General features: G+C 54.7%; 45 protein-coding genes and 1 pseudogene (1 of these 46 running past the window's edge). 31 read left to right on the forward strand and 15 right to left on the reverse strand.

Features of this window, described 5'->3' with window-relative positions:
• The 4 genes and pseudogenes from ACNQ0T_RS18370 to ACNQ0T_RS18385 form a co-directional block, all read left to right on the forward strand.
• Positions 1 to 69 (forward strand): annotated as a pseudogene (locus ACNQ0T_RS18370) (dimethyl sulfoxide reductase subunit B); the annotation flags it as partial.
• Position 70: 1 nt separating this feature from the next.
• On the forward strand, positions 71 to 934 hold the full coding sequence (locus ACNQ0T_RS18375) for a dimethyl sulfoxide reductase anchor subunit family protein (protein ID WP_023299719.1): 864 nt from the start codon (positions 71 to 73) through the stop codon (positions 932 to 934).
• Between the two features lie 274 nt (positions 935 to 1,208).
• On the forward strand, positions 1,209 to 2,357 hold the full coding sequence (locus ACNQ0T_RS18380; RefSeq protein ID WP_022647622.1) for an MFS transporter: 1,149 nt from the start codon (positions 1,209 to 1,211) through the stop codon (positions 2,355 to 2,357).
• Between the two features lie 123 nt (positions 2,358 to 2,480).
• Entirely contained in the window at positions 2,481 to 3,002 is a 522-nt protein-coding gene (locus ACNQ0T_RS18385) for an anti-virulence regulator CigR family protein (RefSeq protein ID WP_022647623.1), read from the forward strand.
• 36 nt (positions 3,003 to 3,038) lie between these two features.
• On the opposite strand, the gene pflA is transcribed toward ACNQ0T_RS18385, so the two are convergent.
• The 4 genes from pflA to ycaO form a co-directional block, all read right to left on the reverse strand.
• Entirely contained in the window at positions 3,039 to 3,779 is a 741-nt protein-coding gene (gene pflA / locus ACNQ0T_RS18390; protein WP_003858250.1) for a pyruvate formate lyase 1-activating protein, read from the reverse strand.
• Between the two features lie 203 nt (positions 3,780 to 3,982).
• The gene (pflB, locus tag ACNQ0T_RS18395) at positions 3,983 to 6,265 is read right to left on the reverse strand and encodes a formate C-acetyltransferase (protein WP_022647624.1); all 2,283 of its coding nucleotides are present in this window, start codon (positions 6,263 to 6,265) and stop codon (positions 3,983 to 3,985) included.
• 51 nt (positions 6,266 to 6,316) lie between these two features.
• Positions 6,317 to 7,174, reverse strand: coding sequence for a formate transporter FocA (focA, locus tag ACNQ0T_RS18400; protein WP_017384832.1), 858 nt, complete (start codon positions 7,172 to 7,174; stop codon positions 6,317 to 6,319).
• 405 nt (positions 7,175 to 7,579) lie between these two features.
• Complete coding sequence (ycaO, locus tag ACNQ0T_RS18405) at positions 7,580 to 9,340, reverse strand: 30S ribosomal protein S12 methylthiotransferase accessory factor YcaO (RefSeq protein WP_022647625.1); 1,761 nt, start codon at positions 9,338 to 9,340, stop codon at positions 7,580 to 7,582.
• Between the two features lie 127 nt (positions 9,341 to 9,467).
• On the opposite strand from ycaO, the gene ACNQ0T_RS18410 reads away from it, so the two are divergent.
• The 13 genes from ACNQ0T_RS18410 (at position 9,468) to ACNQ0T_RS18470 (ending at position 24,379) form a co-directional block, all read left to right on the forward strand.
• Positions 9,468 to 10,160, forward strand: coding sequence for a DUF421 domain-containing protein (locus ACNQ0T_RS18410; protein WP_023299721.1), 693 nt, complete (start codon positions 9,468 to 9,470; stop codon positions 10,158 to 10,160).
• 162 nt (positions 10,161 to 10,322) lie between these two features.
• On the forward strand, positions 10,323 to 11,411 hold the full coding sequence (gene serC, locus ACNQ0T_RS18415; protein ID WP_022647627.1) for a 3-phosphoserine/phosphohydroxythreonine transaminase: 1,089 nt from the start codon (positions 10,323 to 10,325) through the stop codon (positions 11,409 to 11,411).
• Between the two features lie 68 nt (positions 11,412 to 11,479).
• Positions 11,480 to 12,763: a 3-phosphoshikimate 1-carboxyvinyltransferase gene (gene aroA, locus ACNQ0T_RS18420; protein ID WP_417930302.1), complete on the forward strand. Its 1,284-nt coding sequence runs from the start codon at positions 11,480 to 11,482 to the stop codon at positions 12,761 to 12,763.
• A 185-nt stretch (positions 12,764 to 12,948) separates the two neighbouring features.
• Positions 12,949 to 13,632 (forward strand): (d)CMP kinase, encoded by a 684-nt coding sequence (cmk, locus tag ACNQ0T_RS18425; protein ID WP_015570968.1) that lies wholly within the window; start codon positions 12,949 to 12,951, stop codon positions 13,630 to 13,632.
• A gap of 111 nt (positions 13,633 to 13,743) precedes the next feature.
• Complete coding sequence (gene rpsA, locus ACNQ0T_RS18430) at positions 13,744 to 15,417, forward strand: 30S ribosomal protein S1 (protein ID WP_003858235.1); 1,674 nt, start codon at positions 13,744 to 13,746, stop codon at positions 15,415 to 15,417.
• 170 nt (positions 15,418 to 15,587) lie between these two features.
• Complete coding sequence (ihfB, locus tag ACNQ0T_RS18435) at positions 15,588 to 15,875, forward strand: integration host factor subunit beta (RefSeq protein WP_003858233.1); 288 nt, start codon at positions 15,588 to 15,590, stop codon at positions 15,873 to 15,875.
• A gap of 212 nt (positions 15,876 to 16,087) precedes the next feature.
• On the forward strand, positions 16,088 to 18,352 hold the full coding sequence (locus ACNQ0T_RS18440; protein WP_417930303.1) for a ComEC family protein: 2,265 nt from the start codon (positions 16,088 to 16,090) through the stop codon (positions 18,350 to 18,352).
• A 36-nt stretch (positions 18,353 to 18,388) separates the two neighbouring features.
• Positions 18,389 to 20,137: a lipid A ABC transporter ATP-binding protein/permease MsbA gene (gene msbA / locus ACNQ0T_RS18445; RefSeq protein ID WP_023299725.1), complete on the forward strand. Its 1,749-nt coding sequence runs from the start codon at positions 18,389 to 18,391 to the stop codon at positions 20,135 to 20,137.
• The gene (lpxK, locus tag ACNQ0T_RS18450) at positions 20,134 to 21,111 is read left to right on the forward strand and encodes a tetraacyldisaccharide 4'-kinase (RefSeq protein WP_417930304.1); all 978 of its coding nucleotides are present in this window, start codon (positions 20,134 to 20,136) and stop codon (positions 21,109 to 21,111) included. Before msbA ends, lpxK begins: the two co-directional genes overlap by 4 nt.
• Before the next feature lie 43 nt (positions 21,112 to 21,154).
• A complete protein-coding gene (locus ACNQ0T_RS18455) occupies positions 21,155 to 22,384 on the forward strand; it encodes a winged helix-turn-helix domain-containing protein (protein WP_417930305.1) in 1,230 nt (409 codons plus the stop codon).
• A 45-nt stretch (positions 22,385 to 22,429) separates the two neighbouring features.
• On the forward strand, positions 22,430 to 22,612 hold the full coding sequence (gene ycaR / locus ACNQ0T_RS18460; RefSeq protein WP_003858220.1) for a protein YcaR: 183 nt from the start codon (positions 22,430 to 22,432) through the stop codon (positions 22,610 to 22,612).
• Positions 22,609 to 23,355 carry a 3-deoxy-manno-octulosonate cytidylyltransferase gene (gene kdsB / locus ACNQ0T_RS18465; RefSeq protein WP_417930306.1) on the forward strand — a complete coding sequence of 249 codons (747 nt, stop codon included), beginning with the start codon at positions 22,609 to 22,611 and terminating at the stop codon, positions 23,353 to 23,355. Before ycaR ends, kdsB begins: the two co-directional genes overlap by 4 nt.
• A gap of 130 nt (positions 23,356 to 23,485) precedes the next feature.
• Entirely contained in the window at positions 23,486 to 24,379 is an 894-nt protein-coding gene (locus ACNQ0T_RS18470; protein WP_023299729.1) for a YcbJ family phosphotransferase, read from the forward strand.
• Here ACNQ0T_RS18470 and elyC read toward each other — a convergent pair.
• Complete coding sequence (gene elyC / locus ACNQ0T_RS18475; protein WP_022647634.1) at positions 24,356 to 25,135, reverse strand: envelope biogenesis factor ElyC; 780 nt, start codon at positions 25,133 to 25,135, stop codon at positions 24,356 to 24,358. The two genes, ACNQ0T_RS18470 and elyC, sit on opposite strands and share 24 nt — an antisense overlap.
• 120 nt (positions 25,136 to 25,255) lie before the next feature.
• Between elyC and cmoM the strand changes: the two genes are divergently transcribed.
• The 7 genes from cmoM (at position 25,256) to ACNQ0T_RS18510 (ending at position 35,892) form a co-directional block, all read left to right on the forward strand.
• Complete coding sequence (gene cmoM, locus ACNQ0T_RS18480; protein ID WP_006809373.1) at positions 25,256 to 26,035, forward strand: tRNA uridine 5-oxyacetic acid(34) methyltransferase CmoM; 780 nt, start codon at positions 25,256 to 25,258, stop codon at positions 26,033 to 26,035.
• Between the two features lie 3 nt (positions 26,036 to 26,038).
• Positions 26,039 to 27,361 carry a chromosome partition protein MukF gene (gene mukF, locus ACNQ0T_RS18485; RefSeq protein WP_022647635.1) on the forward strand — a complete coding sequence of 441 codons (1,323 nt, stop codon included), beginning with the start codon at positions 26,039 to 26,041 and terminating at the stop codon, positions 27,359 to 27,361.
• On the forward strand, positions 27,342 to 28,046 hold the full coding sequence (gene mukE / locus ACNQ0T_RS18490) for a chromosome partition protein MukE (protein WP_003858208.1): 705 nt from the start codon (positions 27,342 to 27,344) through the stop codon (positions 28,044 to 28,046). Before mukF ends, mukE begins: the two co-directional genes overlap by 20 nt.
• On the forward strand, positions 28,046 to 32,494 hold the full coding sequence (mukB, locus tag ACNQ0T_RS18495; protein WP_023299731.1) for a chromosome partition protein MukB: 4,449 nt from the start codon (positions 28,046 to 28,048) through the stop codon (positions 32,492 to 32,494). The genes mukE and mukB overlap by 1 nt, the downstream gene beginning before the upstream one ends.
• A gap of 179 nt (positions 32,495 to 32,673) precedes the next feature.
• A complete protein-coding gene (gene ldtD, locus ACNQ0T_RS18500; RefSeq protein WP_417930307.1) occupies positions 32,674 to 34,497 on the forward strand; it encodes a L,D-transpeptidase in 1,824 nt (607 codons plus the stop codon).
• A 175-nt stretch (positions 34,498 to 34,672) separates the two neighbouring features.
• Positions 34,673 to 35,224, forward strand: a complete 552-nt coding sequence (locus ACNQ0T_RS18505; protein WP_003858202.1) for a YcbK family protein — start codon at positions 34,673 to 34,675, stop codon at positions 35,222 to 35,224.
• 20 nt (positions 35,225 to 35,244) lie between these two features.
• Positions 35,245 to 35,892, forward strand: coding sequence for an MBL fold metallo-hydrolase (locus ACNQ0T_RS18510; protein ID WP_417930308.1), 648 nt, complete (start codon positions 35,245 to 35,247; stop codon positions 35,890 to 35,892).
• Positions 35,893 to 35,944: 52 nt separating this feature from the next.
• Here ACNQ0T_RS18510 and ACNQ0T_RS18515 read toward each other — a convergent pair whose 3' ends face one another.
• The 4 genes from ACNQ0T_RS18515 to pncB form a co-directional block, all read right to left on the reverse strand.
• A complete protein-coding gene (locus ACNQ0T_RS18515; protein WP_063147655.1) occupies positions 35,945 to 37,135 on the reverse strand; it encodes an amino acid aminotransferase in 1,191 nt (396 codons plus the stop codon).
• A 184-nt stretch (positions 37,136 to 37,319) separates the two neighbouring features.
• Positions 37,320 to 38,378 carry a porin OmpF gene (ompF, locus tag ACNQ0T_RS18520; protein WP_023299735.1) on the reverse strand — a complete coding sequence of 353 codons (1,059 nt, stop codon included), beginning with the start codon at positions 38,376 to 38,378 and terminating at the stop codon, positions 37,320 to 37,322.
• A gap of 606 nt (positions 38,379 to 38,984) precedes the next feature.
• Entirely contained in the window at positions 38,985 to 40,385 is a 1,401-nt protein-coding gene (gene asnS, locus ACNQ0T_RS18525) for an asparagine--tRNA ligase (protein ID WP_038415785.1), read from the reverse strand.
• Positions 40,386 to 40,553: 168 nt separating this feature from the next.
• Positions 40,554 to 41,756 (reverse strand): nicotinate phosphoribosyltransferase, encoded by a 1,203-nt coding sequence (gene pncB, locus ACNQ0T_RS18530; protein ID WP_023299736.1) that lies wholly within the window; start codon positions 41,754 to 41,756, stop codon positions 40,554 to 40,556.
• A 253-nt stretch (positions 41,757 to 42,009) separates the two neighbouring features.
• Here pncB and pepN point away from each other — a divergent pair, with 253 nt between their 5' ends.
• Complete coding sequence (gene pepN, locus ACNQ0T_RS18535) at positions 42,010 to 44,622, forward strand: aminopeptidase N (RefSeq protein WP_417930309.1); 2,613 nt, start codon at positions 42,010 to 42,012, stop codon at positions 44,620 to 44,622.
• An 89-nt stretch (positions 44,623 to 44,711) separates the two neighbouring features.
• Here the strand turns inward: pepN and ssuB are convergent, their stop codons facing one another.
• The 5 genes from ssuB to ssuE are packed head-to-tail and all read right to left on the reverse strand — an operon-like array spanning position 44,712 to position 48,952.
• The gene (gene ssuB / locus ACNQ0T_RS18540) at positions 44,712 to 45,482 is read right to left on the reverse strand and encodes an aliphatic sulfonates ABC transporter ATP-binding protein (protein WP_069596413.1); all 771 of its coding nucleotides are present in this window, start codon (positions 45,480 to 45,482) and stop codon (positions 44,712 to 44,714) included.
• On the reverse strand, positions 45,479 to 46,270 hold the full coding sequence (ssuC, locus tag ACNQ0T_RS18545) for an aliphatic sulfonate ABC transporter permease SsuC (protein WP_003858185.1): 792 nt from the start codon (positions 46,268 to 46,270) through the stop codon (positions 45,479 to 45,481). Before ssuC ends, ssuB begins: the two co-directional genes overlap by 4 nt.
• Before the next feature lie 9 nt (positions 46,271 to 46,279).
• Positions 46,280 to 47,425 carry an FMNH2-dependent alkanesulfonate monooxygenase gene (gene ssuD / locus ACNQ0T_RS18550; protein ID WP_017384817.1) on the reverse strand — a complete coding sequence of 382 codons (1,146 nt, stop codon included), beginning with the start codon at positions 47,423 to 47,425 and terminating at the stop codon, positions 46,280 to 46,282.
• Positions 47,422 to 48,384, reverse strand: a complete 963-nt coding sequence (locus ACNQ0T_RS18555) for a sulfonate ABC transporter substrate-binding protein (RefSeq protein ID WP_022647646.1) — start codon at positions 48,382 to 48,384, stop codon at positions 47,422 to 47,424. Before ACNQ0T_RS18555 ends, ssuD begins: the two co-directional genes overlap by 4 nt.
• A complete protein-coding gene (gene ssuE / locus ACNQ0T_RS18560) occupies positions 48,377 to 48,952 on the reverse strand; it encodes an NADPH-dependent FMN reductase (protein WP_022647647.1) in 576 nt (191 codons plus the stop codon). Before ssuE ends, ACNQ0T_RS18555 begins: the two co-directional genes overlap by 8 nt.
• A 249-nt stretch (positions 48,953 to 49,201) precedes the next feature.
• Here ssuE and pyrD point away from each other — a divergent pair, with 249 nt between their 5' ends.
• Positions 49,202 to 50,212 (forward strand): quinone-dependent dihydroorotate dehydrogenase, encoded by a 1,011-nt coding sequence (pyrD, locus tag ACNQ0T_RS18565; protein WP_023299739.1) that lies wholly within the window; start codon positions 49,202 to 49,204, stop codon positions 50,210 to 50,212.
• Between the two features lie 166 nt (positions 50,213 to 50,378).
• Positions 50,379 to 50,921 (forward strand): cell division protein ZapC, encoded by a 543-nt coding sequence (gene zapC / locus ACNQ0T_RS18570; protein WP_023299740.1) that lies wholly within the window; start codon positions 50,379 to 50,381, stop codon positions 50,919 to 50,921.
• Here the strand turns inward: zapC and ACNQ0T_RS18575 are convergent.
• Positions 50,918 to 52,027 (reverse strand): YcbX family protein, encoded by a 1,110-nt coding sequence (locus ACNQ0T_RS18575; protein ID WP_032624523.1) that lies wholly within the window; start codon positions 52,025 to 52,027, stop codon positions 50,918 to 50,920. The two genes, zapC and ACNQ0T_RS18575, sit on opposite strands and share 4 nt — an antisense overlap.
• Positions 52,028 to 52,125: 98 nt before the next feature.
• Here ACNQ0T_RS18575 and rlmKL point away from each other — a divergent pair, with 98 nt between their 5' ends.
• The 4 genes in view from rlmKL to pqiB are tightly spaced (at most 13 nt apart) and all read left to right on the forward strand, a layout consistent with a single transcriptional unit that may run on beyond the window.
• Entirely contained in the window at positions 52,126 to 54,234 is a 2,109-nt protein-coding gene (gene rlmKL / locus ACNQ0T_RS18580; protein WP_032671569.1) for a bifunctional 23S rRNA (guanine(2069)-N(7))-methyltransferase RlmK/23S rRNA (guanine(2445)-N(2))-methyltransferase RlmL, read from the forward strand.
• 12 nt (positions 54,235 to 54,246) lie between these two features.
• A complete protein-coding gene (locus ACNQ0T_RS18585) occupies positions 54,247 to 56,154 on the forward strand; it encodes an ABC transporter ATP-binding protein (protein WP_022647651.1) in 1,908 nt (635 codons plus the stop codon).
• Between the two features lie 13 nt (positions 56,155 to 56,167).
• Positions 56,168 to 57,421: a membrane integrity-associated transporter subunit PqiA gene (gene pqiA / locus ACNQ0T_RS18590; RefSeq protein ID WP_022647652.1), complete on the forward strand. Its 1,254-nt coding sequence runs from the start codon at positions 56,168 to 56,170 to the stop codon at positions 57,419 to 57,421.
• A gap of 4 nt (positions 57,422 to 57,425) precedes the next feature.
• A protein-coding gene (gene pqiB, locus ACNQ0T_RS18595) for an intermembrane transport protein PqiB (RefSeq protein ID WP_022647653.1) crosses the window boundary here: on the forward strand, positions 57,426 to 57,671 show its beginning. 1,395 nt of this gene lie beyond the right edge of the window; the window shows 246 of its 1,641 coding nt (coding positions 1–246); its start codon is at positions 57,426 to 57,428; the stop codon falls past the right edge of the window.

The following is a 57,671-nucleotide window of genomic DNA, read 5'->3' on the forward strand; positions in this document are numbered from 1 at the left end:
AAACCTAACGCCAACAGCCGTCCGACGGGTGACACCACCGGCTACCTGGCAAACCCGAAGGAGGTGTGAGATGGGAAGTGGATGGCATGAATGGCCGCTTATGATCTTCACGGTCTTTGGGCAGTGTGTTGCAGGCGGGTTTATCGTCCTTGCGCTGGCGCTGTTAAAAGGGAACCTCAATGCTGAACAGCAGCAGCGTTTAGTATTGAGCATGTTTGGCCTGTGGGTGTTGATGGGGATTGGGTTTATCGCCTCTACGCTGCACCTGGGCTCACCGATGCGCGCGTTTAACTCCCTGAACCGCGTAGGTGCCTCTTCGCTGAGTAACGAGATTGCCAGCGGCGCAATCTTCTTTGCAGTTGGCGGGCTGGGGTGGTTACTGGCAGCGCTGAAAAAGCTGCCGTCAGGGTTACGTGCGTTGTGGCTCATCGTCACCATGGTACTGGGCGTTGTCTTCGTCTGGATGATGGTCCGGGTGTACAACACCATTGATACCGTTCCGACCTGGTACAGCGTCTGGACGCCGATGAGCTTCTTCCTGACCATGTTTATTGGCGGGCCGCTGCTGGGTTATCTGCTTCTGCGTGTAGCTGGCATTAATGGTTGGGCGATGCGCCTGCTGCCCGCGGTCTCGCTGCTGGCACTGGTCATCAGTACCGTTGTAGCGCTTATGCAGGGAGCGGAGCTGGCGACGATTCACAGCTCTATCCAACAGGCTTCGGCGCTGGTACCGGATTACGGTTCTCTGATGGCCTGGCGTGTGGTGCTGCTGACGGCGGCGCTGGTGTGCTGGATTGCCCCTCAGCTTAAAGGTTACGCGCCTGCGCTACCGTTGCTGTCACTGGCCTTTGTGCTGGTGTTGGCAGGGGAGTTAATTGGTCGCGGCGTATTTTACGGTCTGCATATGACGGTCGGTATGGCTGTCGCCAGCTAATTTTAGATTTTGTTATAAAAAGCCGGGACATAGTGCCCGGCTTTTCTTTTTTCATTCATGAAATTTTTCGACTGATGTTTCGTTGTAAAAATTCCCGGAAATAAATAAAAACAAATAGATAATTAATATTGGTAGCAGGCTTTGCATTAGCAGGATGAGTTTTTTAAATCGACAAGGCGCATATCGTGCGTGACGCCTGAATCGGTGGATTGACTTTGTTTTTGCCAGTGGCATGATGCGCACGAAATCTGAACTTCCTCACGGTTTTTAATCCATGACCACCTATACCCGCCCGGTGCTTTTGTTGCTCTGTGGCCTGCTTTTGCTGACCCTGGCGATCGCGGTGTTGAACACACTCGTCCCGCTATGGCTCGCCCATGAAAACTTACCAACCTGGCAGGTGGGTATGGTTAGCTCGTCCTTTTTTACGGGCAATCTGCTGGGCACCTTATTAACGGGCAGCCTTATTAAGCGCTTTGGTTTTAACCGCAGTTATTATCTGGCGTCACTGATCTTTGCCGTCGGATGCGCCGGTTTAGGACTGATGGTCGGCTTCTGGAGCTGGATGGTCTGGCGCTTTATTGCGGGCGTTGGCTGCGCCATGATCTGGGTGGTGGTTGAAAGTGCGCTGATGTGCAGCGGCACGTCCCGTAATCGCGGGCGTCTGCTGGCGGCTTATATGATGGTTTACTACGTCGGTACCGTTCTGGGACAACTGATGGTCAGCAAATTCCCAACCGACCTGATGAGCGTTCTGCCATGGGTAACAGGGATGGTGCTGGCCGCAATTCTGCCGCTGCTCTTTACCCGTATCGTGAACCAGAGCAGTGAGCATCAGGAGGCCACGCACGTTTGGCCGATGCTGAGACTGCGTCAGGCGCGCCTGGGGATTAACGGCTGTATTATTTCCGGGATTGTGCTGGGGTCGCTCTATGGCCTGATGCCGCTCTATCTCAACCATCAGGGCGTCAGCGATTCCGGGATCGGTTTCTGGATGGCGGTGATGGTCAGCGCGGGGATTGTCGGCCAGTGGCCGATTGGCCGCCTGGCGGACCGCTTTGGTCGTCTGCTGGTGCTGCGCGTCCAGGTTTTCGTGGTCATCATGGGCTGTCTCGCCATGCTCAGCAACGCCGCGATGGCGCCTGCGCTGTTCATTCTGGGGGCTGCGGGTTTTACGCTCTATCCGGTCGCGATGGCCTGGGCCTGTGAGAAAGTTGAGCATCACCAGCTGGTGGCGATGAACCAGGCATTGTTGCTGAGTTACACCATCGGCAGTTTACTGGGGCCGACTTTTACCGCTATGCTCATGCAAAATTACTCTGATAATCTGCTGTTTATCATGATCGCCAGCGTATCGTTTATTTATCTGTTAATGTTGCTGCGCAAAGCGGGCGAGCACCCAACGCCAGTGGCACATGCCTGATTAAATAAAAGCCTGTCGATGACAGGCTTTTTTGTCCCTGTCACATATAAGACTTTTACTTATTGTGAGTTTTTACTGCCTGGCGATAATTCAAATGAGTTCTACCACTAAAAGGCAGCAATCATGTCTACTCGTCGTTTTTCCACTACCGCACTTGCCGTAGTGTTGGCTTTAACGTTTGCAACGGCTCCGGCCATGGCTAATCCAGGAAACGGGAATGGCGGTGGTCACGGAAACGGTGGCGGACAAGGTAATAGCGGCAATCATGGTAACGGGAACGCTGGTAACCATGGTAATAAGCACAATACCGGCCAGGATAATCCAGGAAAATCGGATAAGAGCTTTAAAAACAGCAACGATGTTGGTCATGATGTTGACGTCCGCGTGAGCTTCGATCATGCCCGCCATCTGGCACTGAATTACGGCTTAACGGGCTACGACTCTCTGCCTCCGGGTATTGCGAAAAACCTGGCGCGCGGTAAGCCACTGCCTCCGGGCATTGCGAAGAAAACCGTGCCAGCCGATATGCTGGGTCAGCTTCCTTCTTATCCGGGCTATGAATGGCGCGTGGTGGGTGACGACCTGGTCTTAATTGCGCTGAGTACCGCGATTGTGACTTCGGTGATTAACGGCGTCTTTAAATAGAATATAAAAAGGCCCGGTTTTCACCGGGCCTTTTCGTTAATACATGACCTTGTGGCCATACTGCTCAAGAATACCTTTGACGCGCTCCATCGTCTCTTTTTTCGGCGGCTTCACGCCATCGAGCTTGTACTCTTCACCCATTGCCACCCATTTGTGTTTACCCAGCTCGTGATAGGGCAGGAGTTCAATTTTCTCCACGTTACCCATATCCCGGGTAAATTCGCCCAGACGATGTGCAGAATCATCATCATCTGACCAGCCCGGTACCACCACGTAGCGGATCCAGGTCTTGACGCCTTTGTTGGCAATGTATTTGGCAAATTCCAGCGTACGGTGGTTTGAGACGCCAACCAGATTCTGGTGGATCTCATCGTTCATCTGCTTGAGATCGAGCATCACCAGATCGGTCACTTCAAGCAGTTCATCAATAACCGGATCGTAACGGCGCACAAAGCCGTTGGTGTCGAGGCAGGTATGAATACCTTCTTTATGGCAGGCGCGGAACCAGTCGCGCACAAATTCAGCCTGAAGAATGGCTTCACCGCCGGATGCCGTCACGCCACCGCCGGACGCGTTCATGAAGTGGCGATAGGTCACCACCTCTTTCATCAGATCTTCAACGGTGACTTCTTTACCGCCATGGGTGTCCCAGGTGTCACGGTTATGGCAGTACAGGCAGCGCATCAGGCAGCCCTGGAAGAAAGTGATAAAGCGGATCCCCGGGCCATCGACGGTGCCACAGGATTCAAAGGAGTGAATGCGACCAATAATTGACATTGCGGTGATATCTCCGAATTTGGCCCATCCGGGGGCCTATGTAGATGCACAGCTCAAAGGCTATGTCGAGTCTGTTTTGGCTGTTATCCATTAAGTATAGATAGCGGACAAAAGAGACTGATGAAGCGAGGGTGTTAAAAAGGCCCCACTTGCGTGGAGCCTTTATTGTACGCTTTTTAACGCGTGATTTCAGTCAATTCCACTTACATGGACTGAGTGAAAGTACGGGTGATAACGTCCTGCTGCTGTTCTTTCGTCAGGGAGTTAAAACGTACTGCGTAGCCTGATACACGAATGGTCAGCTGAGGATATTTCTCAGGATGTTCCATCGCGTCGAGCAGCATTTCACGGTTCATCACGTTCACGTTCAGGTGCTGACCACCTTCGATGGACGCTTCGTGGTGGAAGTAACCATCCATCAGACCCGCGAGGTTAGTTTTACGTACTTCGTCATCTTTACCCAGCGCGTTTGGCACGATAGAGAAGGTGTAAGAGATACCATCTTTTGCGTATGCAAACGGCAGTTTAGCAACGGAGGTCAGAGAGGCAACCGCACCTTTCTGGTCACGACCGTGCATTGGGTTAGCACCTGGGCCGAATGGCGCGCCAGCACGACGACCGTCTGGGGTGTTACCGGTTTTCTTACCATACACAACGTTAGAGGTGATGGTCAGAACAGACTGAGTCGGGATAGCGTTACGATAGGTAGTGAGTTTCTGAATTTTCTTCATGAAACGTTCTACCAGGTCAACCGCCATGTCATCAACGCGAGCGTCGTTGTTACCAAACTGCGGATATTCGCCTTCGATTTCGAAGTCGATAGCCAGACCATCTTCGTCACGAATTGGTTTAACTTTCGCATATTTGATTGCAGACAGGGAGTCAGCCGCAACGGACAGACCTGCGATACCACACGCCATGGTGCGAACGACGTCACGGTCGTGCAGCGCCATCAGAGAGGCTTCGTAGCTGTACTTGTCGTGCATGTAGTGGATGACGTTCAGCGCAGTGACATACTGCTTAGCCAGCCAGTCCATGAAGTGATCCATGCGCTCCATCACTTCGTCGAAGTTCAGAAGGTCGCCTTTGATCGGTTCAGACTTAGGACCAACCTGCATTTTCAGTTTTTCGTCAACGCCGCCGTTGATTGCGTACAGCATGGTTTTCGCCAGGTTTGCACGCGCACCGAAGAACTGCATTTGCTTACCAACAACCATTGGGCTTACGCAGCACGCGATAGCGTAGTCGTCGTTGTTGAAGTCCGGACGCATCAGGTCATCGTTCTCGTATTGCAGAGAAGAGGTGTCGATGGACACTTTAGCGGCGAATTTCTTGAAGTTCAGTGGCAGTTTTTCAGACCACAGAACGGTGATGTTCGGCTCCGGAGAAGGACCCATGGTGTACAGGGTGTTCAGGAAGCGGAAGCTGTTTTTGGTTACCAGCGTACGGCCATCTACGCCCATACCGCCGATAGATTCGGTTGCCCAGATTGGGTCACCAGAGAACAGCTCATCATATTCTGGAGTACGCAGGAAGCGAACCATACGCAGTTTCATGACCAGGTGGTCAATCATTTCCTGAGCGTCTTGTTCGGTGATTTTGCCTGCTTTGATATCGCGTTCGATATACGCATCCAGGAAGGTGGATACGCGGCCGAAGGACATTGCTGCACCGTTCTGAGACTTAACCGCGGCCAGGTAGCCGAAGTAGGTCCACTGGATAGCTTCCTGAGCGTTGGTTGCAGGACCAGAGATATCACAGCCGTATTTAGCCGCCATCTCTTTGATCTGACCCAGCGCACGGTGCTGTTCAGCAATCTCTTCACGCAGACGGATAGTCGCTTCCAGGTTTACGCCGTTTTCCAGGTCAGACTGGAGAGAGACGAACTGCGCGTATTTGTCTTTCATCAGGAAGTCGATACCGTACAGCGCAACGCGACGGTAGTCACCGATGATACGGCCACGGCCATAGGCATCTGGCAGACCGGTCAGAACGCCAGATTTACGGCAGTTCAGAATGTCTTTGGTGTAAACATCGAATACACCCTGGTTATGGGTTTTACGGTATTCGGTGAAGATTTTTTTCAGCATTGGGTCCAGCTCGCGGTTATACGCTTTGCAGGAACCTTCAACCATTTTAATGCCACCGAACGGGATGATTGCGCGTTTCAGTGGTGCTTCAGTCTGGAGACCAACGATTTTCTCAAGGGCTTTGTTGATGTAGCCAGCATCGTGAGAAGTGATGGTAGAAGCAACGGAGGTGTCAAAATCAACTGGCGCGTGAGTGCGGTTTTCCAGTTTAACGCCTTCCATTACGCTGTCCCACAGCTTGGTGGTTGCGTCAGTTGCACCAGCCAGGAAGGATTCGTCACCTTCATACGGGGTATAGTTTTTCTGAATGAAGTCACGGACGTTGACTTCATTCTGCCAGTCACCTTTCGTAAAACCTTCCCAGGCTGTGGCTAACTTTTCATTAAGCTCGGACATGTAACACCTACCTTCTTAAGTGGATTTTTTATTTACTGCCTGAGACAACCATTAATGATGATCGCCGCCACGCAGGTAAATGACCCAGTATGTCAACCCAACTAACAGACCCCCACCGATAATGTTCCCGATAGTGACGGGGATCAGGTTATCAGTAATGAAATTCATAATAGTCAGGTGTGAAAAACTTTCCGGGGTTGAACCAACAGCAGTCCAGAACTCCGGGCTTGCAAAGTTGCGGATAACAATCCCCATCGGGATCATGAACATATTCGCAATACTGTGCTCAAAGCCGCTGGCAACAAACATCGCAACCGGCAGAACCATAATCATGGCTTTATCCATCAGGCTACGACCAGAGTAGCTCATCCAGACCGCCAGGCAGACCATCAGGTTTGCAAGGATGCCGAGAGCAACGGCTTCGATAAATGTATGGTGCATTTTGTGGTCGGCGGTTTGCAGGACGTTAAGCCCCCAGCCGCCGTTGGCGGTCATGTACTCGCCAGAAAGCCACATCAACAGAACAAAGAGCAGACAGCCAATCAGGTTGCCAACGTAGACGTTGAGCCAGTTGCGCCCCAGTTGACCCCAGGTAATTCTTCCGCTGGCTTTTGCCACAACAATCAGCACCGTTGAGGTGAAGAGGTCGGCGCCGCAGATGACGCAGAGGATCAGGCCCAGTGAGAAGCAAATACCACCAATCAGTTTCGCTATGCCGAAAGGCATCCCGGCAGTGCCGGTGGTGGCTGTGATATAGAAGACGAAAGCGATGGAGATGAACACCCCAGCCGTAATGGCCAGAAAGAACGTCGTCATCGGATGTTTCGTTGCTTTGTAGACACCCGCTTCTTCGGCAACTTTCGCCATCGCAGCGGGGAGTAATAGATCAAAAGGGTTGTCAGCTTTCACACTAACTCTCTCTTTATTAAGTCGGCGACGAGATACTAACAAAGCATTATAGAAGAGAAATTGATATAGATCATATCTCGCCTGGCTTATAGGCCCGCAGTGTGTATGGTTTTACAGCAAAAGCGGAGTAAGTATTTGATTATCCGTATAAAAATAAATTTTAAAAGTTATGAAAAGAGTTGAATTTTTTCCTTCAGCCTCCCGTGGAACAGTTAATTAAAATGGAGTATTTATTAGAATTAGTAACAGTAAAGCCCAGGTAAGCGTTTTTATATTTACCCGTGATTAACTTAATTATTACAATTAAACGTCATTGCGGAAAAATAAAAAAAAGGGGCAATGAAATTGCCCCGTAATATAGCTCAGGCGATTGAATACGCCTACAGCCATTAATGTTATATGCGCTTATTTTGACCAGTAAGCGGCTTTAGCCTTCTGCAATTTTTCATACGCATTCAGCAGCGACTGATGCGCCGGGAAGGCTTTCAGATCGCTGTCAACCGCTTGCAGGCCATAGAACGGTTCTTCACCGCTCAGCGCCGCGCTGGCAGCTTCAACGGCATCTGCACCGTACATGCGGACGAAGGCGTTCAGATACTGCAATGGCTCGCGGTCGTCTTCCTGAGAAAGCAGGAGCAGCGTTTGCAGGCAACGGTAATAGTTAGTGCGCTCGGCGGAGAAGACGGACTGGTTAAACTCCATCGTCCACTCGGTCCAGGCCAAAGCCTGATCCAGATCGCCGCCCGCCAGCGCCAGCATCGCTTTTAGCTCGCCGATGCGCAGCGTGTACCAGCCGTTATCTTTTCCGGTTGCCAGACCCAGCAGTTCGCGTACGCGGGTGAAATCATCGTGTCCTTCTTCGTCCAGTTGGGCGATCAGGTTCAGATAATCTTCTTTATCCCACTCGCTGCCCGGCAGGGCCAGCAGGGTTTCACGCAGATGCGCGCCCATGCTGTTGTTCGCAAGCCACAGATCTTCTGCCGGATAGATGTCCGACATACCCGGCACAATAATACGGCACGCATAAACGCCGAGGTGTTCATAGTCGGCAATATAGACTTCCTGATCTTCCGCGTTGAAGATCGCCATCAGGGTGGCGAACTCTTCTTCCGTCGTACCGGCAAAGCTCCAGTCCACGAACGGATAGTCCGCGTCCTGTTTGAACATATCCCAGGAGATCAAACCGCTGGAGTCGATGAAGTGCGTTTCGAGGTTGGTGTGCTCGGCAACTTCTTCGTCATCAAAGGTTGGCGGGGTGAACACGTCGAGATCTTTCAGGCTACGACCTTGCAGCAGTTCGGTCACGGTACGCTCCAGCGCCACGCCGAAGTCCGGGTGCGCGCCGAAAGAGGCGAAGCAGGTGCCATTTGCCGGGTTAAACAGTACCACGCAGATAACCGGATATTTGCCGCCCAGAGAGCCGTCATAAGCAAAGATTGGGAAACCTTCCGCTTCCAGTTTGGCGATGGATTCCACCACGCCCGGGTAGCGCGCCAGCACGTCAGCCGGGATCTCCGGCAGGCTGATGGATTCAGCAATAATACGGTTTTTGATGTGACGCTCGAAAACTTCAGACAACCCCTGTACACGCGCTTCGTTACGGGTGTTACCGGCAGACATACCGTTAGACACATACAGATTGCCAACGATGTTCATTGGAATGTAAACGGTCTGCTCGTCAGACTGACGGGTGAACGGCAGGGCGCAGATACCACGATCCTCATTGCCGGATTGCAGGTCGATCAGCATGCTGGCGGTCAGTTCGTTTTCCGGATCGTAGAACGCGCGCAGGCGGGCATCGAGAATGCCTTCCGGCAGTTCGTCGTCTTCGGGTAGCGGGAACCATTTTTCGTTCGGGTAGTGAACGAACGGGCCGTTGGCAATCGTTTCACCCAGCCAGAAGTCGGCGAAGAAATAGTTGGTGGACAGACGCTCAAAATACTCACCCAGCGCAGAGGCCAGTGCCGCTTTTTTGGTCGCGCCTTTGCCGTTGGTGAAGCACAGCGCACAGTCTTTGTCGCGAATATGCACGGACCAGACGTGAGGCACCGGATTCAGCCAGGAGGCTTCTTCGATATTAAAGCCCAGGTCGGTCAGTTTCTGCTGGAAGCGAGCGATGGAATCTTCCAGAGCGGCGTCTTTGCCGGGGATAAACGTTTGAGTCATGGCGTTCACTTTTATCGTACGTAAAGCGCGCAATGATACGGGTTTTGCGTGACGGGTGCTATCTCCGGCGAAAATAAATGGCTGGGCTATGCTTATAAGCAGTAACCTACTGTTAAGGCATAAAAAAATGAAAGCATTTGATCTCCAGCGGATGGCGTTTGATAAAGTCCCACCTGAGTTTTTAGGCGAAGTGGCGTTGCGTAGCCTGTACACCTTTGTACTCGTCTTCCTGTTTCTGAAAATCACCGGACGTCGCGGCGTGCGGCAGATGTCCCTGTTTGAAGTGCTGATTATCCTGACGCTGGGTTCGGCGGCAGGGGACGTTGCCTTTTATGACGATGTGCCGATGGTGCCGGTTTTTATCGTCTTCGTGACGCTTGCGCTGCTGTACCGGCTGGTCATGTGGCTGATGTCGAAAAGTGAAAAACTGGAAGATCTGTTCGAAGGAAAACCGGTGGTGATTGTCGAAGATGGTCAACTGGCCTGGGAGAATGTGCAAAGCGCCAATATGACGGAGTTTGAGTTCTTTATGGAGCTACGTATAAGCAGCGTTGAACAACTGGGGCAGGTGCGTCTGGCGATTATGGAAACGAACGGTCAAATCAGCGTTTATTACTATCCTGACGATGAGGTCAAGCCCGGCCTGTGCATACTGCCGGATATGCTTATCGAGCGATACAAAACCGTCCCTGATGCGGGCCAGTATGCCTGCATAAAATGCAGCCATGTGGTGGTCATGCAGGCGGGCGATCATCAATTATGCCCTCGCTGTACAAATCCAGAATGGACGAAGGTTAGCCGGGCTAAACGCATTACCTGACAGCGATATTGTCGGTTTTGCGACAACGGTACGGCAGATTGTTTTGTGTGACGAGGGGCACATTTCTTCGGCCATAAGTTTTAGACATTGCGGCGCGTGTCACTGAATGATAAAACCGATATCCACAGTTATAACTTATTGCTTTTAGCGTGGTGAGGGGAAATGGCTCAAGTCTTTAATTTCAGTTCAGGTCCGGCAATGTTACCGGCAGACGTGCTCAAACAGGCTCAACAGGAGCTGTGTGACTGGAACGGTCTGGGTACGTCGGTGATGGAAGTCAGCCACCGGGGTAAAGCGTTTATTCAGGTGGCGGAAGAGGCAGAAAAGGATTTTCGCGATCTGCTGAACATTCCCTCGAACTACAAAGTATTGTTCTGTCACGGCGGTGGACGCGGTCAGTTTGCGGGTATTCCGCTCAATCTACTGGGCGACAAATCCACCGCTGATTACGTTGATGCCGGCTACTGGGCGGCCAGTGCGGTAAAAGAAGCGCACAAATATTGCACGCCGAACGTTATCGATGCCAAAGTGACCGTTGACGGTATGCGCGCCGTGAAGCCGATGAGTGAGTGGCAGCTTTCTGACAACGCCGCGTATCTTCATTACTGCCCGAACGAAACCATCGACGGTATCGCTATTCACGAAGAGCCAGACTTTGGCGAAAATGTCATTGTGACGGCGGACTTCTCCTCCACCATTCTGTCCACGCCGCTGGACGTCAGCCGCTACGGCGTCATCTACGCGGGTGCCCAGAAAAACATCGGTCCTGCGGGTCTGACTATCGTTATCGTGCGTGAAGACCTGCTGGGGAAAGCCCATAAGTCTTGCCCGTCAATTCTGGATTACACCGTCCTGAACGACAACGATTCCATGTTCAACACTCCACCAACGTTCGCCTGGTATCTCTCCGGCCTGGTCTTCAAATGGCTGAAGCAAAAAGGCGGCGTGGCGCAGATGGACAAGATCAATCAGCAAAAAGCTGAACTGCTGTACGGCGTGATCGACAAGAGCGATTTCTACCGTAACGATGTCGCCAAAACTAACCGTTCGCGCATGAACGTGCCGTTCCAGCTGGCGGACAACAACCTGGATAACGTGTTCCTGGAAGAGTCCTTCGCGGCGGGTCTGCATGCGCTGAAAGGTCACCGTGTGGTAGGCGGTATGCGTGCCTCTATCTATAACGCGATGCCGCTGGAAGGCGTTAAAGCCCTGACTGATTTCATGATCGACTTCGAACGTCGTCACGGTTAATTGGCTGTTTTTCACCCCCGCAGCGTTCCTGCGGGGTTTTTATTATGTTGAGTTGAGAGTTAAGTTTCATGGAATCCCTGACGTTACAACCTATCGCGCGGGTAGATGGCACCATTAATCTGCCTGGTTCAAAAAGTGTCTCGAACCGCGCTCTGCTGCTGGCAGCTCTGGCAAACGGCACCACCGTCCTTTCCAACCTGCTGGACAGCGATGACGTGCGCCATATGCTCAATGCACTGAAAGCGTTGGGCGTTCAGTACGCGCTGTCAGACGATCGTACCCGTTGTGAAGTCACCGGTAACGGCGGCGCATTACATTCCGCTGAAGCGCTGGAGCTTTTCCTGGGTAACGCCGGTACGGCGATGCGTCCTCTGGCCGCTGCGCTGTGTCTTGGGAGCAACGATATTGTGCTGACCGGCGAGCCGCGCATGAAAGAGCGTCCGATCGGCCATCTGGTCGATGCCCTGCGTCAGGGCGGCGCGCAGATTGATTATCTTGAGCAAGAAAATTACCCGCCACTGCGTCTGCGCGGTGGTTTCACTGGCGGTAATGTTGAGGTTGACGGTAGCGTCTCCAGCCAGTTCCTGACGGCACTGCTGATGACCGCACCGCTGGCTCCAAATGATACCGTGATTAGCATTAAAGGCGATCTGGTCTCTAAGCCGTACATTGATATCACGCTGCACCTGATGAAAACCTTTGGTGTTGAGGTGGAAAACCAGTCATACCAACGCTTCGTGGTTCGCGGTGGCCAACAGTATCAGTCTCCGGGTCACTACCTGGTTGAAGGCGATGCTTCATCCGCGTCCTACTTCCTGGCCGCGGGTGCGATTAAAGGCGGTACGGTAAAAGTGACGGGTATTGGTCGCAACAGCGTGCAGGGCGATATTCGTTTTGCCGACGTGCTGGGAAAAATGGGCGCGGTTGTGACCTGGGGCGATGACTTCATCTCCTGTACGCACGGTGAGCTGAACGCCATCGACATGGACATGAACCATATTCCTGACGCGGCAATGACCATCGCCACCGCTGCGCTGTTTGCGAAAGGCACCACCACGCTGCGTAACATCTATAACTGGCGCGTAAAAGAGACTGACCGCCTGTTCGCAATGGCAACCGAGCTGCGTAAAGTGGGGGCGGTGGTAGAAGAGGGCGAAGACTACATTCGCGTCACGCCGCCGGCAAAACTGCAATTTGCAGAAATTGGCACCTACAACGATCACCGCATGGCGATGTGTTTCTCGCTGGTGGCGCTGTCAGATACGCCAGTCACCATCCTTGACCCGAAGTGCACGGCGAAAACCTTCCCGGACTACTTCGAACAGCTGGCGCGCATTAGCACCCTGGCCTGACGATCGTATGCCGCATCTCCTGATGCGGCATTTCCTTACGCTTTCTGACAGTCATCCTCTTTCATTTCTTCTACACTCTGCTTCAATCATTCCGTAATTTGCACGCAAAGGTAACAGTTGCGCACGTTGGCGCGTATAATGCGCGGCGTTCATGTAAACGGTATGCCTTAATTAAGGAGAAAAAGATGACGGCAATTGCCCCGGTAATCACCATTGATGGGCCAAGTGGCGCAGGGAAAGGTACTCTGTGCAAAGCGATGGCGGAAGCATTGCAATGGCATCTTTTAGATTCGGGAGCAATCTATCGTGTGCTGGCGCTGGCTGCGCTGCATCATCATGTAGATGTTGCGTCTGAAGAAGCGCTGGTACCGCTGGCTGCACATCTGGATGTGCGCTTTGTCTCTACTGATGGCAACCTTGAAGTGATCCTGGAAGGGGAAGATGTCAGCGGTGAAATCCGTACGCAGGAAGTGGCCAATGCGGCCTCTCAGGTGGCGGCTTTCCCACGCGTTCGTGAAGCGCTGTTACGTCGCCAGCGCGGTTTCCGCGAAGCGCCGGGGCTGATCGCCGACGGCCGCGACATGGGAACCGTGGTATTCCCTGATGCGCCAGTGAAAATTTTCCTTGACGCCTCTTCGGAAGAACGTGCTCAACGCCGCATGCTTCAGTTGCAGGAAAAGGGGTTTAGTGTTAACTTTGATCGCCTTTTATCCGAGATAAAAGAGCGCGATGACCGCGATCGTAACCGCGCCGTCGCACCACTTGTTCCCGCGCAAGACGCATTAGTGCTGGATTCAACCAGTTTAACTATTGAGCAAGTGATTGAAAAAGCGCTACAATATGCGCGCCAAAAACTGGCACTCGCGTAATCGCGACCGATTTAGCAGTACCCCCGCTGCAATGGATTGACGGCGGGTATGTGAAACAACCCCATCCGGCACGGAGCCAGGTGGACGTTAATATTAACCTGAAGATTAAACATGACTGAATCTTTTGCTCAACTGTTTGAAGAATCCTTAAAAGAAATCGAAACCCGTCCGGGTTCCATCGTTCGCGGTGTTGTTGTTGCTATCGACAAAGACGTAGTACTGGTTGACGCCGGTCTGAAATCTGAGTCCGCCATCCCGGCTGAGCAGTTCAAAAACGCCCAGGGCGAGCTGGAAATCCAGGTAGGTGACGAAGTTGACGTTGCTCTGGACGCAGTAGAAGACGGCTTCGGCGAAACCCTGCTGTCTCGTGAGAAAGCTAAACGTCACGAAGCATGGATCACGCTGGAAAAAGCTTACGAAGAAGCTGAAACTGTGGTCGGTGTTATCAACGGCAAAGTTAAAGGTGGCTTCACTGTTGAGCTGAATGGTATTCGTGCGTTCCTGCCAGGTTCTCTGGTAGACGTTCGTCCAGTCCGTGACACCCTGCACCTCGAAGGCAAAGAGCTTGAGTTCAAAGTAATCAAGCTGGACCAGAAGCGTAACAACGTTGTTGTTTCCCGTCGTGCCGTTATCGAATCCGAAAACAGCGCAGAACGCGATCAGCTGCTGGAAAACCTGCAGGAAGGCATGGAAGTCAAAGGTATCGTTAAGAACCTCACTGACTACGGCGCATTCGTTGACCTGGGCGGCGTTGATGGCCTGCTGCACATCACCGACATGGCGTGGAAACGCGTTAAGCACCCAAGCGAAATCGTGAACGTGGGCGACGAAATCACTGTTAAAGTGCTGAAGTTCGACCGCGAGCGTACTCGTGTATCCCTCGGCCTGAAACAGCTGGGCGAAGATCCATGGGTAGCTATCGCTAAGCGTTACCCAGAAGGTACTAAACTGACTGGTCGCGTTACCAACCTGACCGACTACGGCTGCTTCGTTGAAATCGAAGAAGGCGTTGAAGGCCTGGTGCACGTTTCCGAAATGGACTGGACCAACAAAAACATCCACCCATCCAAAGTTGTTAACGTTGGTGATGTAGTGGAAGTGATGGTTCTGGATATCGACGAAGAACGTCGTCGTATCTCCCTGGGCCTGAAGCAGTGCAAAAACAACCCATGGCAGCAGTTCGCGGAAACCCACAACAAGGGCGACCGTGTTGAAGGTAAAATCAAGTCTATCACTGACTTCGGTATCTTCATCGGCCTGGACGGCGGCATCGATGGCCTGGTTCACCTGTCTGACATCTCCTGGAACGTTGCAGGCGAAGAAGCAGTTCGTGAATACAAAAAAGGCGACGAAATCGCAGCAGTTGTTCTGCAGGTTGACGCAGAGCGTGAACGTATCTCCCTGGGCGTTAAACAGCTCGCAGAAGATCCGTTCAACAACTGGGTTGCACTGAACAAGAAAGGCGCAATCGTAAACGGTAAAGTGACTGCTGTTGACGCTAAAGGCGCAACCGTAGAACTGGCTGACGGCGTTGAAGGTTACCTGCGCGCTTCCGAAGCTTCACGTGACCGCGTTGAAGATGCAACTCTGGTTCTGAGCGTTGGTGACGACGTTGAAGCTAAGTTCACCGGTGTTGACCGTAAGAACCGTGCAATCAGCCTGTCTGTTCGTGCTAAAGACGAAGCTGATGAGAAAGATGCAATCGCAACTGTGAACAAACAGGAAGATGCAAACTTCTCTAACAACGCAATGGCTGAAGCTTTCAAAGCAGCTAAAGGCGAGTAAGTTCAGGTTCGCACCATCATTTGAGCTGTAACGCATTTACAGCGCGAAGGATGGAGAGCAGACTTGACAGATTGCAGGATTCGTCCTGTAATCAATAACAAAGGGCGGCTACGGCCGCCCTTGTTTAATAAGCTGTTCAGCTAATGGGTTTGAAAGGAACCGGAGGAATCATGACCAAGTCAGAATTGATTGAAAGACTTGCCAGTCAGCAACCGCATATCCCTGCCAAGGCTGTGGAAGATGCCGTTAAAGAGATGCTGGAGCATATGGCTACCACTCTTGCCCAGGGCGAGCGCATTGAAATCCGCGGTTTCGGTAGTTTTTCCCTGCACTATCGTGCACCACGTACCGGGCGTAACCCGAAGACTGGCGATAAAGTGGAGCTGGAAGGAAAGTATGTTCCGCACTTTAAGCCGGGTAAAGAACTGCGCGATCGCGCCAATATTTACGGTAACTGAGTTTAATCATCAGGGTTAAACTGAGTTTAAAGAAAGCACCTTAGGGTGCTTTTTTTGTATCCCGCCCCTGCATTTCTGAATACGCGCCGCATTCTCATTTTCTCCTTGCTGTAAACGCTTAAAAACGTTGCAGCGCCCGCTGTAAATCACGCCTTTTCTGTCTGACGACGCATCACTCCCGCCGCATAATCGCCTGAAACATGGAGGTGAAGATGGGGATCCACGTTATCAGTATGTGCGCCATTCTGGCCATAATCCCGCTCTATTGGTTACCCGTTTTGCCAGACTTGCATATTGTCTGGTTGCTGATTGCCGCAGGAATTGCGTTATCCGTACAGCAGAGAAAATGGCTCAGGTTTTCAGGCCTCGCATTGCTTTTTATGTGCTGGGGGATCCTGGCCGCTCAGGAAAGCGTGTGGCCGATGAACCATTTAACGAAAGTTCCGCAGCAGGCCGAGGTGGTTATTACCGCAACGGACGGCGCAACGATGCATCAGGGAAGGATTATCAGCCTCAATGGAGAACGCGTGTGGGCTGCCATGGGCGTGTCACTCTACGGCAACTACCTGCCTCAAAATGTCTGCGTGGGTCAACGCTGGGCAATGACCCTGCGGCTCAGGGCGGTACACGGAGAGCTCAACGATGGCGGCTATGATTCGCAGAAAAACGCCTTTGCCCGACACCAGACGCTGAGCGGACGGTTTACCCATGCGGAGATTGTCGACGCACGCTGTAGCCTGCGTTCGCAATACCTGACATCACTACAGAATACGCTTTCAGCATATCAGTGGGGGCCCGTGATCCTGGGGCTGGGGATGGGGGAGCGGCTATCGGTCTCGCGGGAGATAAAAAACCTGATGCGTGAGACCGGAACGATGCATCTGATGGCAATCTCGGGATTGCATATTGCGCTGGCCGCTTCTGCTGTCTGGCTACTGGCTCGGGGCATCCAGTTTTTCCTGCCGGGCCGCTGGATTATCTGGCAAGTGCCCTTACTGGCAGGTCTGCTTTTTGCCGCGTTTTACGCATGGCTAACGGGATTGCAGCCGCCTGCGCTGCGTACGGTTATGGCGCTTGTGGTGCTGGCCGCATTAAAAATGGGCGGTCGTCAGTGGTCGCCCTGGCAGGTATGGCTTACCTGCGTGGCGGCGATCCTGTTTTTCGATCCGCTGGCGGTACTGTCACAAAGCCTGGCGTTATCCGCGTTTGCGGTCGCCGCGCTTATTTTTTGGTATCAGTGGTTGCCTCTCCCGCACTGGCAACGTGGCCGGTGCCTGCGGCCGCTGGTTACGCTGTTGTATTTGCAGGTTGGAATGCTGCTGCTCCTGTTGCCGCTTCAGGTACTGATTTTCCATGGTTTCAGTCTCTCCTCGCTGGTGGCGAATCTGTTTGCTGTTCCTCTGGTAACGTTTATCTCAGTTCCACTGATCCTGCTCGGCATGTTTCTGCATCTGTTTCCGGTGGCGACGCTGGAAAGTATCGTCTGGCTGGCAGCCGATAAATCTCTGGCAGGACTTTTCTGGCTATTGATGCGTTTACCGAATGGCTGGCAGGACGTGGATGAACGCTGGCAATACCTGACGTTACTGCCGTGGCTGCTGATCATTGGCTGGCGATTCAGGGCCTTCAGCGCAGTACCCGCAGTCTGTCTGGCAGGCAGCGTGGTGATGGCATTTCCCCTCTGGCACAGGATTAAAACTGACAGCTGGTCCCTGCATATGCTGGATGTAGGGCAAGGGCTGGCGATGGTCATTGAGCGTCACGGGAAGGCCATTCTGTATGACACCGGGCTGGCATGGCCCGGTGGGGACAGCGCGCAGCAGCTGATTATCCCCTGGCTACGCTGGCATCATCTGAGGCCGGAAGGGGTGATCCTGAGCCATGAACATCTCGACCACGCGGGGGGACTGGCATCGCTAAAAGCTGCCTGGCCTGCAATGTGGATCAGAAGCCCCTTAGCCTGGGCCGGACATCTTCCATGCTTTCGTGGACAGCGATGGCAGTGGCATGGGTTAACGTTCTCCGTGCATTGGCCACCCGAAAACACCCCGGCGAAAGGTAACAACCGCTCCTGCGTGGTAAAAATCGATGACGGCGAACAGAGCGTTTTACTGACCGGAGATATTGAAGCGCAGGCAGAACTGGCAATGTTGAGCCACCGCTGGCGTCAACTTGCGGCTACACTGATTCAGGTGCCGCATCATGGGAGTAACACGTCATCTTCAACACCGCTGCTACAGCGCGTGGAGGGGCAGGTTTCGCTGGCCTCGATGGCCCGCTATAACGCGTGGCGTTTCCCTTCCATCAAAGTAGTCAGGCGCTATCGAACTGAGGGATATCTCTGGCTTGATACCCCGCAGTCCGGACAGATAACTGTGACGTTTTCGCACCAAAGTCGGCAAATTCGCCGCTTACGTGAACACTATTTACCGCGTTGGTATCATCAGTGGTTTGGCGCGCCCGTAGATAACGGGTAGAATATGCGGCTATTTCAACAAATGCTGGTTTTTTGAATGCATAACGACAAAGATCTCTCCACGTGGCAAACGTTCCGCCGGCTCTGGCCGATGATTGCACCTTTCAAAGCAGGCTTGATCGTGGCGGGCGTAGCGTTAATCCTCAACGCAGCCAGCGATACGTTTATGTTATCGCTTCTCAAACCGTTACTGGATGACGGTTTTGGTAAAACGGATCGTTCAGTGCTGCTATGGATGCCGCTGGTGGTTATTGGGCTGATGATCTTACGCGGAATCTCCAGCTATGTATCCAGCTACTGCATCTCCTGGGTATCCGGTAAAGTGGTGATGACCATGCGCCGTCGGTTATTCAGCCATATGATGGGGATGCCAGTCTCATTCTTTGACAAACAGTCAACCGGTACCCTGCTGTCGCGTATTACCTACGATTCAGAGCAGGTGGCGTCGTCCTCTTCCAGCGCACTGATTACCGTTGTGCGTGAAGGCGCATCCATCATCGGTCTTTTTGCGATGATGTTCTATTACAGCTGGCAACTGTCGCTGATCCTTATTGTGCTGGCGCCGATTGTCTCCATCGCGATCCGCGTGGTATCAAAGCGTTTTCGCAACATCAGTAAAAATATGCAGAATACGATGGGGCAGGTGACTACCAGCGCCGAGCAGATGCTGAAAGGCCATAAGGAAGTGTTGATCTTCGGCGGTCAGGAAGTCGAAACCAAACGCTTTGACAAGGTCAGCAACAAAATGCGCCTGCAAGGGATGAAAATGGTATCGGCCTCGTCGATTTCCGATCCGATCATTCAGCTGATTGCCTCTTTGGCCCTGGCCTTCGTCCTGTATGCAGCAAGCTTCCCGAGCGTCATGGAAACCCTGACTGCGGGTACCATTACCGTGGTGTTCTCATCCATGATTGCGCTGATGCGTCCGCTGAAATCGCTGACTAACGTCAACGCCCAGTTCCAGCGCGGGATGGCAGCCTGTCAGACGCTGTTCAGCATCCTCGATTCCGAACAGGAAAAAGATGAAGGTACACGCGTGATCGAGCGCGCTAAAGGTGACCTGGAATTCCGCAACGTGACCTTTACCTATCCAGGCCGTGAAGTGCCGGCGCTGCGTGATATCAGCCTGTCCATCCCGGCGGGTAAGACCGTTGCACTGGTCGGTCGTTCCGGTTCGGGCAAGTCGACTATTGCCAGCCTGATTACCCGTTTTTACGATATCGACCAGGGCGAAATCCTGCTTGATGGTCACGACCTGCGGGAATATACCCTACAGTCGTTGCGTAACCAGGTCGCGCTGGTTTCGCAGAACGTGCATCTGTTCAACGATACGGTGGCGAACAACATTGCGTATGCCCGTACCGAAGAGTACAGCCGTGAAGAGATCGAGAATGCGGCGCGTATGGCCTATGCGATGGACTTCATTAACAAAATGGATAACGGTCTGGATACGATCATTGGCGAAAACGGGGTGCTGCTCTCCGGTGGTCAGCGTCAACGTATCGCGATTGCCCGAGCGCTGCTGCGCAACAGCCCGATTCTGATCCTCGATGAAGCAACGTCCGCACTGGATACGGAATCTGAACGCGCTATCCAGTCGGCTCTGGATGAATTACAGAAAAACCGTACCTCGCTGGTTATCGCGCACCGTCTGTCGACCATCGAACAGGCTGACGAAATCGTGGTGGTGGAAGACGGCGTTATCGTTGAACGCGGCAGCCATGCGGACCTGCTGGAACAACGTGGTGTATACGCGCAGCTTCATAAAATGCAGTTCGGTCAATGATTGCACGCATCTGGTCGGGTGAATCCCCTCTGTGGGTGCTGCTTCTCCCGCTCTCCTGGCTGTATGGCCTGGTGAGCGGTGCTATTCGTCTGCTTTATCGCCTCGGGATCAAGCGCGCCTGGCGCGCACCGGTACCGGTCGTGGTGGTCGGCAACCTGACGGCGGGTGGAAACGGCAAAACGCCGGTGGTGATCTGGCTGGTAGAACAGCTCCAGAAGCGCAGTATCCGCCCGGCAGTTGTCTCACGCGGTTACGGTGGTAAAGCGGCGCAGTATCCACTGGTGCTGAGCCCAGCTACGACAACCGCTGAAGCCGGTGATGAGCCGGTACTGATTTACCAACGTACTGGCGCGCCGGTTGCGGTATCGCCGGTGCGCAGTGATGCCGTAAAGGCACTGCTTGCAGAGCATGACGTACAAATCATAATTACCGATGATGGTTTGCAGCATTACGCGCTAGCGCGTGACAAAGAGATCGTGGTTATTGACGGCGTGCGGCGTTTTGGCAACGGCTGGTGGCTGCCAGCCGGTCCAATGCGTGAGCGTGCGTCGCGCCTGAAGAGCGTCGATGCCGTGATTGTAAACGGTGGTGAAGCCAGAGCGGGTGAGATCCCGATGCATCTTCGTCCCGGAAAGGCAGTGAATATGCTGACCGGCGAGCGTAAAGACGTCGCGTTACTGGATCATCTGATTGCGATGGCCGGGATTGGTCATCCGCCGCGTTTCTTCGCGACGCTGGAGCAGTGCGGCGCGCGGCTGGAGAAACGGGTACCGCTGGCCGATCACCAGGCGCTGGTTGCCGAAGAGATTGAGAGGCTGGCCGCACCGGGCCAGACGCTGATCATGACGGAAAAAGACGCGGTAAAATGCCGGGCCTTTGCGAAAGAAAACTGGTGGTATCTGCCGGTTGATGCTGAACTCAGCGGCGAACAGCCGGAACATTTGCTCAAGGAACTGCTCGCGTTAGTGCAGTAACTTCTACGCGGTTCCGGTGGCGCTTTGACTGACAGGAAAACGCATGTCTCTACCGCAACTCTCACTTGCAGCCGCACGAAACCTGCATCTTGCCGCCCAGGGGCTTCTGAAAAAGCCCCGCCGCCGCGCGCAGCCAGCGGATATCCTCTCTACCGTGCAACGCATGTCGTTGCTGCAAATCGACACCATTAACATCGTGGCGCGTAGCCCGTATCTGGTCCTGTTTAGCCGCCTGGGAAACTATCCTCCGCAGTGGCTGGATAATGCGCTAAGTCAGGGCGAACTGATGGAATACTGGGCGCATGAAGCCTGTTTTCTCCCGCGCAGCGATTTTGCACTGGTGCGTCACCGCATGCTCGCCCCGGACAAAATGGGCTGGAAATACCGCCAGGAATGGATGGCGGAACACGCGGATGAAATAGAACAACTGATTGCCCATATTGAGGAAAACGGTCCGGTACGCTCCGCGGATTTTGAACACCCGCGAAAAGGCGCAAGCGGATGGTGGGAGTGGAAACCGCACAAACGCCATCTTGAAGGGCTGTTTACGTCGGGCAAAGTGATGGTGGTCGAGCGCCGCAACTTTCAGCGCGTCTATGACCTCACGCACCGCGTTATGCCTCACTGGGACGATACGCGTGACCTGCTGTCTCAGGACGCAGCCGAAGCCATCATGCTCGGGAACAGCGCCCGCAGCCTGGGCATATTCCGCCCACAGTGGCTGGCGGATTATTATCGCCTGCGTCAGCCGCAGCTAAAACCGCTGCTGGAAACGTGGCAGCGTGAACAGCGCGTGATGCCGGTCTCGGTTGAGTCGTTAGGTGAAATGTGGCTGCATGCGGATTTGTTCCCTCTGCTGGCGCAGGCGCAAGAGGGCAAACTCCAGGCGACCCACAGTGCCGTGCTCTCGCCATTCGACCCCGTAGTCTGGGACAGAAAGCGAGCCGAACAGCTGTTTGATTTCAGCTACCGTCTGGAATGCTACACCCCGGCGCAAAAGCGTCAGTACGGTTATTTTGTTTTGCCGTTGCTTCATAAAGGGCAGCTTGTCGGGCGCATGGACGCTAAAATGCACCGTAAAACCGGCACGCTTGAAATTATCGCTCTCTGGCTGGAAGAGGGCATAAAAGTCACGGCTGGCCTGGAAAAAGGGCTAACGTCTGCGCTCAGTGAATTTGCGCGCTGGCAGGGGGCGTATGAAATTGTACTCGGTCGCGTGCCTGCGGGGCTGTTTACGACCTGTCGAGGTGGCTGGGAAACAGGCACTCCCTGAAAAAAGAATGTGGTAAGCTTTAGCAATTACCCATACGGAGGAACTATGGATCACCGTTTACTTGAAATTATTGCCTGCCCGGTGTGCAACGGCAAACTGTATTACAGCCAGGATAAACAAGAGCTGATTTGCAAACTGGACAGCCTGGCGTTCCCGCTGCGTGACGGTATTCCGGTCCTGCTGGAAAATGAAGCCCGTTCTCTGGTGGCAGAAGAGATCAAACCATGAGTTTTGTTGTCATTATCCCTGCGCGTTATGCTTCAACGCGCCTGCCAGGTAAACCGCTGGTGGATATCAACGGTAAACCGATGATTGTGCATGTCCTTGAACGGGCACGCGAATCGGGCGCCGGACGCGTCATCGTCGCCACCGATCACCCGGATGTCGCGCGAGCGGTTGAGGCCGCGGGTGGGGAAGTGTGCATGACCCGTGCCGACCACCAGTCAGGCACCGAGCGCCTGGCGGAAGTCGTCGAAAAATGCGGTTTCAGTGACGAGACGGTGATTGTGAACGTGCAGGGCGATGAGCCGATGATCCCGGCGGCTATTATCCGTCAGGTGGCCGACAACCTGGCCCAGCGTAAGGTTGGCATGGCGACCCTCGCGGTGCCGATTCACCACGCTGAAGAGGCGTTCAATCCGAATGCGGTGAAAGTGGTCATGGACGCAGAGGGCTACGCGCTCTATTTCTCCCGCGCCACCATTCCGTGGGATCGCGATCGTTTCGCGCAATCGAAAGAGACGATCGGCGAAACCTTCCTGCGCCACATCGGTATTTACGGCTACCGCGCCGGCTTTATTCGTCGCTATGTCGTCTGGGCACCAAGCCCGCTTGAGCATATCGAAATGCTCGAACAGCTTCGCGTGCTGTGGTACGGCGAGAAAATTCACGTTGCGGTTGCCCAGGAAGTCCCTGGCACCGGCGTGGATACGCCTGAAGATCTCGAGCGCGTACGCGTCGAATTGCGTTAATTCGCTGCCATCCCCTCTTTCTGGGGGGATGTTCTCTTCCTTTTCTTTTTCATTATTGATCTCGACCGGGTGACATCCGGGGTTCGCGCGCTCATTATAAAAGCAGTAGTCTTAATGGGGGTAATCTCATATGGAACAGCTGCGTGCTGAACTCAGCCATCTCCTTGGCGAACAGCTAAGCCGGGTGGAATGCGTGAATGAAAAGGCCGATACCGCACTCTGGTCGTTGTACGACAGTCAGGGAAACCCCATGCCGCTGATGGCCAGAAGTTTTACCTCGCCGGGCGTCGCCAGACAGCTGGCCTGGAAAATGTCGATGCTGGCGCGGGAAGGGACAGTCCGTATGCCGACGGTCTACGGCGTGATGACCCATGAGGAGCATCCCGGCCCGGATGTTTTGCTTATCGAACGTTTACGCGGGGTTTCTGTTGAAGCCCCGACGCGTACACCGGAGCGCTGGGAACAGCTGAAAGATCAAATTGTCGAGGCTCTGCTTGCCTGGCATCGGCAGGACAGCCGGGGTCTTGTTGGCGCAGTAGACAGCACCCAAGAAAACCTGTGGCCGCTGTGGTATCGCCAGCGTGTTGAAGTGCTGTGGGGCACGCTGAACCAGTTCAACAACACCGGTTTAACGATGCAGGACAAACGTATTTTATTCCGCACCCGGGAGTGTCTGCCGACGCTGTTTGAGGGTTTTAACGACAACTGCGTGCTGGTTCACGGCAACTTCACGCTGCGCAGTATGCTTAAAGACTCGCGCAGCGATCAGCTTCTGGCAATGGTCGGGCCGGGGATCATGCTCTGGGCGCCGCGCGAGTACGAACTGTTCAGGCTGAGCGAGGGCGGGGCGGCGGAAGATTTGCTCTGGCACTATCTTCAGCGCGCCCCCGTTGCGGAGGCCTTTCTCTGGCGACGCTGGCTCTATCTTCTCTGGGATGAGGTGGCGCAACTGGTCAACACCGGGCGCTTTAATCGAGCCAGTTTCGATCTGGCCGCAAAATCACTCCTGCCCTGGCTTGCCTGACGAACCCTTAAGCCACTGCCACAGGCGGCCAAGCGTCTCGTAACCGACGCGGTCGCTGTGCATCAGCCATACCGGGGACGGGATTATCCGTTCCCACGGGTTGAGCGGGGCGTCAATGGCCAGCTGGTTTGCCGGAGCAGGAAGCGGATGCAGGCCCTGATTCTCAAAGAAAATCATTGCGCGCGGCAGGTGTGAAGCAGAGGTCACCAGCAGGAACGGCACATCACCGATGGCTTGTTTCACCGCAGCAGCTTCTTCTTCGGTATCTTTTGGGCTATCCAGCGTGATGATGGCGGAACGTGGTACGCCAAGCGATTCAGCCACTCTTGCCCCTGCTTCAGCGGTACTTACCGGGTTGGTTTTTGCCGCAGCGCCCGTGAAGATCATCTTCGATCCCGGATTGGCAAGCCACAGGCGGATCCCCTCGTTCAGGCGCGGCAGGCTGTTGTTGATCAGGTTTGAGCTGGGGGCCCAGTTCGGATCCCAGGTATACCCGCCGCCCAGCACCACGATATAGCCCACCTTCTGTTTTCCCTGCCATGTAGGGTAGGTGTTTTCAATCGGGCGTAACAAACCGTCAGCGACCGGTTGCAGGCTGAGTAACAGCAGCGCCAGCCAGCCCACGGTGACGAGGGATTTACCGCTTTTCTGAAAGCGGCTAAACCATATCAATGCCAGCCCCAGCGCGATGAGAAGCAACAGCAGGGGAAGGGGAAGCATCATGCCTCCGATATATTTTTTTAGGGTAAAAAGCATCCTTTTTGGTTCCTTTTTTAACCATACAGCAGGCGATTGCCCGTGATATTACACCAGAGTGGTTCATTCTCCGCGCGGGTGTGACAAAATAGCGGTTTTGCAGTGAGTGGAACCCTCCCAATGCGGGATCGCAATTTTGATGACATCGCGGAAAAGTTTTCGCGCAACATTTATGGCACCACCAAAGGTCAGCTTCGTCAGACGATCCTCTGGCAGGATCTGGATAAGCTGCTGGCTGAATTTGGTGACCGACCGTTGCGCGTACTGGATGCCGGCGGTGGGGAAGGGCAGACTGCAATTCTGATGGCGCAGCGGGGACATCACGTCACGCTTTGCGATCTTTCTGCCGAGATGGTTGCGCGCGCCGGGCGAGCGGCAGAAGAGAAAGGTGTGAGCGACAACATGCATTTTATACATTGCGCCGCTCAGGACATTCCGCAGCATTTGGAAACGCAGGTTGATCTGATATTGTTTCATGCTGTGCTCGAATGGGTCGCCGAACCACAAGCGATGTTAAAAACGCTGTGGTCGATGTTGCGCCCGGGCGGTGCGTTATCGCTGATGTTTTACAATGCCAACGGCCTGCTAATGCGAAACGTGCTGGTCGGCAATTTTGGCTATGTACAGCAGGGCATGTATAAAAAGAAACGACGCACGCTTTCACCGGATTTCCCCCGTGAACCGCAGCAGGTCTATGGCTGGCTGGAGGAGATCGGTTGGGAAATTACCGGCAAAACCGGCGTGAGGGTGTTTCATGATTATCTGCGTGATAAACAAAAACAGGATGACTGTTTAGACGCCTTAACAGAAATAGAGACGCGGTACTGCCGCCAGGAGCCTTATCTGAGCCTTGGCCGCTATATCCACGTCACCGCGCGCAAGCCGCAGATGCAAGGATAATCTATGAGTGAATTTTCCCAGACAGTCCCCGAACTGGTTGCCTGGGCCAGGAAAAACGATTTCTCCATCTCGCTGCCGGTAGACAGACTCTCATTCCTGCTGGCGGTTGCGACGCTAAACGGCGAACGCCTGGATGGCGAAATGAGTGAAGGCGAACTGGTGGATGCGTTCCGCCACGTCAGTGATGCGTTTGAGCAAACCAGCGAAACCATTAGCGTGCGTGCCAACAACGCAATCAATGATATGGTGCGTCAACGTCTGCTGAACCGCTTTACCAGCGAGCAGGCGGAAGGAAACGCCATCTATCGTCTTACGCCACTGGGCATTGGCATTACCGACTATTACATCCGCCAGCGCGAATTTTCCACGCTGCGTCTCTCCATGCAGCTCTCCATTGTTGCAGGCGAGCTGAAGCGTGCCGCCGACGCGGCTGATGAAAACGGTGACGAATTCCACTGGCATCGCAACGTTTACGCGCCGCTAAAATACTCGGTCGCCGAGATTTTCGACAGTATCGATCTGACTCAACGTCTGATGGACGAACAGCAGCAGCAGGTCAAAGACGATATCGCTCAACTGCTGAATAAAGACTGGCGTGCGGCCATCTCCAGCTGTGAACTTTTGCTGTCAGAAACGTCCGGTACGCTACGTGAGTTGCAGGATACGCTGGAGGCGGCTGGGGATAAGCTACAGGCCAACCTGCTGCGCATCCAGGACGCGACGATGGCGCACGACGATCTGCATTTTATCGACCGTCTGGTGTTTGATTTGCAGAGTAAGCTTGACCGCATTATCAGCTGGGGCCAGCAGTCGATCGACCTGTGGATCGGTTACGACCGCCACGTGCATAAATTTATCCGTACCGCCATCGATATGGATAAGAACCGCGTCTTTGCTCAGCGTCTGCGCCAGTCGGTACAGACCTACTTTGATGCGCCGTGGGCGCTGACCTACGCCAACGCCGATCGTCTTCTGGATATGCGCGACGAAGAGATGGCGCTGCGTGATGAAGAGGTCACCGGGGAACTGCCGCCGGATCTGGAATACGAAGAATTTAACGAAATTCGCGAGCAGCTTGCGGCGATGATCGAAGAACAGCTCGCTGTCTATAAAGCCAGACAAGCACCGCTGGATCTTGGCCTCGTGGTACGCGACTATCTGGCGCAGTATCCGCGAGCGCGCCACTTCGATGTAGCCCGCATTGTTGTAGACCAGGCGGTGCGCCTGGGCATCGCACAAGCCGATTTCACCGGACTGCCGCCGAAGTGGCAGCCGATTAACGATTACGGAGCCAAGGTACAGGCGCATGTCATTGACAAATATTGAACAAGTGATGCCAGTTAAGCTGGCACAGGCGCTGGCGAATCCGTTGTTTCCGGCGCTGGACAGCCAGCTGCGTGCCGGTCGTCACATTGGCCTTGACGAGCTGGATAATCACGCCTTTTTGATGGACTTTCAGGAGTATCTGGAAGAGTTTTACGCTCGCTATAACGTTGAGCTGATCCGCGCGCCGGAAGGGTTTTTCTACCTGCGTCCGCGCTCTACTACGCTTATTCCGCGCTCGGTGCTTTCCGAACTGGATATGATGGTCGGCAAAATTCTCTGCTACCTCTACCTCAGCCCGGAACGTCTGGCGAATGAAGGGATCTTCACCCAGCAGGAGCTTTACGATGAGCTGCTGTCGCTGGCGGATGAAAGCAAGCTGCTCAAGCTGGTAAATAACCGCTCGACGGGGTCCGATCTGGACCGTCAGAAATTACAGGAAAAAGTTCGCTCTTCCCTGAACCGTCTGCGCCGTCTGGGAATGGTCTGGTTCATGGGTCACGACAGCAGCAAGTTCCGCATTACCGAATCGGTCTTCCGCTTTGGTGCCGATGTGCGTGCGGGTGACGATGCGCGTGAAGCACAGCTGCGCATGATCCGTGACGGTGAAGCGATGCCGGTGGAAAACCATTTGCAGCTCAATGACGAGCACGAAGAGAATCAGCCGGATAGCGGGGAGGAAGAGTAATGATTGAACGCGGTAAATTTCGCTCACTAACGCTGATTAACTGGAACGGCTTCTTTGCCCGAACCTTCGATCTGGATGAGCTGGTGACAACGCTCTCCGGCGGTAACGGGGCAGGTAAATCCACCACCATGGCGGCCTTCGTGACGGCGCTGATCCCTGACCTGACCCTGCTGCACTTCCGTAACACCACTGAAGCGGGTGCAACGAGCGGCTCCCGAGATAAAGGGCTGCACGGTAAGCTGAAAGCGGGCGTCTGTTATTCGGTGCTGGACGTGATCAACTCCCGTCATCAGCGCGTGGTTGTAGGCGTGCGCCTGCAGCAGGTTGCCGGCCGCGACCGTAAAGTAGATATCAAACCGTTTGCGATCCAGGGGCTGCCAACCTCCGTGCAGCCGACCGCGCTGCTGACGGAAACCCTGAATGAACGACAGGCGCGCGTTCTGACGCTCCAGGAGCTGAAAGACAAGCTGGAAGCCATCGAAGGCGTGCAGTTTAAGCAGTTTAACTCCATTACCGACTACCACTCTCTGATGTTCGATCTCGGCGTGGTGGCCCGTCGTCTGCGCAGCGCGTCAGATCGTAGTAAATACTACCGTCTAATTGAAGCTTCCCTGTACGGCGGTATTTCAAGCGCCATTACCCGCTCCCTGCGCGACTACCTGCTGCCGGAAAACAGCGGCGTGCGTAAGGCCTTCCAGGATATGGAAGCCGCGCTGCGTGAAAACCGCATGACGCTGGAAGCGATTCGCGTTACGCAATCTGACCGCGATCTGTTTAAGCACCTGATCAGCGAAGCCACCAACTACGTGGCGGCAGACTATATGCGTCACGCCAACGAGCGCCGTATTCATCTCGATCAGGCGCTGGAATACCGCCGCGAGCTGTTTACCTCCCGCAAACAGCTGGTCGCCGAGCAGTATAAGCATGTCGAAATGGCGCGCGAACTGGGCGAGCACAACGGTGCCGAAGGGGATCTGGAAGCCGATTACCAGGCGGCCAGCGATCATCTGAACCTGGTGCAAACCGCGCTGCGTCAGCAGGAAAAAATCGAGCGCTATGAAGCCGATCTCGATGAGCTGCAAATTCGTCTTGAAGAGCAAAATGAAGTGGTGGCAGAAGCCGCCGATTTGCAGGAAGAGAACGAAGCCCGCGCGGAAGCTGCCGAGCTGGAAGTGGATGAGCTGAAAAGCCAGCTCGCAGACTACCAGCAGGCGCTGGACGTGCAGCAGACCCGCGCGATCCAATACAACCAGGCGCTGCAGGCGTTGCAGCGTGCCAAAGAGCTGTGCCACCTGCCGGACCTGACCCCTGAAAGCGCTGACGAATGGCTGGATACCTTCCAGGCCAAAGAGCAGGAAGCCACTGAGAAACTGCTTTCTCTCGATCAGAAAATGAGCGTGGCGCAAACGGCACACAGCCAGTTTGAGCAGGCGTACCAGCTGGTGGTGGCGATCAACGGTCCGCTGGCGCGTAACGAAGCATGGGACGTTGCCCGTGAGTTGCTGCGCGACGGCGTTAATCAGCGCCATCTGGCCGAGCAGGTGCAGCCGCTGCGCATGCGCCTGAACGAGCTGGAACAGCGTCTGCGTGAACAGCAGGAAGCTGAGCGTCTGCTGGCGGAATTTTGCAAACGTCAGGGTAAAAATTACGATTTCGACGAGCTTGAGGCTCTGCATCAGGAGCTGGAAGCGCGTATTGCGGCCCTGTCCGATACCGTATCGAACGCCAGCGAACAGCGCATGACGCTGCGTCAGGAGCTGGAACAGCTTCAGTCCCGTTCGAAGACGCTCTTACAGCGTGCGCCGATCTGGCTGGCCGCACAAAGCAGCCTGAACCAGCTCAGCGAGCAGTGTGGTCAGGAGTTTGCCTCCAGCCAGGACGTCACCGAATACATGCAACAGCTGCTGGAGCGCGAACGCGAAGCGATTGTTGAGCGTGACGAAGTGGGCGCGCGCAAGCGTGACGTCGATGAAGAAATCGAGCGTTTAAGCCAGCCTGGCGGCTCAGAAGATCCGCGCCTGAATGCGTTAGCCGAGCGTTTCGGCGGCGTGCTGCTGTCTGAAATTTACGACGACGTCGGCCTGGACGATGCGCCGTACTTCTCCGCGCTGTACGGTCCGTCCCGTAACGCGATTGTAGTGCCGGATCTGTCGCTGATTTCTGACCAGCTTGCAGGGCTGGAAGACTGCCCGGAAGATCTCTACCTCATCGAAGGGGATCCGCAGTCGTTTGATGACAGCGTATTCAGCGTCGACGAGCTGGAAAAAGCGGTGGTGGTGAAAATCGCCGATCGCCAGTGGCGCTATTCGCGCTTCCCGGAACTGCCGCTGTTTGGCCGCGCCGCGCGTGAAAACCGTATTGAAAGCCTGCACGCCGAGCGTGAAACGCTTTCAGAGCGTTTTGCGACCCTGTCGTTTGACGTGCAGAAAACCCAGCGTCTGCATCAGGCGTTCAGCCGCTTTATCGGCAGCCATCTGGGCGTTGCCTTTCAGCCCGATCCGGAAGCCGAAATTCGTAAGCTCAACACCCGCCGCGGTGAGCTGGAGCGTGCGCTTGCCAGCCATGAAAATGACAACCAGCAAAGTCGCGTGCAGTTTGAGCAGGCGAAAGAGGGCGTTGCGGCCCTTAACCGCATCCTGCCGCGCCTGAACCTGCTGGCGGACGATACGCTCGCCGACCGCGTGGATGAGATTCAGGAACGTCTGGACGAAGCGCAGGAAGCGGCGCGCTTTGTGCAGCAACACGGCAATCAGCTGGCAAAACTGGAGCCGATGGTTTCCGTTCTCCAGAGCGACCCGGAACAGTTTGAGCAGTTAAAAGAAGATTACGCCTGGTCACAGCAGGTGCAGCGCGAAGCGCGTCAGCAGGCGTTTGCCCTCACGGAAGTGGTGCAACGTCGCGCACACTTCGGCTACTCCGATTCAGCAGAAATGCTGAGCGGGAACAGCGATCTGAATGAAAAGCTGCGCCAGCGTCTTGAGCAGGCCGAAGCGGAACGAACGCGCGCCCGTGAAGCGATGCGTACTCACGCTGCACAGCTGAGCCAGTACAGCCAGGTCATGGCGTCGCTGAAAAGCTCCTTCGACACCAAGAAAGAGCTGTTAAATGACCTGCATAAAGAGTTGCAGGACATTGGCGTGCGCGCCGACAGCGGCGCAGAAGAGCGGGCGCGTATTCGCCGCGATGAGCTGCATGCTCAGCTCAGCAACAACCGTGCGCGTCGTAATCAGCTCGAAAAAGCGCTGACCTTCTGTGAGGCGGAGATGGACAACCTGACGCGTCGTCTGCGCAAGCTGGAGCGCGACTATTTTGAGATGCGTGAACAGGTTGTGACCGCGAAGGCGGGCTGGTGCGCGGTGATGCGCATGGTGAAGGACAACAACGTGGAGCGTCGTCTGCACCGTCGCGAGCTGGCGTACCTGTCAGCCGATGAACTGCGCTCTATGTCGGATAAGGCGCTGGGTGCGCTGCGTCTTGCCGTGGCGGACAATGAACACCTGCGCGACGTGCTGCGCATGTCCGAAGATCCGAAGCGTCCTGAGCGCAAAATTCAGTTCTTCGTGGCGGTTTATCAGCACTTACGCGAGCGTATTCGTCAGGACATCATCCGTACCGACGATCCGGTTGAAGCGATCGAACAGATGGAGATCGAGCTGGGCCGTCTGACGGAGGAGCTGACCTCCCGCGAGCAGAAGCTGGCAATCAGCTCCCGCAGCGTGGCGAATATTATTCGTAAAACCATTCAGCGCGAGCAGAACCGTATCCGTCAGCTGAACCAGGGCCTGCAAAGCGTGTCGTTTGGCCAGGTCAACAGCGTGCGGCTGAACGTGAACGTGCGTGAGGCGCACTCCACGCTGCTTGACGTGTTGTCTGAACAGCATGAGCAGCATCAGGATCTGTTCAACAGTAACCGCCTGACCTTCTCCGAAGCGCTGGCGAAGCTGTATCAGCGTCTGAATCCGCAGATTGACATGGGCCAGCGTACGCCGCAAACCATCGGCGAGGAGTTGCTGGACTACCGCAACTATCTGGAAATGGAAGTTGAGGTTAACCGTGGCTCAGACGGCTGGCTGCGCGCGGAATCCGGTGCGCTCTCTACCGGTGAAGCCATCGGTACCGGTATGTCGATTCTGGTGATGGTGGTGCAGAGCTGGGAAGATGAAGCGCGTCGTCTGCGCGGCAAGGACATCTCTCCATGCCGTCTGCTGTTCCTCGATGAAGCCGCGCGTCTCGACGCCCGCTCCATCGCCACGCTGTTTGAGCTTTGCGAGCGACTCGATATGCAGCTCATCATCGCGGCGCCGGAAAACATCAGTCCGGAAAAAGGGACAACCTATAAGCTGGTGCGTAAAGTGTTCCAGAACAGTGAACATGTACACGTCGTAGGTCTGCGTGGCTTTGCGCCGCAGCCTCCGGAGTCTTTACCGGGCACGGCTGACGCCTCTTAACCCCGGGTATGATAAAAGGCGGCGCTCAGGCGTCGCTTTTTTTATTCACTTAACTTGTGTTCAGGGCTGCGTTATCTTTAAACTTCTTTACATAAGGTAAGGCAGCAGCGTGTATGCCTTTCTATACTGAAGGAAAGCTCCAGAATACTGGGCATGTCGTGAAAAACAGGGGGCAAGGGATGTTGCTTAAGAAAGATCGTGGTCGTCAGCTGTCTGCGCTGAGTTTGTGCCTGACAGTGATGTTTGCTCCACTGTTTACCGCTCAGGCCGATGAGCCTGAAATTGTACCGACTGACAGCTCCGCGACGATGGGCGCGCAGCCGACGTCGCTGTCACAACCGCTGGATCAGTCTCCGGCGACGGCCATCATGGCCGGCATTAAACCGCTGCCGGAAGGCATCGATACTGAATCATTACGCCAGCAGCTTATGACCGGGCTGCCCTCGGGCTATACCCCCGCTTATATTAACCAGCTCACGCTGCTTTACGCTGCGCGCGATATGAAACCGATGTGGGAAAATCGCGAGGCGGTACGTGCTTTCCAGCAGCAGCTGGCTGAAGTGGCGATTGCAGGTTTTCAGCCACAGTTCACGACCTGGGTTGAACACCTGACCGACCCTGCCGTAACCGGACAGGCGCGTGACGTGGTGCTGTCTGATGCCATGATGGGCTACTTGCAGTTTGTGGCGGGGATTTCGGTGAACGGCAACCGCTGGTTATACAGCAGTAAACCGTACAAGCTGGCGACGCCCGCGCTGTCCGTCATTAATCAGTGGCAGCTGTCGCTGGACAACGGTGAACTGCCGCGCTTTATCGCAAGCCTTGAGCCCGCCCACCCGCAGTATGCCACGATGCATCAGTCGCTTCTTGAGCTGGTCGCGGATTCCCGCCCGTGGCCTCAGTTGCGTGGAACAGCAACGCTGCGTCCGGGACAATGGAGCAGCGATGTGCCTGCGATTCGCGAAATTATGAAACGGTCTGGCATGCTTGACAGCGGCCCTAAAATTGCGCTGCCCGGCGACGATACGCAAAACGCAGTCGTCAGCCCGTCGGCGCCGGTAAAAGAGAAAACCGCCGTTGCGCTGAGCAATAAGCCCGCCGCTTACGATCGCGAGCTGGTCGCGGCAGTGAAGCAGTTCCAGGCCGCGCAGGGGCTGGGCGCCGACGGCGTGATTGGTCCATCGACTCGCGACTGGCTGAACGTCTCTCCGGCCCAGCGGGCAGGGGTGCTGGCGTTGAATATCCAGCGCTTGCGCTTGCTGCCGGGCACGTTATCCACCGGCATTATGGTCAACATTCCGGCGTACTCTCTGGTCTACTATCAGGACGGTAGCGAAGTGCTGGCGTCCCGCGTGATTGTGGGTCGACCTGACCGCAAAACGCCGATGATGAGCAGCGCGCTGAATAACGTGGTGGTTAACCCGCCGTGGAACGTGCCGCCGACGCTGGCGCGCAAAGATATCCTGCCTAAGGTCTGGAATGACCCGGGCTATCTGGAGCGACATAACTATACGGTGATGCGTGGCTGGAACAGCAAAGAAGCGATTGACCCCTGGATGGTCGACTGGTCAACGATTACGCCTTCGAACCTGCCGTTCCGTTTCCAGCAGGCACCGGGTGCGCATAACTCGCTCGGACGTTACAAATTCAATATGCCAAGTTCGGACGCAATCTATCTGCATGATACCCCGAACCATAATCTGTTCCAGAAAGACGCACGCGCGCTCAGTTCTGGCTGCGTTCGCGTGAATAAGGCCTCCGAACTGGCGAATATGCTGTTGCAGGATGCAGGCTGGAACGATACGCGGATATCAGATGCCCTGAAGCAGGGGGATACGCGTTACGTCAATATCCGCCACAATATTCCGGTCAATCTTTACTATCTGACGGCGTTTGTGGGCGCGGACGGACGTACCCAGTATCGTACAGATATTTACAATTATGATCTGACAGCGCGATCCGGCGCACAAATCTTGCCAAAAGCGGAACAATTAATCAGGTAAATGAAGTAGTTCGGTAAAAATGATTGTCGTAAGTTATGGTGAATATGAGGCGATCTGGCTGAAAGCCGCGTATTCACTGGGATTGGGCGCCTTGACGTAGCAGGCTTTGCCAGTTATGGTGCCCTTCGTGCGCTAAGCATATTGACAATTTCTTTTACCTGTAGACCTGATTATCATGGACAAATTTGACGCTAATCGCCGCAAATTGCTGGCGTTAGGTGGCGTTGCGCTGGGCGCAGCAGCCATCCTTCCGACGCCAGCATTTGCCACCCTCTCGACACCTCGTCCGCGTATTTTAACGCTCAACAATCTGCATACTGGTGAGACGCTTAAAGCGGAATTTTTCGATGGCAGAGGCTATATTCAGGATGAATTAGCACGACTCAACCATTTTTTCCGTGATTTCCGCGCGAACAAAATCAAAGCCATCGACCCTGGATTATTCGATCAGCTTTACCGCTTGCAGGGACTGCTGGGGACCAAAAGGCCGGTGCAACTCATTTCTGGCTATCGCTCTCTGGATACCAACAATGAACTGCGCGCCCACAGCCGTGGGGTAGCGAAAAAAAGCTATCACACCAAAGGGCAGGCGATGGATTTCCATATTGAAGGCGTTTCGTTAGCCAATATTCGCAAAGCGGCGTTATCTATGCGCGCAGGTGGTGTAGGATACTACCCACGTAGCAACTTTGTGCATATTGATACCGGGCCGGTTCGGCACTGGTAATAACGAAACACAGGAGCAGTATGAAATATCGTATTATTCCGGTTACCGCGTTCTCACAGAACTGTTCATTGATCTGGTGTGAACAAACTAAACTGGCCGCGCTTGTTGATCCCGGTGGCGACGCTGAGACAATCAAGCAGGAAGTCGCTGCCAGCGGTGTAACGCTGATGCAGATTTTACTGACCCATGGCCATCTTGACCATGTGGGAGCAGCGGCTGAACTGGCTGAACACTACGGTGTGCCGATTATCGGCCCGGAAAAAGAAGATGAGTTCTGGCTTCAGGGGCTGCCTGCCCAAAGCCGCATGTTTGGTCTGGATGACTGTCAGCCACTGACACCGGACCGCTGGCTGAACGAAGGCGATCGCGTTAACGTAGGGAATGTAACTTTACAGGTGTTGCATTGCCCCGGGCATACGCCCGGCCATATTGTCTTCTTTGATGACGTGTCACGCCTGCTGATTTCCGGTGACGTGATTTTCAAAGGGGGCGTAGGACGCAGCGATTTCCCACGCGGCGATCACGGTCAGCTGATTCAGTCGATTAAGCAGAAGTTATTACCGTTAGGTGATGATGTGACGTTTATCCCTGGTCACGGACCAATGTCAACGCTTGGCGATGAGCGGTTGCATAACCCGTTCCTTCAGGATGAAATGCCTGTCTGGTAAACCCTTTCAATAAAAAAGCCTGCGCGATGCAGGCTTTTTTTATGGGTGCAGGTTACAGCACCGCGACAATGGCTTCGCACAGTGGCGCCATGTTGTCAGGCGTCATACCTGCAACGTTCACGCGGCCAGAGGCAACGGCATAGACGCCAAACTCTTCACGCAGGCGCAGCACCTGCTCTTTGGTCAGGCCGCTGAAGGAGAACATGCCGTTCTGCTTGATGATGAAGCTGAAGTCACGGTCGGCGCCTTTCTCAGCCAGCGTGTTCACAAACAGCAGACGCATGCGTTGAATGCGCTGACGCATATCGTTCAGCTCTTGTTCCCAGATTGCGCGCAGCGCATCGTTGCTCAGGATCGTCGCAACTACAGACGCACCGTGTGCCGGTGGGTTGGAGTAGTTAGCGCGGATCACGGACTTCATCTGGCTGAATGCGCGATCGACAGTTTGATCGTCAGCGGCCACCAGCGTACAGGCGCCGACACGCTCGTTATACAGACCAAAGTTCTTGGAATAGGAGCTTGCGACAATCAGCTCCTGATGGACGGCGGCGAATGCGCGCAGACCTTCAGCATCTTCTTCCAGACCACGGGCAAAGCCCTGGTAAGCGAAGTCGAACAGCGGCAGCCAGCCTTTTTCAACGGACAGCTTAGCCAGCTGTTCCCACTGTTCAAGCGTAGGATCGATACCAGTTGGGTTATGGCAGCAGCCATGGAACAGCACCACATCGCCCGCCTGGGCTTCGCTCAGGCTGGCCTGCAAACCATCGAAGTCCAGCGCATGGTTTGCCGCGTCATAGTAGGCGTATTCACGGACTTCCAGACCCGCAGAATTAAACACGCTCTTGTGGTTCGGCCAGCTTGGATTGCTTACCCAGACACGCTTCACAGAGGTGTTTTTCGCCAGGAAATCTGCCGCCACGCGCAGTGCGCCGGTACCGCCTGGGGTCTGCGCCGTGCGGGCGCGTTTTTCGCTCACAATGGTGCTGCCTTTGCCGAACAGCAGCTCCTGGGTGCAGCGACCAAATTCAGGGATACCATCAATACCGAGGTAGTTTTTGGTGGTTTCGTTTTCCAGCAGATACTGCTCAGCTTTTTTGACGCTGGTCAGTACCGGAGTTTTGCCGGTTTCATCTTTATATACACCAATACCCAGGTTGATTTTGCCAGGGCGGTCGTCGGCACGAAACAGATCGGCCAGGCCCAGAATTGGGTCGGCAGGAGCGGCAGTAATGTTCTCAAACATGACGAAGTTCCATTGTGATTACAGAAGTGAAATCCGCTATCAGGTTAACGGTAGATTTACAAAATGCCAACCGTTTGCGACGAAAAGCGTGCGGCTTTTCAAAAGTCGCTATTATTTTCTCTCGGGAATAAAAAAACAGGGCCGAAGCCCTGTTCATTAAGCATATAGCAACGAGGTGTGCTGATTAGAACTGGTAAACCAGACCCAGAGCCACGATGTCGTCGTTGTTGATGCCCAGCTTGTTGTCGTCTTTCAGCTGGTTGATCTGATAGTCAACATAGGTAGACATGTTTTTGTTGAAATAGTAGGTCGCACCGATATCAACGTAGTTGATGTAGTCTTCGTCACCGATACCTTCTACGTCTTTCGCTTTAGATTTGTAGTAAGCGATGGATGGACGCAGGCCGAAATCGAACTGGTACTGAGCGACAACAGAGAAGTCCTGAGACTTGTTAGCGAAACCACGGCTGCCCAGGCGCGCTGCGTTACGCATTTCGCCATAAATGGCTGCCAGGTAGATGTTGTTCGCGTCGTATTTCAGGCCGGTTGCCCACTGTTCAGCTTTGTCGCCTTTACCCCATTCCAGCGTCTGCTGGTTGTTGGTACGGTCAGCGGCGCCATAAGCACCAACAATGCCGAAGCCTTCGTAGTCATAGCTCAGAGAGGTCGCCCAGCCGTCGCCGTTGGAACGTACCGCGTCATCACGTTCATTTTTGCCCAGGTACTGAACACCAAAGTTCAGACCGTCAACCAGGCCGAAGAAGTTGCTGTTACGGTAAGTCGCCAGACCACCCGTACGGCCTGCGAAGAAGTTATCGCTCGCGCCGGTGTCGCCGCCGAACTCAGGCAGCATATCGGTGATGCCGATTGCGTCATAGACCAGACCGTAGTTACGCCCGTAGTCGAAGGAGCCTGCGTCACCAAATTTCAGACCTGCGAATGCCAGACGGGTTTTGTTGCCGTTCTGCGCATCGCCGCCTTCAGAGTTGTTACCCTGGAAATTGTATTCCCACTGACCGTAGCCAGTCAGCTGATCGTTGATCTGAGTTTCACCTTTGAAGCCCAGACGCGCGTAAGTGTTGTCGCCATCGTTGCCCGCGTAATCAGAGAAGTAATGCAGGCCAACTGCTTTCCCGTAAAGATCTAATTTGTTGCCGTCTTTGTTATAGATTTCAGCAGCGTTTGCTGCACCGGCTACCAGCAGGGCAGGGACTACCACTGCCAGGATATTGCGCTTCATCATTATTTATTACCCTCATTGGTTTTTTTATGACACTCGCCACTGCCGTCAATAAATTCTGTCAATAAATATTTCCGGAACTATTGATGAGAGTTAGGTGTCTTTATGTGTCTGACAGGCATCTTTCCATTCATAGAACCGTTTCGCTACACTGAAAGTGCTACAATCTTCAAGATTCAGTTACCAAAAGAAAATATGTGTAACTAAATATGTATTTTTGGGAACTTTGTGAAGCACCTCAAACTTCAGCGCGTTCTGGTGAATTAAACCTCCACTTTATTCTTATATATATGATTTCCTTATGTTTAATTTAGCTAAAGGCCTTTCGTATAAACAGAAGTTAAACGGCTCATTTTTTCTTATAATCGACAAAAGCCATCCAGATGGCTGTGAAAGTGGTTGTTTTTTGTGCTATTGCGTAAGGATTGCATTAAGCGCAATAAGAATAGGGTTATTTTTTTGTCTAAGGATATTTCGTGGAAACAAAACGTAACAGGTAGAGGGAATTGCGGGGTTGTGGTTTATAGACGCTTACTTTTGACTGACGAAAACTGACATTGCAGGATTAAATAATGGCCAGCATTTGCTGGCCATTAATGATTTGGTCGGTTAGAAACTTGCGTTACGCGGTGTGCGTGGGAACGGAATCACATCACGTACGTTCTGAACACCTGTTACGTAAGCAATCAGACGTTCGAAGCCCAGGCCAAAGCCAGAGTGCGGAACGGTGCCGTAGCGACGGAGATCGCGATACCAGCTGTAGTCCGCCGGGTTCAGGCCCATCTCCTGCATACGCGCGTCCAGCACATCCAGGCGCTCTTCACGCTGGGAGCCACCGATGATCTCACCGATGCCCGGCGCCAGAACATCCATCGCGGCAACGGTTTTACCATCTTCGTTAAGGCGCATATAGAACGCCTTAATGTCTTTCGGATAGTTTTTCACCACAACCGGTGCTTTGAAGTGCTTCTCTGCCAGATAACGTTCATGCTCGGAGGAGAGATCCACGCCCCAGTAAACCGGGTTTTCGAATTTCTCACCGCATTTTTCCAGGATAGCGACCGCGTCGGTGTAATCCACCTGCGCGAAGTCTGCGGAGACGAAGCGCTCAAGACGGGCGATGGCGTCCTTATCGACACGCTCAGCGAAGAATTTCATGTCGTCTGCGCGTTCTTCGAGAACGGCTTTGAACACGTATTTCAGCATCGCTTCTGCCAGGCCAGCCACGTCATTCAGATCGGCAAAGGCGACTTCCGGCTCCAGCATCCAGAATTCCGCCAGGTGACGGCTGGTGTTAGAGTTTTCCGCACGGAAGGTTGGGCCGAAGGTGTAGATCTTAGACAGCGCACAGGCGTAGGTTTCGCCGTTGAGCTGGCCGGAAACCGTCAGGAAGGCTTCTTTACCAAAGAAGTCTTTGTCGTAATCGACTTTTCCTTCCGGCGTACGTGGCAGGTTTTCCATATCCAGCGTTGAAACGCGGAACATTTCACCTGCGCCTTCGGTATCGGATGCCGTGATCAGCGGAGTAGACACCCAGAAGTAACCCTGCTCGTCAAAGAATCGATGCAGCGCCTGCGCCAGCGTATGACGCACGCGCGCCACTGCACCAATAAGGTTGGTGCGCGGACGCAGGTGCGCAACTTCACGCAGATATTCGATGCTGTGACGCTTTGCAGCCATCGGATAGGTGTCCGGATCTTCAACCCAGCCGGTCACTTCCACCGAGGTCGCCTGAATTTCGTAGCTCTGACCCTGGCCCGGAGAGGCCACCACAACACCGGTGACGATCACGGAACAGCCGGTTGTCAGGTGCAGAACGTCATCATTGTAATTGGGCAGAGAATTATTAATGACGGCCTGTACAGGATCAAAGCAGGAACCGTCATAGACGGCGAGGAAGGAGATGCCAGCTTTAGAATCTCGGCGAGTACGCACCCATCCGCGCACGGTGACCTCCTGGTCAACGGCGACACGGCCCTGGAGTACGTCGGCTACAGGCACAACGCTCATAATATTCTCTCTGTTAATAGTCGGAAAAAATAAACACTTGTCCGCCCTGATAGGGGGGATATCTATGTTACCTGCCATCCGCTATCAGACAAGTAAATTTCACCGTCTTAAGAGAAGAAATAAGAAATTAATAAGAGAAGGGGAGCCATGAAGGCTCCCCCGAAGCCGTTAACTGGCTTTTTTAACCTGAGGCAGATCGAAGGCTTTACGTAATGCGCGGACAAACGCTTTGTCATGGCAGATGGTTTTGCCCGGGCTGTCGGAGAGCTTCGCGACCGGCTTACCGTTACATTCCACTAGCTTTATGACGATGTTCAGCGGTTTCACCTGGGGGATATCACAGGTTAAGCGCGTACCAATTCCGAAACTCAGGTTCACCCGCGATGAGAAGTGGCGATAAAGGTCGACGGCTTTCGCCAGGTCAAGGTTATCGGAGAAGACCAGCACCTTACTCATGGGATCGATACCCAGTTTTTCGTAATGGGCGATGGCTTTCTCACCCCATTCAACCGGGTCCCCGGAATCATGGCGCAAACCCTGGTAGCGTTCGGCAAACTCAGGGCCAAAGTCGCGCAGGAACGCGTCCATGGTAATGCAGTCGGTAAGGGCAATACCCAGCCGATCCGGGTATTCCTCAAGCCACGCGGCGAGGGCGGCGCGCTGGCTGTTGGCAAGGTCAGGGCTGATCTGCTGGTGCGCCTGGAACCATTCGTGCGCCTGGGTACCCATCGGCGTTAAATCAAGGCGACGCGCCAGATCGTAGTTACTGGTGCCAACGAACCACGGCTCCTGTTGCAGACGTCTGACAATGGCTTCCTGAACCTCGCGAGAGAAGCGGCGGCGCGTGCCAAAGTCCATCAGACGGAAGCGGGACATATCCAGCCCTTCTGTCAGTCTGGAAAACTCAACGAGTTTATTCTCCAGAGCGGCAACCGCCTGCGTTACACCGGTTTCAGGGGAGCGATAACGGTGGGCCAGCTCGCTGATCACGGCCAGAAGCGGCACTTCCCACATGATCACTTCGCGCCACGGGCCGGTCAGACGAATGTCCAGCTTGCCGTTATCATTGGTGACGGTGACCTGTTCCGGCTTATAGCGGAACTCACGCAGCCAGTTCAGATAGTCCGCTTTAAAGAAAGGCAGGCCTGAAAGCCACTGATATTCGTCATCGGTGAGCGCCAGATGCTGCATGGCATCGACCTGTTCACGAATGGAATCTGCGTAGATACCCAGCAAGTCGTCACCCCGGCAGCGAAATTCCGCCGCAACATGAACATCATGATAGTGGTGAAACACGGCTTGCTGCATATGCAGCTTGTACGCGTCGGTATCCAGCAACGTATGCAGAACCGGAGAAGCGAATTGAGTCATAGGTGCGCTGTAGCATCCTCTCACGGGAGCGTTTAGTACAATAAACAACTCCGGAGTATACCCTGTTTAGTGATTTATTGAACCCCGATCACAACATAAGCACACTTTATGGTCGAGCGCATTTCGTGCCCCGTGTTATAAAAATGTAGCAAAAACGGCGTTGTGCCTGAAAAGATGAACATTCTGCATAGCGCGTTTTACACAACCGGAATATATTGAATCGTTACTCGACAAACGATGCATAAGGTTTTCTATGACACAACAGCCACAAGCTAAATACCGCCACGACTACCGTGCGCCGGATTACCTGATAAGCGATATCGATCTGACCTTCGAACTGGATGCCACAAAAACCGTCGTGACGGCGGTAAGCCAGGTGACGCGCCAGAGCGCGACAGCCGTGCCGCTGCGTCTGGATGGTGAAGACCTGACGCTGGTTTCCCTGCATATTAATGATGAAGCCTGGTCAGACTATAGAGAAGAAGGCAACCAGCTGGTCATCGACAACCTGCCGGAACGCTTTACCCTGCGCATCGTGAATGAAATCAGCCCTGCCGCCAATACCGCGCTGGAAGGGCTTTACCAGTCAGGCGTAGCCCTGTGCACCCAATGTGAAGCCGAAGGGTTCCGCCACATTACCTGGTATCTGGATCGCCCGGACGTCCTGGCGCGCTTTACCACCAAAATTATTGCCGACAAAACGCTGTACCCGTACCTGCTTTCCAACGGCAACCGGATTGGTGAAGGGGAACTGGAGAATGGCCGTCACTGGGTACAGTGGCAGGATCCGTTCCCTAAACCCTGCTACCTGTTTGCGCTGGTGGCGGGCGATTTCGATGTTCTGCGCGACACCTTTAAAACGCGCTCTGGCCGTGAAGTCGCGCTGGAGCTGTTCGTGGACCGTGGCAACCTTGACCGCGCCCCGTGGGCCATGACTTCCCTCATCAACTCCATGAAGTGGGATGAAACGCGCTTTGGCCTCGAATATGACCTAGACATCTATATGATCGTTGCTGTCGATTTCTTCAATATGGGCGCGATGGAGAATAAAGGTCTTAACATCTTTAACTCTAAATACGTGCTGGCGCGTACCGATACCGCAACGGATAAAGATTACCTCGATATCGAACGCGTTATCGGCCACGAATATTTCCATAACTGGACCGGGAACCGCGTCACCTGCCGCGACTGGTTCCAGCTGAGCCTGAAAGAGGGCTTAACCGTCTTCCGCGATCAGGAGTTCAGCTCCGATCTGGGATCGCGGGCGGTGAACCGCATCAACAACGTGCGCACCATGCGTGGTCTGCAATTTGCAGAAGATGCCAGCCCAATGGCGCACCCGATCCGCCCGGATAAAGTCATTGAGATGAATAACTTCTACACCCTGACGGTGTATGAAAAAGGCGCTGAAATTATCCGCATGATCCACACCCTGCTGGGCGAAGAGAATTTCCAGAAAGGGATGCAGCTTTACTTTGAGCGTCACGACGGCAGTGCGGCCACCTGCGACGATTTTGTTCAGGCGATGGAAGACGCCTCTAACGTCGATCTGTCTCATTTCCGCCGCTGGTACAGCCAGGCCGGTACGCCGATTGTGACGGTCAAAGACGACTACAACCCGGAAACCGAGCAGTACACGCTGACCATCAGCCAGCGCACGCCGCCAACGGCGGAGCAGGAAGAGAAACATCCGCTGCACATTCCGTTCAGCGTTGAGCTGTACGACAACGAAGGCAACGTGATCCCGTTACAGAAGGGCGGCCACCCGGTGCATAACGTGCTGAACGTGACCCAGGCAGAGCAGACCTTTATCTTCGATAACGTCTATTTCCAGCCCGTTCCTGCCCTGCTGTGCGAATTCTCCGCGCCGGTGAAACTCGAATATAAGTGGAGCGATCAGCAGCTGACGTTCCTGATGCGTCACGCGCGCAACGATTTCTCGCGCTGGGATGCGGCACAAAGCCTGCTGGCGACCTACATCAAGCTGAACGTCAACCGTTACCAGCAGGGCCAGCCGCTGACGCTGCCGGTTCATGTGGCAGACGCCTTCCGTGCCATCCTGCTGGATGAGAATATTGACCCGGCGCTGGCGGCTGAAATTTTGACGCTGCCGTCTGCGACTGAAATCGCCGAGCTGTTTGACATCATTGACCCCATTGCGATCGTCGCCGTGCGTGAAGCGCTGACCCGCACGCTGGCGACCGAACTGGCAGATGAATTCCTCGCCATTTACAACGCCAACAAGCTGGACGCGTATCGGGTGGAACATGCGGATATCGGTAAACGTTCCCTGCGCAATACCTGCCTGCGCTATCTGGCATTTGGTGAGGCAGAGCTGGCGAACACGCTGGTCAGCAAACAGTACCATGAGGCCGATAACATGACGGATGCGCTGGCCGCACTGGCTGCAAGCGTTGCCGCCGAGCTGCCGTGCCGCGATGCGCTGATGCAGGAGTACGACGACAGGTGGCATCAGGATGGTCTGGTAATGGACAAGTGGTTCATCCTTCAGGCCACCAGCCCGGCAGCCGATGCGCTCAGCAACGTACGCAGCCTGCTGAAGCACCGTTCGTTCACCATGAGCAACCCGAACCGCGTCCGCTCGCTGATTGGCGCGTTTGCCAGCAGCAACCCGGCCGCGTTCCACGCCGAAGACGGCAGCGGATATCAGTTCATGGTTGAAATGCTGACCGAGCTGAACAGCCGTAACCCGCAGGTGGCGTCTCGTCTGATTGAGCCGCTGATCCGCCTGAAACGCTACGATGCGCAGCGTCAGGCGAAAATGCGTGCCGCACTTGAGCAGCTGAAAGGGCTGGAAAATTTGTCTGGCGATCTGTACGAGAAGATTACAAAGGCGCTGGCCTGATGTAAAAAAGCCCGGTGGCGCTTCGCTTACCGGGCCTACGATTTGCCCTTGCGCCGTGCTCCCTGTTGAAGAGGGCCGGGGTGAGGGCATCAGGCATTAGCTTTTATCCGCTGAATCTCCGCTTCTCCACGTTTCATCACTCTATCCAGCACTTTCGCCTCCAGCTCCGCCAGTCTGGCCGATCCCACCCGGCGAGGACGTGGAATATCCACCGTTAGATCCAGACCAATTTTACCCTCTTCTATTAACAGCACCCTGTCTGCCATTGCCACAGCTTCGCTTACGTCATGCGTCACCAGCAGCACCGTAAAGCCGTGCGTCTGCCAGAGGGTTTCAATCAGATCCTGCATCTCGATCCGCGTCAGGGCATCAAGCGCGCCGAGCGGTTCATCAAGCAGCAGCAGGCCGGGACGATGAATCAGCGCGCGTGCCAGGGCCACGCGCTGCTTTTGTCCACCCGACAGGGCCGCAGGCCACTCTCCCGCACGATTCTCCAGCCCGACGGCGGCGAGTGCCTGCCGGGCGTCCTCCCGCCAGCTGCCCTTCAGGCCCAGCCCGACGTTATCCATCACCGTTTTCCACGGCAGCAGACGCGCGTCCTGAAACATCATGCGCGTATCATCCTGAATCGTGGACAGCGGCGTGGTGCCTGCCAGAATGTCACCGCTGTTTGGCGCCTCCAGCCCGGCTAAAAGACGCAGCAGGGTACTCTTGCCGCCACCGCTGCGGCCAACAACGGCCACAAACTGTCCGGCAGGAATATGCAGATCCAGTGCATTCAGAATGGTGTTGTCGCCGTAGCGTTTGGTCACGCCGTTCAGCAGTAACGGTGTTCCCTGGTTCAGTCGTGCAGTATTCATGCTTTCGCCTCCTGAGCGGTGTAGGCCGGGTTCCAGCGCAGCCAGCTACGTTCCAGCCACTGGGCGCTGACGTCCGCAAGTTTGCCAAGCAGGGCATAAAGGATAATGGCAACCACCACCACGTCCGTTTGCAGGAACTCGCGGGCGTTCATCGCCAGATAACCAATGCCGGAGTTGGCCGAAATGGTTTCCGCCACGATCAGGGTTAGCCACATCAGGCCGAGCGCAAAACGCACCCCAACCATAATGGAGGGCAGGGCGCCCGGCAGGATCACATGGGTAAACAGGGCAAAACCTGACAGGCCATAGCTGCGGGCCATCTCAACCAGACCGCGATCGATATTGCGGATCCCATGCCAGGTATTGATATAAATCGGGAATAATGTTCCCAGCGCCACGAGGAAAATTTTGGCGCTCTCATCAATGCCAAACCACAGGATAACCAGCGGAATAAGCGCCAGATGCGGCACGTTACGCAGCATTTGAACGGAGGTATCCAGCAGCCGCTCACCCCAGCGGGACAGGCCGCTGATCAGCCCCAGCGTCAGGCCGATGCTCCCGCCAATCGAAAAGCCGATTACCGCGCGCCAGGAGCTGATGGCAAGATGTTGCCACAGCTCACCGCTGGCGCTTAGCGACCAGAACGCTTCCACAACGCCCTCCGGAGAGGGCAAAATACGGCTCGACAGCCAGCCAGTTGAAGACGCCAGTTGCCAGACGAGGACAATGCCGACGGGCAGAAACCACGGCGCGGCGCGCAGCAGCCATTTTTGTGCGGTTGCAGACATGGTGGCTCCTTAACTTTGCGCGACTTTTCTCGGGATAAACGCATTCGCCACGGCTTCGCCCTGCAACTGAAGCTGACGTGGCTGCGGAATTTCCGGGATAGCGACATCCAGGTGCGGGAAGAGCAGTTCACCCACCTTGTAGGCCTCCTCCAGATGCGGGTAGCCAGACAGGATAAAGCTGTCGATCCCCAGCGCCGCGTATTCATTAATGCGTGCCGCTACGGTTGGACCGTCGCCGACCAGCGCCGTACCGGCGCCGCCGCGCACCAGACCCACCCCGGCCCACAGGTTCGGGCTGATCTCAAGATTTTCACGCTTGCCGTTGTGCAGGGAGGCCATTCGGTGTTGGCCCACGGAGTCGGTTTTGGCAAACGCCGCCTGTGCTTTGGCGATAGTGTCGTCGTCCAGATGAGCGATCAGACGGTCGGCAGCTTGCCAGGCCTCGTCGTTGGTTTCGCGTACGATCACGTGCAGGCGAATGCCGAAGCGCACCGTACGGCCATGTTCTGCGGCTTTGGCGCGTACCTGAGCAATTTTCTCTTTAACCAGCTCCGGTGGCTCGCCCCAGGTCAGATAGAGATCGACCTGCTCAGCCGCCAGCTCCTGCGCCACGTCCGACGATCCGCCGAAATAAAGGGGAGGGCGCGGCTGTTGTACCGGCGGGAAGTAGAGTTGCGCATCGCGAACGTGAATATGTTTTCCTTCGAAGGTGACGGTTTCCCCTTCCAGCAGACGTCGCCAGACGCGGGTGAACTCTGCGGAGGCTTCATAGCGCTCGGTATGATCGAGAAAAACGCCATCGCCCGCCAGCTCCTGCGGATCGCTGCCCGTCACCAGATTGAACAGCGCGCGGCCGTTGGAGAGCCTGTCCAGCGTTGCCGCCTGGCGTGCCGCGACGGTGGGCGACACCACGCTTGGGCGCAAGGCTACCAGGAATTTCAGGCGCTGGGTGACGGGGATCATTGACGCGGCAACCAGCCACGCATCCTCACACGAGCGGCCCGTCGGGATCAGTACCCCGGTAAAACCGATGCGGTCTGCCGCCTGGGCGATCTGCTGTAGATAGCCGTGATCGACCGGGCGGGCGCCTTCTTCTGTGCCAAGATAGTGTCCATCACCGTGGGTGGGTAAAAACCAGAAAAGATTCAGACTCATGATTTTTTTCCTTCAATGCCAGCGGGTTGCCAGATGCGTTCGCGAATATTCACCTGCTTTGGAACCAGGCGGTTTTGATAAAAGAGGTCTGCCGTTTGCTGCTGGAGGGCGGCAACGTGGGCGTCAACCGGCGCTATGGTGGTGGGAGGACGGTGGTCAAGATAGGTGGCGATCACCGGTTCAGGCAGGCCCATGGTTTTTGCCAGCAGCGTGATGCTCTGCTGACGCTGGCTTTGGGTCAGCGCATCGGCCTGAGAGAAGGTATCCAGCACCTGCTGAATAAATGCGCCATTTTTTTCAGCGTAAGGACGTGCCGCCAGGTAGAACGAACCGGTTTGTTTCAGGGTGGTACCGTCTTTCAGCACCCGCACACCGCCCTGCAACAGTGCGGCGGAGTAGTACGGATCCCAGATAGCCCAGGCATCAACATTTTTTTGCTGAAACGCCGCGCGCGCATCGGCAGGCGTCAGGTAAACGGGCTGGATATCGGTGAATTTAAGGCCGGCCTCCTGCAACGCGCGCAGCAGCAGGTTGTGCGAGCTGGAACCTTTCTGGAAAGCAACCTTATGGCCTTTGAGATCGGCGACGCTTTTGATCTCGCTGTTTTCCGGCACCAAAATAACCTCTGCCTTCGGCTTGGCGGGTTCAACGCCAACGTAAACCAGATCCGCCCCGGCCGCCTGGGCAAAGATCGGCGGGATATCGCCGGTGCTGCCTAAATCAATACTCCCGACGTTCAGCGCCTCCAGCATCTGCGGTCCGGCAGGGAACTCGACCCATGAGAATTTGGTCTGCGGGAAACGTTTCTCCAGCAACGCATGGCTTTTCGCCAGCACCATGCTGACGCTGCCTTTCTGATAACCGATACGCAGGCTCTCCGGCGTTTTCTCCGCCGCCTGAGCCAGCGATGCCACTGCCAGCAGACCTGCCAGCCCGATACGGGTAACTGTTTTAAACATGCGCCACTCCTTGTGATTGATGAAATGCCGCCGCGTGGCGATCCCGACGATTAAGGGCGTGCCAGAAGGTTTCAAGCGCGCTGTCGAGGCGGGTTTGCAGATTCGGCGTGAAATGCGGTTTATGCTGGTAGTCGATTACCTGTGAGTCGTCAGCGAAGACGCCATGCAGGATCTCCTGCGCTTTCAGCGCGTTCAGAACCGGCTTGAGGGCATAATCCACCGCCAGTAAATGGGCTACCGTACCGCCTGTGGCCAGCGGCAGGACGACCTTACCGTCCAGCGCGCGCTCGGGCAGCAGATCGAGCAGCGTTTTCAGTGCACCGGAAAAAGAGGCTTTATAAATTGGTGTCGCGACGACCAACCCGTCAGCACGCTTAAGTTGTTCGATCAGGGTTTTCAGCGCCGGGCTGTCGAAACGGGCGTAGAGCAGATCTTCAGGCGCGAAATTGTGCAAATTCCAGTGACACACTTCGACATCCAGAGCATTAAGCTTTTCGCGAGCGTATTCCAGCAGTGCGCTGGATCGAGAGGGGAAGCGGGGGCTTCCGGCCAGGGTAATGACGCGCATGGTTGCTCCTTATAACTAATTGTTTGATTTTATCTAACATTCATAACAATTTTCAGGAGTGTGACATTGCGTGGTTATTCCACTAAATGATTTATCCTCAGGATGAATGCAGAAAAAAGCATAAGAAGCGAACCGATAAGTAAACGATTGCGTTTTACATGGCTTTTTTTGCCACAGGTCAATTCCCTTTCCGGGCGGGATCGCACATAATCCCCTCCCGGTTTGCACACCGGGAATCCAGGAGAGTTCATGTACTACCCCTTCGTTCGTAAAGCCCTTTTCCAGCTCGATCCTGAGCGCGCTCATGAATTTACATTTCAGCAGTTACGTCGTATTACAGGAACGCCTCTGGCCGCGCTGGTGCGTCAAAACGTGCCGGAAAAACCTGTCCAATGCATGGGCCTGACGTTCAAAAATCCACTGGGCCTTGCGGCCGGTCTGGACAAAAATGGCGAATGCATTGATGCACTCGGCGCGATGGGCTTTGGCTCGATCGAAATCGGGACAGTGACGCCGCGTCCGCAGCCGGGAAATGACAAGCCACGTCTGTTCCGCCTGGTTGAAGCCGAGGGGCTGATCAACCGCATGGGCTTTAATAACCTTGGCGTCGATCATCTGGTTGAGAACGTTAAGAAAGCCCATTTTGATGGTGTGCTGGGTATTAATATTGGCAAAAATAAAGACACGCCCGTCGAGCAGGGTAAAGATGACTATCTGATTTGTATGGAAAAAGTCTATGCCTATGCCGGTTATATCGCGGTGAATATATCCTCGCCTAACACCCCAGGGCTGCGTTCATTACAATATGGCGAAGCGCTCGACGATCTTCTTGGCGCCATTAAAAATAAACAAACGGCACTACAGGCGATCCACCATAAATATGTTCCGGTCGCGGTTAAGATCGCCCCGGATCTTTCGGCAGAAGAATTGATCCAGGTTGCCGACAGTTTAGTTCGCCATAATATTGATGGTGTGATTGCGACCAATACAACGCTCGATCGCTCCCTCGTCCAGGGAATGAAAAACTGTGACGAAGCGGGTGGATTAAGTGGCCGTCCGGTACAATTAAAAAGCACCGAAATTATTCGCGCACTCTCCGCGGAATTAAAAGGCCAGCTGCCGATTATTGGCGTGGGTGGCATTGACTCCGTCATCGCTGCACGTGAGAAGATGGCGGCAGGGGCTTCATTGGTGCAAATTTATTCCGGCTTTATTTTTAAAGGGCCGCCATTGATTAAAGAAATTGTCACGCATATCTAATCTTTTCTCTTAATCAGACAACCAGGGCTTTATTTCCAGCCCTGGTTGTTTTATATTCCGTCATTGTTGCTTATTTAGACATTATAGTCTTTTATTACTAGTGTTATAAGCGAAGCGGCAAACAGGACATTTTTAGTACAGGACGTTTTGGGGACGGGAGAGAAACATGCGAATTAAACCTGACGATAACTGGCGCTGGTATTTTTGTGACGAGCATGACCGTATGATGCTCGACTTAGCCAATGGCATGTTGTTTCGCTCTCGTTTTGCGCGCCGAATGTTAACGCCAGACGCGTTTGCTCCCTCAGGCTTTTGCGTTGACGACGCTGCACTCTATTTCTCTTTTGAAGAAAAATGCCGCGACTTCAATCTCTCCAAAGAACAGCGCGCTGAACTGGTACTAAATGCGCTGGTGGCGATCCGTTTCCTGAAACCACAAATGCCGAAAAGCTGGCATTTCCTCGCGCACGGTATGAGCTGGACCCCGGCTATCGGCGATGCGGCCAGCGTCAATCTGAGCGATACCGAAGAAGAGGTGAATTTGCTGGTGGTTGAACCCGGTGAAAACGCTGCGCTCTGTTTGCTGGCCCAACCCGGCGTGACCATTGCCGGGCGAGTCATGCAGTTAGGTGATGCCATCAAAGTGATGAATGACAGGCTGAAGCCTCAGCTGCGCGTCGATTCCTTCAGCCTCGAACAGGCGGTTTAAGCTTCCAGCTGTACGGATGTTTTCGGTACACAGCTACAGCACAGGATCGTGCCGTCACTGCCAATCGCAGATTTCTTCAGGGCACTCACTTCACCATCGACCAGTTTAATGCGACAGCATCCGCAAATCCCCGCGCGACAGGAATAAGGTACGCGGATACCCGCCTGCTCCAGCTGTTCCAGTAGCACCTGCTGATTGTTACCACGAATAACTTTGCCTTCCCAGTGAATATCCACCGCGGAAGCGACGTTGGTGACAACGTCAACCATTTCTTCTTCCTGGCCTGCGCCGTACACTCTTGCAGGCCCGCGGGTAAGAATTTCGACCTCGTCGCCCACGCGGATTACGCCGCTGGAGCGGGGGATCAGGTTCTGGCCGAAGTCGACATCACCGTTATCCTGCGCGGTACGAAATGATTGCAAGGTTTTCAGCGGTTCGCCGGAAGGGTGTTTCTGGCCTTTCTCCGGGCTGACGGTGGTAAAAATACAGCGGCTGCACGGCTTCACGACATCAAAGATAACGCTGCCGATGCGGATCACTTTCCAGGTATCTTCATCCCAGGCATCCGCTCCGGTCACCACCAGATTCGGGCGAAACTGCTCCATCTGCACGCTGGCTTTGCAACGGGTTTGTAAATCACGCAGCGAGGCCTCGCTGGTCAGCAGGAAGGGAAAACCATCCGCAAAGGAGAGGGGAACCGCGTCGTGGCGTTTCACGCGACGAGTCAGCGCAGGCCCAACCCAGCGCAGCTGAACGTCACGTGAGAAAAAGCCGCTCAGCCACTGGTTAATGTTATCCGGCGCGATACGCGCGGTAAAATGATTGCCCCACACTTCCGTTGGCGCATCAACCGGCGCAAAATCAGCAAAGCGGATCACGACGCTTGAACCGTCTGGCGCGGTCAAATGCAATCCGTCATGAAGCGGGGAAGGCGTAAAGCGAACCATCTGCGGGAACTGACGTGCGGTGATGAACGTACCGTCAGGCTCGGTGATCATAAAAATACGATCGAAGGCGAATCCGCTCATATCGGCCAGCGCGTGCGTCACGCCGATACCGCGCATGGATTTCACCGGATGAATAAAAAGCCTGGATAACGTCGCCACTGCACACTCCCGCTAAATAAAATAAGCCTTCAACTTTATGACATACACGCCATATTAGCTATAATGCGCGACAATTTTCTATGAGTAAAAGTGACGATATGAATTCTCTGTTTGCCAGTACGGCCCGTGGGCTGGAAGAGCTGTTAAAAACTGAACTGGAAACCCTGGGCGCGAAAGAGTGCCAGGTGGTTCAGGGTGGTGTCCATTTTGAGGGCGACACGCGGCTTATTTACCAGAGCCTGATGTGGAGCCGTCTGGCGTCGCGCATCATGCTGCCGATGAAAGAGTGCAAGGTCTACAGCGATCTTGATCTCTACACCGGTGTACAGATGATCGACTGGACAGAGATCTTCACCCCGGACGCCACCTTTGCGGTGCATTTCAACGGCGTCAACGATGAGATCCGCAACAGCCAGTACGGTGCCCTGCGCGTCAAAGACGCCATTGTGGACTGCTTCACGCGTCGTAATAAAGAACGTCCGAACGTTGATCGTGAAAACCCGGATCTGCGTATCAACGTCTGGCTGAACGGCGATACTGCCAGTATTTCCCTGGATCTGAGCGGCGCAGGCCTGCATCTGCGCGGCTATCGCGATCGCACCGGCATGGCCCCAATCAAAGAGACACTGGCCGCCGCTATCGTGATGCGCTCCGGCTGGCAGCCGGGTACGCCGCTGCTCGATCCAATGTGCGGTTCCGGTACGCTGCTGATTGAAGCCGCGATGCTGGCCACCGACCGCGCGCCAGGGCTGCATCGTGGACAGTGGGGCTTCAAAGGCTGGGCGCAGCACGATGAAGCCCTCTGGAAAGAGGTCAAAGACGACGCGCAGACCCGTGCCCGTAAAGGGCTGGCGGAGTACACCTCTCACTTTTACGGTTCGGACAACGACCCACGGGTGATTGAACGCGCGCGCAGCAACGCCCGTCGTGCCGGTATCGGTGAGCTGGTGACCTTCGACGTCAAAGATGTGGCGAACCTGACCAATCCGCTGCCAAAAGGCCCGTACGGTACGGTGATCAGCAACCCGCCGTATGGTGAGCGTCTTGGCAGCGAGCCAGCGCTGATTGCGCTACACAGCCTGCTGGGCCGCAACATGAAAGCGCATTTCGGCGGCTGGAACCTCTCCCTGTTTAGCGCCTCGCCGGAGCTGCTGAGCTGCCTGCAATTACGTGCCGATCGCCAGTTCAAGGCGAAAAACGGCCCGCTGGACTGCGTGCAGAAAAACTACCATCTGGCAGAGATAGCAGCGGACAGCAAACCGTCTGGTGTGGCGGAAGATTATGCCAACCGTCTGCGCAAAAACCTGAAGAAATTTGAGAAGTGGGCGAAGCAGGAAGGCATCGAATGTTATCGCCTTTACGACGCTGACCTGCCGGAATACAACGTGGCGGTTGACCGCTATGCAGACTGGGTGGTGGTTCAGGAATACGCCCCGCCGAAAACCATTGATGCGCAAAAAGCGCGTCAGCGTATGCTGGATGTGATTGCGGCCACCATCGCCGTACTCGGCATTTCGCCAAACAAGCTGGTGCTGAAAACCCGTGAGCGTCAGAAAGGCAAAAACCAGTATCAGAAGATGGGCGAGAAGGGCGACTTCATCGAAGTGGGCGAATATAATGCGCGCCTGTGGGTTAACCTGACCGATTACCTTGATACCGGTCTGTTCCTCGATCACCGCATCGCCCGCCGCATGCTGGGCCAGATGAGCAAGGGCAAAGACTTCCTGAACCTGTTCTCCTATACCGGCAGCGCCAGCGTTCATGCAGGGCTTGGTGGGGCGCGTAGTACCACCACGGTCGATATGTCCCGTACTTATCTGGAGTGGGCAGAGCGCAACCTGCGTCTTAACGGCTTAACCGGTCGTCAGCATCGCCTGTTACAGGCCGACGTGCTGGGCTGGCTGCGCGATACCGACGAGCAGTTTGACCTTATCTTTATCGATCCGCCGACCTTCTCTAACTCCAAGCGTATGGAGGATAGCTTTGACGTTCAACGCGATCACCTGCGCCTGATGACCGACCTGAAGCGTCTGCTGCGTAAAGGCGGCACCATTATGTTCTCGAATAACAAGCGCGGATTCCGCATGGATCACGACGGCCTGGCCGAACTGGGATTGAAAGCACAAGAAATCAGCCAAAAAACGCTGTCTCAGGACTTTGCCCGTAACCGTCAAATCCACAACTGCTGGCTGATCTCCGCGGTCTGAAAGGAAAAATAAATGTCTTTAATTAGTATGCACGGCGCGTGGCTCTCTTTCAGCGACTCACCGCTTCTCGATAATGCAGAGCTTCATATCGAAGATAACGAGCGCGTCTGTCTGGTCGGCCGTAACGGCGCAGGTAAATCGACGCTGATGAAAATCCTCAACCGTGAGCAGGGGCTGGACGACGGCCGTATTGTTTACGAGCAGGATCTGGTCGTCTCTCGTCTGCAACAGGATCCGCCGCGTAACGTTACCGGCAGCGTGTACGATTTTGTGGCTGAAGGAATTTCAGAGCAGGCGGAATACCTCAAGCGCTACCACGAGATTTCGCATCTGGTCATGACCGACCCGAGCGACAAAAATCTCAACGAGCTGGCAAAAGTGCAGGAGATGCTCGATCACCACGGCCTGTGGCAGCTGGAAAACCGCATTAACGAAGTGCTGGCTCAGCTTGGCCTGGAAGCGGATATGGAGCTGTCGGCGCTCTCCGGCGGCTGGCTGCGTAAAGCCGCGCTGGGCCGTGCCCTGGTGAGCGGGCCCAGGGTACTGCTGCTGGACGAACCAACGAACCACCTGGATATCGAAGCGATTGACTGGCTGGAAGGGTTCCTGAAAACTTTCAATGGCACCATTATCTTCATCTCCCACGACCGTTCGTTCATCCGCAACATGGCCACGCGCATTGTCGACCTCGACCGCGGCAAGCTGGTGACCTATCCGGGCGATTACGATACCTATCTGCTGGAGAAAGAAGAGAACCTGCGCGTGGAAGAGCTGCAAAACGCCGAGTTCGACCGCAAGCTGGCGCAGGAAGAGGTATGGATCCGTCAGGGCATCAAGGCGCGTCGTACCCGTAATGAAGGCCGCGTTCGCGCCCTGAAGGCGATGCGCCGCGAACGTAGCGAACGCCGTGAAGTCATGGGTAGCGCCAAAATGCAGGTGGAAGAGGCGTCCCGCTCGGGCAAGATTGTCTTCGAAATGGAGAACGTGAATTATTCGGTTGACGGCAAAGTGCTGGTGAACGATTTCTCCGCACAGGTTCAGCGCGGCGACAAAATTGCGCTTATTGGTCCAAACGGCTGCGGCAAAACCACGCTGTTGAAACTGATGCTGGGCCAGTTGCAGGCCGACAGCGGTCGTATTCACTGTGGTACCAAGCTGGAAGTAGCGTACTTTGACCAGCATCGCGCAGAGCTGGATCCGGACCGTACGGTGATGGACAACCTCGCAGAGGGTAAACAGGAGGTGATGGTTAACGGCAAGCCGCGTCACGTGCTGGGCTACCTTCAGGACTTCCTGTTCCACCCAAAACGCGCCCTGACGCCTGTGCGCGCGCTGTCCGGCGGTGAGCGTAACCGTCTTTTACTGGCGCGCCTGTTCCTGAAACCCAGTAACTTACTGATTCTCGATGAACCGACGAACGATCTGGATGTCGAAACGCTGGAACTGCTGGAAGAGTTGATTGATGGCTATCAGGGAACCGTGATGCTGGTCAGCCACGATCGTCAATTTGTCGATAACACCGTGACCGAGTGCTGGATCTTCGAAGGCGAAGGACGTATCGGTCAATATGTGGGCGGCTATCATGACGCGCGTGGACAGCAATCGCAGTCGCTGGCGCAAAAACAGGCGAAGACCAAAAATGTCGCTGAACCTGTTGTTGTGAAAGCAGAAACTGTCAAAAAGTCTCCTGCTAAAATGAGCTATAACTTGCAGCGCGAGCTGGAAGGACTGCCGCAGCGTCTGGAAGAGCTGGAAGCGGCACTGGAAGCACTGCAAATTCAGGTCGCTGATGCGTCATTCTTTACGCAGCCTCACGACTATACTCAGAAAGTATTGGCTGAACTCTCCCAGGCCGAGCAGGCGCTGGAAGAGGCATTTGAGCGCTGGGAGTACCTTGAGTCTCTGAAAAACGGCGCATAAACAGGGATAATCTATGTGTGACCAGCACCATGCCGATCGGCATATTTTATGCTCGCAATGCGATATGCTCGTGGCGTTGCCAGAGCTTGGTCACGGACATAAGGCTGCCTGCCCGCGCTGCGGAGCTACGCTGACGACCGAGTGGGACGCGCCAAGGCAGCGTCCTACGGCTTACGCGCTGGCAGCCCTGTTCATGTTACTGCTCTCCAATCTCTTCCCTTTCATCTCTATGAAAGTGGGTGGGATGGTAAGCCAGGTGGAGTTACTGGAAATTCCAGGCGTGATGTTCTCGGAAGATTACGCCAGCCTTGGCACCTTCTTTCTTCTGTTCGTGCAGATAGTCCCGGCTTTTTGCCTGGTCGTCATTCTGCTACTGGTCAATCGCGTCAGGATGCCCACCGCCCTTAAAATCAAACTCGCGCGGATCCTGTTCCAGCTGAAAAGCTGGGGGATGGCGGAAATTTTTCTGGCGGGTATCCTGGTCAGCTTCGTGAAGCTGATGGCCTACGGCGATGTGGGGATTGGCAGTAGCTTTATTCCGTGGTGTCTGTATTGCGTGCTGCAACTGCGCGCTTTCCAGTGCGTGGACCGACGCTGGACCTGGGACGATATTGCCCCGGCACCGACGCTCTCGCAGACGGTAAAGGTGGGCGTACCGGGTATCCGTCAGGGGCTGCGCTCCTGCTCCTGCTGCACCGCCGTGCTGCCCGCGGATGTCGAGGTGTGTCCCCGCTGTGAAACAAAAGGTCACGTCCGACGCAAAAATAGCCTGCAATGGACCATGGCGCTGCTGGTGACCTCTGTCATGCTCTATCTGCCCGCCAATATTTTGCCGATCATGATCACCGATCTGCTCGGCGACAGAATGCCCTCGACCATCCTTGCCGGGGTGATTTTGCTGTGGAGCGAAGGGTCATACCCTGTTGCAGGCGTCATATTTCTCGCCAGCATTATGGTTCCGACCTTAAAGATGATTGCCATTGCCTGGCTTTGCTGGGATGCAAAAGGGCACGGTAAGCGTGACAGTGAGCGCATGCATCTGATTTATGAGGTCGTGGAATTTGTTGGCCGTTGGTCGATGATTGACGTGTTCGTGATTGCGGTTCTCTCAGCGCTGGTGCGTATGGGTGGGCTGATGAGTATTTATCCCGCTATGGGAGCGCTGATGTTTGCTTTGGTCGTCATTATGACCATGTTTGCGGCCATGACCTTCGACCCTCGTTTATCGTGGGATCGTGAGCCCGATTCAAGCCATGAGGAAGAGTAAGAGCATGGAAAATAAGAGTGGAGAGGCTAAAGTGCAGAAGGTCAGAAACTGGTCGCCGGTGTGGATTTTCCCCATCGTGACCGCGCTGATCGGTGCATGGATCCTGTTTTATCATTACAGCCATCAGGGACCGGAAGTCACGCTAATTACCACCAATGCAGAGGGAATTGAGGGCGGAAAAACCACCATCAAGAGCCGCAGCGTGGATGTGGGTGTCGTGGAAAGCGCGACCCTGACGGATGATTTAACC

Origin of the sequence: Enterobacter cloacae complex sp.6700776 (genome assembly GCF_048284255.1) — a bacterium.
Lineage (GTDB): Bacteria > Pseudomonadota > Gammaproteobacteria > Enterobacterales > Enterobacteriaceae > Enterobacter > Enterobacter intestinihominis.

What these genes read in the sequence shown, in the direction of transcription:
- ACNQ0T_RS18375 (WP_023299719.1), top strand. Translation starts at nt 71, where the DNA reads ATGGGAAGTGGATGGCATGAATGGCCGCTTATGATCTTCACGGTCTTT.
- ACNQ0T_RS18380 (WP_022647622.1), top strand. Translation starts at nt 1,209, where the DNA reads ATGACCACCTATACCCGCCCGGTGCTTTTGTTGCTCTGTGGCCTGCTT.
- ACNQ0T_RS18385 (WP_022647623.1), top strand. Translation starts at nt 2,481, where the DNA reads ATGTCTACTCGTCGTTTTTCCACTACCGCACTTGCCGTAGTGTTGGCT.
- pflA (WP_003858250.1), bottom strand. Translation starts at nt 3,779, where the DNA reads ATGTCAATTATTGGTCGCATTCACTCCTTTGAATCCTGTGGCACCGTC.
- pflB (WP_022647624.1), bottom strand. Translation starts at nt 6,265, where the DNA reads ATGTCCGAGCTTAATGAAAAGTTAGCCACAGCCTGGGAAGGTTTTACG.
- ycaO (WP_022647625.1), bottom strand. Translation starts at nt 9,340, where the DNA reads ATGACTCAAACGTTTATCCCCGGCAAAGACGCCGCTCTGGAAGATTCC.
- ACNQ0T_RS18410 (WP_023299721.1), top strand. Translation starts at nt 9,468, where the DNA reads ATGAAAGCATTTGATCTCCAGCGGATGGCGTTTGATAAAGTCCCACCT.
- serC (WP_022647627.1), top strand. Translation starts at nt 10,323, where the DNA reads ATGGCTCAAGTCTTTAATTTCAGTTCAGGTCCGGCAATGTTACCGGCA.
- aroA (WP_417930302.1), top strand. Translation starts at nt 11,480, where the DNA reads ATGGAATCCCTGACGTTACAACCTATCGCGCGGGTAGATGGCACCATT.
- cmk (WP_015570968.1), top strand. Translation starts at nt 12,949, where the DNA reads ATGACGGCAATTGCCCCGGTAATCACCATTGATGGGCCAAGTGGCGCA.
- rpsA (WP_003858235.1), top strand. Translation starts at nt 13,744, where the DNA reads ATGACTGAATCTTTTGCTCAACTGTTTGAAGAATCCTTAAAAGAAATC.
- ihfB (WP_003858233.1), top strand. Translation starts at nt 15,588, where the DNA reads ATGACCAAGTCAGAATTGATTGAAAGACTTGCCAGTCAGCAACCGCAT.
- ACNQ0T_RS18440 (WP_417930303.1), top strand. Translation starts at nt 16,088, where the DNA reads ATGGGGATCCACGTTATCAGTATGTGCGCCATTCTGGCCATAATCCCG.
- msbA (WP_023299725.1), top strand. Translation starts at nt 18,389, where the DNA reads ATGCATAACGACAAAGATCTCTCCACGTGGCAAACGTTCCGCCGGCTC.
- lpxK (WP_417930304.1), top strand. Translation starts at nt 20,134, where the DNA reads ATGATTGCACGCATCTGGTCGGGTGAATCCCCTCTGTGGGTGCTGCTT.
- ACNQ0T_RS18455 (WP_417930305.1), top strand. Translation starts at nt 21,155, where the DNA reads ATGTCTCTACCGCAACTCTCACTTGCAGCCGCACGAAACCTGCATCTT.
- ycaR (WP_003858220.1), top strand. Translation starts at nt 22,430, where the DNA reads ATGGATCACCGTTTACTTGAAATTATTGCCTGCCCGGTGTGCAACGGC.
- kdsB (WP_417930306.1), top strand. Translation starts at nt 22,609, where the DNA reads ATGAGTTTTGTTGTCATTATCCCTGCGCGTTATGCTTCAACGCGCCTG.
- ACNQ0T_RS18470 (WP_023299729.1), top strand. Translation starts at nt 23,486, where the DNA reads ATGGAACAGCTGCGTGCTGAACTCAGCCATCTCCTTGGCGAACAGCTA.
- elyC (WP_022647634.1), bottom strand. Translation starts at nt 25,135, where the DNA reads ATGCTTTTTACCCTAAAAAAATATATCGGAGGCATGATGCTTCCCCTT.
- cmoM (WP_006809373.1), top strand. Translation starts at nt 25,256, where the DNA reads ATGCGGGATCGCAATTTTGATGACATCGCGGAAAAGTTTTCGCGCAAC.
- mukF (WP_022647635.1), top strand. Translation starts at nt 26,039, where the DNA reads ATGAGTGAATTTTCCCAGACAGTCCCCGAACTGGTTGCCTGGGCCAGG.
- mukE (WP_003858208.1), top strand. Translation starts at nt 27,342, where the DNA reads ATGTCATTGACAAATATTGAACAAGTGATGCCAGTTAAGCTGGCACAG.
- mukB (WP_023299731.1), top strand. Translation starts at nt 28,046, where the DNA reads ATGATTGAACGCGGTAAATTTCGCTCACTAACGCTGATTAACTGGAAC.
- ldtD (WP_417930307.1), top strand. Translation starts at nt 32,674, where the DNA reads ATGTTGCTTAAGAAAGATCGTGGTCGTCAGCTGTCTGCGCTGAGTTTG.
- ACNQ0T_RS18505 (WP_003858202.1), top strand. Translation starts at nt 34,673, where the DNA reads ATGGACAAATTTGACGCTAATCGCCGCAAATTGCTGGCGTTAGGTGGC.
- ACNQ0T_RS18510 (WP_417930308.1), top strand. Translation starts at nt 35,245, where the DNA reads ATGAAATATCGTATTATTCCGGTTACCGCGTTCTCACAGAACTGTTCA.
- ACNQ0T_RS18515 (WP_063147655.1), bottom strand. Translation starts at nt 37,135, where the DNA reads ATGTTTGAGAACATTACTGCCGCTCCTGCCGACCCAATTCTGGGCCTG.
- ompF (WP_023299735.1), bottom strand. Translation starts at nt 38,378, where the DNA reads ATGATGAAGCGCAATATCCTGGCAGTGGTAGTCCCTGCCCTGCTGGTA.
- asnS (WP_038415785.1), bottom strand. Translation starts at nt 40,385, where the DNA reads ATGAGCGTTGTGCCTGTAGCCGACGTACTCCAGGGCCGTGTCGCCGTT.
- pncB (WP_023299736.1), bottom strand. Translation starts at nt 41,756, where the DNA reads ATGACTCAATTCGCTTCTCCGGTTCTGCATACGTTGCTGGATACCGAC.
- pepN (WP_417930309.1), top strand. Translation starts at nt 42,010, where the DNA reads ATGACACAACAGCCACAAGCTAAATACCGCCACGACTACCGTGCGCCG.
- ssuB (WP_069596413.1), bottom strand. Translation starts at nt 45,482, where the DNA reads ATGAATACTGCACGACTGAACCAGGGAACACCGTTACTGCTGAACGGC.
- ssuC (WP_003858185.1), bottom strand. Translation starts at nt 46,270, where the DNA reads ATGTCTGCAACCGCACAAAAATGGCTGCTGCGCGCCGCGCCGTGGTTT.
- ssuD (WP_017384817.1), bottom strand. Translation starts at nt 47,425, where the DNA reads ATGAGTCTGAATCTTTTCTGGTTTTTACCCACCCACGGTGATGGACAC.
- ACNQ0T_RS18555 (WP_022647646.1), bottom strand. Translation starts at nt 48,384, where the DNA reads ATGTTTAAAACAGTTACCCGTATCGGGCTGGCAGGTCTGCTGGCAGTG.
- ssuE (WP_022647647.1), bottom strand. Translation starts at nt 48,952, where the DNA reads ATGCGCGTCATTACCCTGGCCGGAAGCCCCCGCTTCCCCTCTCGATCC.
- pyrD (WP_023299739.1), top strand. Translation starts at nt 49,202, where the DNA reads ATGTACTACCCCTTCGTTCGTAAAGCCCTTTTCCAGCTCGATCCTGAG.
- zapC (WP_023299740.1), top strand. Translation starts at nt 50,379, where the DNA reads ATGCGAATTAAACCTGACGATAACTGGCGCTGGTATTTTTGTGACGAG.
- rlmKL (WP_032671569.1), top strand. Translation starts at nt 52,126, where the DNA reads ATGAATTCTCTGTTTGCCAGTACGGCCCGTGGGCTGGAAGAGCTGTTA.
- ACNQ0T_RS18585 (WP_022647651.1), top strand. Translation starts at nt 54,247, where the DNA reads ATGTCTTTAATTAGTATGCACGGCGCGTGGCTCTCTTTCAGCGACTCA.
- pqiA (WP_022647652.1), top strand. Translation starts at nt 56,168, where the DNA reads ATGTGTGACCAGCACCATGCCGATCGGCATATTTTATGCTCGCAATGC.